Here is a 56787-nt window from a genome sequence, read left to right as displayed (position 1 = left end):
CGTGCTCACCCCCAAGGGCGAGGTGATCGACCTGCCGACCGGGGCGACGCCGCTGGATTTCGCCTATCACGTCCATACCGAGGTTGGGCACCGCTGCCGCGGCGCCAAGGTCGACGGCCGCATCGTGCCGCTGGACCACAAGCTGCGCAGCGGCGACCGGGTCGAGATCCTGACCGCCAAGACAGGTGAACCGCGCCGCGACTGGCTGGTCGCGGCCAACGGCTTCCTCGCCAGCGGACGCTCGCGCGACAAGGTCCGGGCCTGGTTCCACAAGCTCGACCGCGCGCGCAACGAACAGGCCGGGCGCGAGCTGCTGGACAAGGAACTGCGCCGGCTAGGCCTGCTCGGCGCCGACCTGGCGCCCGCGCGCGAACGCTTCAACCTCGGCAACGACGCCGAACTCTACGTGCAGGTCGCGCTGGGCGATCTGGGCCCGCATCAGGTCGGACGCGCCTTGCACGAACACGAGCGCGCGGCGGCTGCGCCAGCGCCGGCGACCGGCACCACCACCCTGGCGCCGGCCCCGCGCCGGCGCCCCAGCAAGAGCACCGACTTCACCGTCGAAGGCGTCGGCAACCTGCTGGTGCAGCTGGCGCGCTGCTGCCAGCCGCTGCCGGGCGAGCCCATCGTCGGCTACCTCACCCGCGGCCGCGGCGTCAGCGTGCACCGGCCCGGTTGCGCCGCGTTCGAGCGCCTGGCCGCAGGCCAGCCGCAGCGCGTACTGCCGGTGGAATGGGGGCGCAAGGGCAGCGGCTACGAGACCGACATCGAAGTACTGGCGCTGGACCGCAAGTGGCTGCTGAAGGAAGTCACCAATCTGATCGCGCAGGGCAACGCCCATGTGGTCAGCATCCGCAGCGACGTCGAACGCAGCGGCGCGCGGGTGCGCCTGCGTCTGCGCCTGCGCGTGGCCGACTACGGCCAGCTCTCGACCCTGCTGGGCAAGCTGTCCTCGCTGCCCGGCGTGGAGCAGGCGCAGCGCTGCTGAGGCGCGTCCGGCGCCTCGCCATCCCGCGCCCGCCGCCACCGTCACTCAGACGCAGCCGCGACGGGGCTATGCTTCGGCCGTGACGTCAGAACGCCCGCCCCGCAACGACCGCAACCCGCCGCCCGGCGCGCGCACGCCGGCCACCGCGCCGGCGCGGATCGAGCCCGAATTCGGGCCTTGGAACGAGCTGCGTTTCGATCGCCGCGAACGCCCACAGCGGGCGCCGGCTGCGCGGCCCTGGTTCGGCTGGGGTGCGGCGGGGTTGGTGATGCTGGTCCTGCTCGCGCTGGTGCTGTTGCGCCGGCCGCTGTCGGACCGGTTGTGGCCGGATTCGCGCCTGCAGCAACTGCGCAGCGACGCCGCCCAGGCCCTGCGCGAAGGCCGCCTGAGTTCCGCCGACGGCCGCGGCGCGCGCCAACTCTATGAGGCCGCGTTGGCCCTGGACCCGGACCGCGACGAAGCGCGCGCCGGCCTGACCCAGGTCGGCCAGGCCGCGCTGGCGCAGGCCGAACGCGCGATCGCGCAGCGCCGCTACGCCGATGCCCACACCGCCCTGACCCTGGCCGCCGAACTGGCGGTGCCGCGTGCGCAGGCCGAAGCGCTGGAGCGGCGCCTGCGCGCGCGCGAAGCCGCCGACGCCGGCCTGGACCAGTTGCTCGCGCAGGCCGCCAGCGCGCGCGCGGCCGGCCACCTCGACGACGGCGACAACGCCGCGCTGCCGCTGTACCAGCGAGTGCTGGCGCTGCAACCCGAGCGCGTCGAGGCCCTGGAAGGCCGCGAGGACACCCTGGCCGATCTGTTGCAGCAGGGGCGCCAGGCCCTGGCCCACGGCGACCTGCTGGCCGGCGCCGCGCGCATCCGCCGCGTCCAGGTCGCCGACGCCGGCCACAGCGAACTGCCCGACGCGCTGACCGACCTCGCGCGCCGCGCCGATGCCGGCCGCGGCGAGGCCGAGCGCGCGCTGCGCCGCGGCCGTTTGCCAGAGGCTGCCGCAGGCTATCGCGAGATCCTGATGGCGCTGCCCGACGACGCCGCGGCCCAGCGCGGCCTGAGCGCGGTCGCGACGGCATACGCGCAACGCAGCGAACGCCTGGCCGCGGATTTCCGTTTCGACGAGGCGGCCGCCGCACTGCGCGAGGCCGACGCGATCGCGCCGGCGACCGCGGCGGTGAGCGAGGCGCGCCAGCACCTGGAACGCGCGCGCCAGTCGCGCAAACGCCTGGGCGGCGAGCTGCCGCTCGCGCAGCGCCAGCAGCGTCTGCACCGCCTGCTCGACGAGGCCGCGGCCGCCGAGGCGCGCGGCGAACTGCTGGCGCCGCCCGGCGACAGCGCCTACGACAAGCTGCGCGCGGCGCAGGCGATCGCGCCGCAGGATCCCAAAGTGCGCGCCGCCGCCGCCCGCCTGCTGCCGGCAGCGCGGCGCTGTTTCGAGGATGAATTGCGCGGCAATCGCCTCAGCCGCGCCGGCGAATGCCTGGACGCGCGCCGCGCGCTGGAAGGCGAGGGCGCGGCGCTGGGCGATGCGCGCCGACGCCTGGCCCAGCGCTGGATCGCGGTCGGCGACGAGCGCCTGGGCGCGGGCGAGTTGCGCGCGGCGCAATCGGCGCTGGACGCGGCGCGCCGCTTGGACCCGGGGGCGGCGGGTCTGGAAGATTTCGCCAAGCGCGTGCGCGCGGCTGCGCCTGGGGCGAACTGAGCGCGGCACGGCTTTGCTTTCGTCGGCTTGTCACGAAAGTCAAAGATTCCGCCTGCTGCGCAGCCGAGCTACTTTCTCTTGATCCTAGAGCTCCCTCCTTTGAAAAAGGGTGAAGCCGTGTGTTTACGAACCGCAGGCTCGTGCACGGCTGAACGCTAGCAAGCTCTTGCTCTTAGCTCCCTCCTTTGGAAAAGGAGGGCTGGGGAGGATTTGCTTTGGCTTTGCTCTCGTCTCTTCTTGACGGAAGTCAAAGGCTTCCGCCTGCTGCGCATGCGGGTCACTTTCTCTTGCTAGCCCAAGAGTCCGTCTGGATTCCCTTCGGTCAAAAGTAACCAAAGAGAAGGGCTAGCGGCGTGACCAACCCTCCCCTGCGAGTTCGAGGCTTTCGCCGGGATTTTTCGAATGGACATCCCTGTCCATTCGAAAAACGGCGCGCGTCCTGCGCGCCGCCCTTCGGGTCTACGGTTGGTCGTGTGGGTGCGTTGCTTTTGGACTTCAATGCTGCGGCAACGGCAACGGCAACGGCAACGGCAACGGCAACGGCAACGGCAACGGCAATGGCAAGAGCAACTGCACGCACCATGCCGGTCGTAGGATGTGGTGAGCCGTAGGCGAACCGCATCGTTCGCGCGGTGTCGCAGGGCGTCGAGAAATCGGCTTGCGATCTGGCCACGATCGCCGCAACGCGGCGGTGCGTGCGAGGCCGAGGCGTGTGTGCGGCTGTGCCCGGAGGAGAACGCTGTCGCTCACTCCTCACTCCTCACTCCTCACTCCTCACTCCTCCAAACTCACTCCTGCCTCAAAAGCACCCTGCGCACCACTTCGCGCGCGGCGTCGAGGGAGAAATGCGTTTCGACGTTGCGCAGCCCGTTCTCCGACAGCCGCTGCCACAGCGCCGGGTCGCGGTACAGGCGCAGCACCGCCTGCGCGTAACCGGCGGCGTCGTCGGCGACCAGCGCGTCTTCGCCGTCGCGCAGGTGCATGCCTTCGACCGCGCAGCGCGTGGCCACCACCGGCTGGCCGTGGGCCATGCTCAGGTTGACCTTGCCCTTGACGCCGGCGCCGTAGCGCAGCGGCGCCACCGCGATGCGCGCGCCGTCCATGTACGGGTCCAGGTCGGGTACGTGGCCGAGGATCTCGATGCCGGGCTGGGCCGCGAGCGCGGCGATCTCCGGCGGCGCGTCGGCGCCGATGCAATGGAAGCGCAGCTCCGGCAGCTCGGCGCGGATCAGCGGGAACACCTCGGTCGCGAACCAGCGCACCGCGTCCACGTTCGGCGGATGGCGGAAGCCGCCGACGAAGACCAGGTCGCGGCGCTGTTCGAACGCGCGGCCGGCGCCGGCGACGCGGTGCAGGTTGGACAGGATGTCGACCCGCGCCTGCGGCGCATCCTGGGCCAACAAACTGCGCTCCACCTCGCTGACCACGAAGGTCGCGTCGGAGCGCGCGATTATGTCGAGCTCCAGCTTGCGCGTAGCCTCGGCCGCACGCGCCAGCGCCGGGTCGCCGGCGACCTCGGCGCCGCGGCGCTCGCGCAGGTAGTGCAGGTCGACGGTGTCGAACACCAGCCGCGCCTGCGGTGCGTACTTGCGCAGCAGCGGCAGCAATTCGCGCAGCACATAGTGGCGGCAGACCATGACGGTGTCGAAGCGCGGGCCGTGTTCGCGCAGCCAGCCCGGCGCGCGCTGCGCGTACGGCGCATGCCAGACCTCCACGCCCATGCGCTGCAGGTCTTCGGTGTAGCGGCCGTCGTTGGCGCGGTTGGCCGGCAGGAACACCACCTGCGCGCCCTCCTCCAGCAACAGGCGCATCAGATTGACCAGGCGCAGCGAACCCGAATCGCGGTCCGGCTGCGGCACCAGCGCGTCCACGATCAGCACGCAGCGGCGCCCGCGCGCGTACGCGGCGCGTTCGGCCGGCGTGTTCGCCGGCCATTGCGCGTCGAGCGTCTCGCGCCACTTTTCCGCGAACACGCCGCGGTTGCGCACCTGGTAGGCCTTCACGCCCGAACCGGTGTCGGTGCCGGCGGTGATGCCTTCGCAATGCACCACCCGCGACTTGGGCTGGTAGACCACGCGCAGCCCGGCCGCGCGCACCGCGAAGGCCAGGTCGGTGTCTTCGTAATAGGCCGGCGCGTAGCGCGTGTCGAAACGGCCCAGGCGCTCGAACAGCGCGGTCGGCAGCGCGATCGCCGCGCCCGAGCAATAGTCGGCGTCGCGCAGGAAGGCGTAGCGCGGATGGTCGGGGGCGTCGAAGCGGCCGTAGTTCCAGCCGCTGGCGTCGGCGAACACGATGCCGCCGGCTTCCTGCAGGCGGCCGTCCGGGTAAACCAGCTGGGCGCCAACCAGGCCGACGTTCGGCTGTTCGTCGAAGGTCGCCAGCAGCACGTCCAGCCAGCCCGGCTGCGGGATGGTGTCGTTGTTGAGGAAGACCACGTACTCGCCGCGCGCCATCGCCGCGCCGTCGTTGCAGGCGGCGATGAAACCGCCGTTACGGGCGCGGCGGTGGTAGCGCAGGCCTTCGACCTGGCGCAGCGAGGCCTCGGTGGCGTCGGAACTGCCGTCGTCGACCACGATCACTTCGAACGCCGCCTCGGGCGGGCGCGCGGCCAGCGCGCGCAGGCAGGCCAGGGTATGGGCGAACTGGTTATAGACCGGGATCACCACGCTGGCGCGCGGCTGCGGCGAGGTCGGCAGCGCGAATGGCGCGAACGGCTGTTCCTGCGGCAGCCACAAGGCCGCGCGCTGGGCGTCGGGCACGCGCCGGAACTGCCGGAGCACGCGTTGCCAGGAGGCGGCGAGACCGCGGGTACGCAGGCTGATCAGGCCGCGTCGCGCCAGGCCCGTTCCCCGGTCCAACATAAACCGAAGATCGGTCCAACTCATCGCCATCGAACGCTCGCCATTGCTGAAGGGATTCCCTAATACGGATACGGTGGCCGGGCCCGCCGCGCGGCGGCGCCGGCCGGCTGCGTTAGACTCGATGGCTACGAGGGCGCAGCCCTGTCATTGTCCCATGCCGTGGCCCGAATCGATTACGACGAAGACGACAGCTCCGACGACGCCCGCACGCACGACGGCGCCGCCCCGACGTGGAAACGGCGCCTGGTGACCTGGGCCCTGGCCGCGATCGGCCTGGGGCTGGGTTTCCTGATCCCGTATACGCTCTACCTCAATCACGAGGTCGGGCAGCGCTTCGGCCAGCTGCGCTGGCAGATCCCCACACGCGTTTACGCCCGTCCGCTGGAACTGACTCCCGGCTTAACCCTGGATGCGACCACGCTCAAGACCGAGCTGGACGCCTCGGCCTACCGCGACGACGGCGCCGGCGCGCGCACCGGCACCTACGCCCGCGAGGGCGGGCGCTGGACCATCTCCAGCCGCGGCTACAACGACGTCGACGGCGCGGTCGCCGGGCGCCGGATCGAAGTGGTGCTGTCGGGCGGCCGCGTGGCCAGCCTGCGCGAGGCCGGCAACAAGAAATCGCTGAAGGTCGCGCGCCTGGATCCGGCCCGCATCGCCACCTTGTATGGACAGAAGCAGGAAGAGCGCCGCCTGGTCCGGATCGAGGACGTGCCCGAGCTGCTGGTCACCGGCCTGCAGGCGGTCGAGGACCGAGATTTCAACAGCCACTTCGGCATCGACATCTCCGGCATGATCCGCGCGGCCTTCAAGACCGCGACCGGCACCCGCCAGGGCGCCAGCACGCTGACCCAGCAGCTCGCGCGTAGCGGCCTGCTCGGCATCGGCCAGGAGCAGACCCCGACCCGCAAGGCCAAGGAAATCCTGTACGCGCTGCTGATCGAGGCGCGCTACGACAAACGCACCATCCTGGAGGCCTACTTCAACCAGGTCTATCTGGGTCAGCGCGGTTCGCAGGCGATCCACGGCGTCGCCGCCGGCGCCGAGTTCTGGTTCGGCCGCGACCTGCGCGATCTCAGCACCGAGCAGATCGCGCTGCTGATCGGCATCGTCAAGGGCCCGTCCTACTACGATCCGCGCCGCAACCCCGCGCGCGCGCTGGACCGGCGCAACTTCGTGCTCGGCGAGATGCACGAGACCCAGCTGATCGACGACGCCGAGTACCAGCGTGCGCTGAAGACCCCGCTGGGCATCACCAAGACGCCGGGCAGCACCGCCGCCAACCGCTTCCCGGCCTATGTCGACCTGATCCGCCGCCAGCTCGCGCGCGACTATCCGGCCGACGCGCTGGCCGGCGCCGGCTTGAGCGTGATGAGCGGCATGGCGCCGTCGGCCCAGGCCCAGGCCGAAGGCGCGGTCGCGCGCACGCTCAAGAGCCTGGACAACAAGCGCCGCCCGCCGCTGCAGGCTGGCCTGGTGGTCACCGACGTGCACAACGGCGAAGTGGTGGCCGTGGTCGGCAGCCGCGACGTCGCCCAGCACGGTTTCAACCGCGCGGTCGAGGCGCAGCGGCCGGTCGGCTCGCTGCTCAAGCCCTTCGTGTACCTGCTCGCGCTGGCCCAACCGGGTAAGTACTCGCTGGCCAGCTACGTCGACGATTCGCCGGTCACCGTCACCCTGGGCAAGGGCAAGCGCTGGAACCCGGGCAACTCCGACGGCCGCAGCCACGGCACGGTGCGTCTGGTCGACGCCCTGGCGCAGTCCTACAACCAGGCCACGGTGCGCGTGGGCATGCAGGTCGCGCCCGAGCGCGTGGCCGGCCTGATCAAGACCCTGGCCGGCATCGAGGCCGATCCGAATCCCTCGCTGATCCTGGGCGCGGTCGATCAAAGCCCGTACGCGATGGCGCAGCTGTACCAGTTCCTCGCCTCCGGCGGCGAGATCCAGCCGCTGCACGCGGTGCGCGGCGTGCTGGATGCCAACGGCAAGGCGGTCAACCGTTACGACAAGGAGCCGGCGCCGGCCCAGGAAGGCGACGCCATCGCGGCGCGTCTGATCACCATCGCGCTGCAGCAGGCGGTGTCCAGCGGCACCGGCCGCCAGCTCGTCAACGACGGGCTCGGCCGCCTGTCGCCGGCCGGCAAGACCGGCACCAGCAACGACGGCCGCGACAGCTGGTTCGCCGGCTGGACCGGCGATCATCTGGCGGTGATCTGGGTCGGCAACGACCAGAACAAGGAGACCGGCCTGTACGGCGCGACCGGCGCGATGCGGGTGTGGTCGTCGATCTTCTCGCGCCTGCCCAGCGCGCCGCTGCAGGTCGGCGACAAGGGCATCGACTGGCAGTTCATCGTCAACCAGAACACCACCGACCCGGGCTGCGCCAGCGCGCGCCGCTTCGCCTTCGTCGCCGGTTTCGCCCCCGACTACGCGCCGTGTCCGATGCCGCAGGCCGAGCCGGAGTCCGAAGGCGGCGGCTGGCGCGACTGGTTCGGTATCGGCAAGCGCGACGACGAAGAGGCGCCGGCCGAGCCGGCGCCGGAGCAGCAGGAGCAGTGAAGTGGGTATGAGGTTCCGTTCCAGCGTGCTGTGGGTCCTGAGCGCCGCGTGCGCGGCCTGCAGCACGGCCCCGCAGGCGCCGCCGCAACCGCCCTACGACGCCGAAGCCGCGGTCGCCGCGATCCGCAAGTCGGCCGTGGCCGCGCGCGAGCTCGACGTGCAGCCCCTGCGCGATAATCGCGTCGAGGACCTGCGCCAGAGCGCGAGCGCGCTGGAGAAGCAGCGCAAGTACGCCGAATCCGCCGCCGCGCTGGACCAGGCACTGGCGATCAACGCCAGCGACCCGGCCCTGCTGCAGGAGCGCGCCGAAGCGGCGCTGCTGCTGCGCAAGCTCGACGACGCCGAACGCTACGCCAAGCAGGCCTACGATGGCGGTTCCAAGGTCGGCCCGCTGTGCCGCCGACACTGGAGCACGATCGCGGCGGTGCGCCAGTCGCGTCTGGACGTGTTGAAGACCACGCCGGTCTACAAGGAGGAGTTCGACGCCGTGCTGGCGCGCATCTCCCAGGCCGGCCGTGACGTCGCCGCCGCGCGCGCGCAGGCCGATGCCTGCACCGTTTCCGCGCCGCCGCGGTATTGAAGGCGATGGGGTGGGCGTGATGGAACCTGGCCGCCTCGGCGTCGCCAGCCGCGCCGCGTTGAGCGAAGGTGGCGACCTTGCGCGCAGCATCGCCGCGTTCGCGCCGCGCCCGGCCCAGCAGGAGCTGTCGGCGGCGATCGCCGACGCGTTCGAATCGCGCGGCACCCTGTTGGCCGAGGCCGGCACCGGCACCGGCAAGACCTATGCCTACCTGGTGCCGGCGCTGTTGTCGGGTCTCAAGACCATCGTCTCCACCGGCACCCGCGCGCTCCAGGATCAGCTCTATCACCGCGACCTGCCGCGCGTGCGCGACGCGCTCGGCGTCGGCCTCAAGACCGCCTTGCTCAAGGGCCGCGCGAACTACCTGTGCCTCTACCGCCTGAAGCAGGCCCAGGGCGAGCCGCGCTTCGGCAGCCGTGAGCTGGCCGCGCAGTTCCAGCGCATCGTGTCCTGGGCCGGGCGCACGCGCATGGGCGATCTGGCCGAACTCGAGGCCCTGCCCGAGGATTCGCCGCTGCTGCCGATGGTCACCTCGACCGCGGAGAACTGCCTGGGCAGCGAGTGCCCGATGTTCGGCGACTGCTTCGTGGTGCAGGCGCGCCAGCGCGCCCAGGCCGCCGATGTGGTGGTGGTCAACCATCATCTGTTGCTGGCCGACCTGGCCCTGAAGCAGGAGGGCTTCGGCGAAATCCTGCCGGGCGCGCAGGCCTTCGTGGTCGACGAGGCGCATCAGCTGCCCGACCTGGCCGCGCAGTTCTTCGGCGAGGCGCTGAGCGCGCGCCCGCTGGTCGAGCTGGCGCGCGACGCCCTGGCCGAGTGCAAGCATTCGCCGGGCTCGCTGGCGGTCATGCAGGGGCCGGCGCGCGACCTGGAACAGGCCGTGCGCGCGCTGCGCGCGGCGATGGACGAATTGCCGGTGCGCGCGACCCGCAAGCGCGCCGCCGAGCTGCCCGCGGTCGAGTACGCCTTCGACGTGCTGGCCGCCTCCCTGCAGCAGATCCAGACCGCGCTGGCCCCGCTGCGCGAGGCCGCCCCCGGTTTCGACGGCTGCCACGCGCGCGCCAAGGAATTCGAATCGCGCCTGCGCCGCTGGCGCGGCGAACCGCGCCGCCATGGCGAGGCCGACGACATCGTCGATGAGGACGGCGACGACTTCGAAGTGCGCATGCCGCTACCGACGAGCGTGGACGACGAAGGTTTCGGCGAGGAGCCGACGCCGCCGCAGGCCGAAGCCAGCGTGCTGTGGTACGAACTGACCGCGCGCGGCTTCCGCCTCAGCCGCACCCCGCTGGATGTGGCCGGTCCGCTCGCCGAGCACCGCGAACGCTCGCGCGCGTCCTGGGTGTTCACCTCGGCCACGCTTGCGGTCGGCGGCCAGTTCCAGCATTACGCGCACAAGCTCGGCCTGGTCGAACCGCAGACCCTGTTGGCGCCCAGCCCCTTCGATTGGGAGCGCCAGGCGCTGTGCTATCTGCCGCGCGGGCTGCCCGATCCGATGGTGCGCCACTACAACGAAAGCCTGGTCGACAAGCTGCGGCCGGTGCTGGAAGCCTCCGGCGGCCGCGCCTTCGTGCTGTTCGCCTCGCACCGCGCCCTGCGCGAGGCCGCCGAGCTGCTGCGCGGCGGGCCCTGGCCGCTGTTCGTGCAGGGCGAGGCGCCGCGGCCGGTGCTGCTGGAGCGCTTCCGCGCCTCCGGCAACGGCGTGCTGCTGGGCGCGGCCAGTTTCCGCGAAGGCGTGGACGTGGCCGGCGAGGCGCTGAGCGTGGTGGTGATCGACAAGCTGCCGTTCGCCGCGCCGGACGACCCGGTGTTCGAAGCGCGCCTGGACGCGATCCGGCGCAGCGGCGGCAACCCCTTCCGCGACGAGCAGCTGCCGCAGGCGGTGATCGCGCTCAAGCAGGGCGCCGGTCGCCTGATCCGCACCGAGACCGACCGCGGCGTACTGGTGCTGTGCGACCCGCGCCTGCAGTCCAAGAGCTACGGCCGGGTGTTCATGGAGTCGCTGCCGCCGTTGCCGCGCACCCGCGAGATCGCCGATGTGGCCGCGTTCTTCGCCCCGGGCGCCGATGCGGCGCGCGACGAATCGCTAGAATCCGGACCGGACCCCAGCCAGGAGCAGGACCATGACTGACACCGATCAGGGCCGCAAGCCGCGCGTGCACGGGCTGGGCGGCGTGTTCTTCAAGGCCCAGGACCCGGCCGCGCTGTCGCAGTGGTACGCGCGCCACCTCGGCATCGACGCCCAGGACTGGGGCGGCGCGCTGATGTTCTGGAACCGCGCCGACACCGGCGAGAGCGCCTGCACGGTGTGGTCGCCGTTCAAGGCCGACACTCAGTACTTCCAGCCCAGCGACAAGCCCTACATGCTGAACTACCGCGTCGACGACCTCGCCGGCACCCTGGCCGCGTTGCGCGCCGAGGGCTGCCAGGTGCTGGACCGTTACGAGGAAAGCGAGCAGGGCAAGTTCGGCTACGTGGTCGATCCGGAAGGTGCGCTGATCGAGTTGTGGCAGCCCGCGCCCGACGACGCCTCGACCGCGCCGCCGGCCTGAGATCCGCATGAGCCACGCCGCATGAAATTGCTCGCCTTCGAAACCGCGACCGAAGCCTGTTCGGTCGCGCTGTGGATCGACGGCGAACTGCGCCAGCGCCACGAGCTGGCGCCGCGCCGTCACGCCGAACTGTCCCTGCCCTGGGCCGAGCAGTTGCTGGCCGAAGCCGGGATCCGCAAGTCGCAGCTGGACGCGATCGCGCTGGGCCGCGGCCCGGGCGCGTTCACCGGCGTGCGCCTGGCGATCGCGATCGGGCAGGGCATCGCGTTGGCGTTGGACCGCCCGATCGTGGCGGTGTCGACCCTCGCGGCCCTGGCCCTGGGCGCCCGCACCGCACCGTGCGCGATCGACATGATTCGCGCTCCGCTTGCCGACGCGAGCATCGTCGAGCCCCAGCGCGTCCTGGCTTGCATCGACGCGCGCATGGGCGAGGTCTACACCGGCGCCTTCGAGTTGCGCGACGGCGACGCGTTCGCGCTGGACGCCGAGGCCGTGCTCGCGCCCGAAGCCGCCGCACTGCCCGACGACCGCGACGGCTGGCTGGGCGTGGGCACCGGCTTCGGCGCTGCCGACGGTGCGCTGGCGCGGCATCTCGGCACGCGCTTCTTGGCGATCGACGCCGGCGCCCTGCCGACCGCCGCCGACGTGGCGCGGCTCGCGGTCGCCGCCTACGCGCGCGGCGAAGCGCTGGCGCCGGAACGCGTTGAGCCCGCCTATCTGCGCAACAACGTTGCGTTGACGATCGAGCAGCAACGCGCGCTGCGCGCCAGTCGCTGATCGCGGTCGTCGCAAGAACGATGGATAAGTCCGAGTTTGCCGCGCTCATCCGGCTGCCTCGCCAGTGGCTGGATCTGGACCTGTATCCCGACGAGTTTTTCCAAGCGCAGCTGCAGCTTTTCCTCGAAGATGGCGGCGCCGCGCAAGACGATACCGGCGATGGAATTCCCGGCGCCGAGCACTATCGCAATGGCCTGTACTGGCACTGGATCAAACGCCCGGGCGAATGCGATCGGGCGCTGATCGAACGTCTGATCGCCTTGGATCCGTGCGAGATTTTGAGCCGTCATCTGCTGAAGCAACTGCGCGGCGCTTGAGCGCGCTCTGCCGGTGTTCCAGTCGCCTACCCACCCATCGGTCGCCCTGACCTCCGGCCTAGGCGCGCGGGAACTCCGACGATTGCACGTCGGTCACTAGCTTCGCCCTTAAGGAGAAGCGCGATGGCGAACAAAGACAAACCTTCCGGCCTGCGCGGCTGGATGCGCGGCGAAGGCCGGTCCCTATTGCTGATGTTGGTGTTGCTGACGGTGGCGCGCACCTCGTTCGCCAATCACTACGTGGTGCCCAGCGGCTCGATGGAGCACACCCTGATGCCGGGCGATCGGGTCGCGGTCGATATGTCGGCCTACGGCCTGAGGATTCCGTTCACCGAGACCGCCCTGCTGGCGCGCGGCGAGCCGCAACGCGGCGATGTGGTGGTGTTCAAGTCGCCGGCCGACGGCACCCGTCTGATCAAGCGCGTGGTCGCGGTCGGCGGCGACCGGGTCAGCGTGATCGACGGGCATCTGGCGATCGACGGCGCGCCGATGGCCTCGGCGAGCGAGCCGCGGGTCGAACGGTTCGGCGCTCATCGCGCGCTGCTGAATCTGGATGCCGGCGGCGGCCCCGACGTCCTCGACGCAATCATTCCGCCGGGCCAGGTGCTGGTGATGGGCGATCACCGCGGCAACAGCCAGGACGGCCGCTACTTCGGTCTGGTGCCGGCGAAATCGCTGTACGCCAAGGCGCTGGGCGTGTATTGGCGCAGCGGCGAAGGGCCGGTCTGGAAGTCGCTGTGAGGTAGTCCGAGCGCAGGCGCCTACTGGGCCGGCTCTTGCGGCGATCGCTGGCTCACTCGTCCACCAGCGCCCCGTCCGGCAGGAACTGCCAGGTCCGGGTCACATGCAGGATGTCGGGGTCTTCGTCGGTGTGCGGCAGCGGCGGGTAGGGCTCGGCCAGGCGGGCGATGCGCAGCGCTGAGGCGTCGAGCAAGGGGATGCCGCTGGACTGGACGATGTCGGCGCGCTCGACGCTGCCGTTGCGGCGCACCGCCACGCTGATCACGACCTGGCCCTGCAGGCGGCGCCGGCGCGCCTCGTCGGGGTAATTGAGGTTGCCGACGCGCTCGACCCGGTCGACCCAGCCGCGCAGATAGCCGGCCCAGGCGTATTCCTGGGTGCTGGCGGACACGAACTTGCGCTTGGGCCGCTTGGCGTAGCGCTCCGAGCGCAGATGGATCTCGGCCGCCAGGCGTGCCATGCGGATGTCGCGGTCGATTTTTTCCGGGCCCACCGGCAGCGGTCGTTCGCTGGGCGGGGTGGTGGCCTGGGCGCGCGCGGCCACGAATTCGCCGCGCGCGGAGCTGATCACCCGCGCCTGCGGCGGCGGGGCCGGCGCCGGCGACTGCGCCTGCAGGGCGCGCGCGGCCACCCCGGGCTCGGGCTGCGGGGCCGGACCGGACTGGTTCTCGCGCGGGCGGCTGCTTTTGTCGTGCTCGCCGCCGCCCTGGTTGTTGGCCTGGGCCATGAAATCGGCCTGCTTGGGCGTGAGCGCGGTCGAGGTCTGGGTCAGGATCACGTCCAGGGTCGGCATCACCGGCGCGGCCTGCTCCAGGGCATAGCCCACGCCGAGCACGAATACGCCGTGGATCAGCAGGGACAGCACCATGGTCGCGCTGAAGCGGCCTTCGCCATCCAGGCCGGCACCGCCGGGGGCAGGGGCCGCCGCCGCGCTCATGCCGCCTGCGCCGCCCGGGCTTCGATGGCGTCGAACAGGCTGCCTGCGATGTTCAGGCCGAACTGGGCATCGAGCTCGCGGATGCAGGTCGGGCTGGTCACGTTGACCTCGGTCAGGTAGTCGCCGATCACGTCCAGGCCCACGAACAGCATGCCGCGGCGTTGCAGCTCCGGCCCGACCTGGGCGGCGATCCAGCGGTCGCGCTCGCTCAGCGGGCGGCCTTCGCCGCGGCCGCCGGCGGCCAGATTGCCGCGGAACTCGTCGCCCTGCGGGATCCGCGCCAGGCAGTAGTCCACCGCCACGCCGTCGACCAGCAGGATGCGCTTATCGCCCTGGGCGATCTCCGGCAGATAGCGCTGGGCCAGGGCCAGGCCGTGGTCGCCGGTCAGGGTCTCCAGGATCACGTTGAGATTGGCCTCGCCCGCGCGGGCGCGGAAGATCGAGCGCCCGCCCATGCCGTCCAGCGGCTTGAGCACCGCTTCGCCGTGCTCCTGCACGAAGGCCTTGAGCACGGCCGGGTCGCGGCTGACCACGGTCGGCGGGCAGCACTGCGGGAACAGCAGGGCGGCCAGCTTCTCGTTGTAGTCGCGCAGGCCCTGGGGGTCGTTCACGACCAGGGCGCCGGCGTTCTGGGCCACGCTCAGGATCTGGGTGTCGTGCAGGTAGTTGGCGTCGACCGGCGGGTCCTTGCGCATCAGCAGCACATGGCCGCGGCCCAGTACGAGTTGTGACCACGGCCCCAGTTCGTACCAGCCCTTGGGGTCCTCGCGCACGCTCAGCGGGGCGACCGTGGCCAGGGCGTCGCCGTCGCGCAAACTCAGCGCACCGGGGCGCACATAGTGCAGTCGGTGGCCACGCCGCTGCGCTTCCAGCAGCATCGCGAACGTGGAGTCTTTGGCGATCTTGATCGACCCGATCGGGTCCATCACGACGACGATATCGAGCGGCATGGGCGATTCGTACCTGGAAATGTGCGCGATGGTAGCAGGCGGGTCATCGATATCTGCCATCATGTAGCGTCAGGATTGGTCCTTGCCGGGCCCTTTCTGACTCGTCGGGTCGGCCTTCGCCGGATTCCCGACGGGACCGACCCAATTCGTGCGCATGCTCGGACGCGACGGGCCCTCGCGCCAGCCGCAGCCTCAGGGCCCGGCGGGCGCCATGGTCCACGCGTTCAGCTTTATTGCTGGGAAAACGCGTGCTTGACAGCATGCGCGCGGCTTGGAATAAAGGCATCTTCGCGACGCGCCGGGGATTGCGCGGCGTTTCGCTCCGGGGGATACAAAGAATGCTCGATGAGGCTCGTAACGGCAGCCTCGACGGTTTGAAGGTCATGGTGATCGATGACTCCAAGACCATCCGTCGTACCGCCGAGACGCTGTTGAAACGCGAAGGTTGTGAGGTGGTCACGGCCACGGACGGATTCGAAGCACTGGCGAAGATCGCCGACCAGCATCCACAAATCATCTTCGTGGATATCATGATGCCGCGTTTGGACGGCTATCAAACCTGCGCGCTGATCAAGAACAATCAGTTGTTCAAGAGCACGCCGGTGATCATGCTGTCCTCCAAGGACGGTCTGTTCGATAAGGCGAGAGGACGCATCGTCGGTTCGGAGCAGTACCTCACCAAACCATTTACGCGCGAGGAACTCCTCGACGCGATTCGCAAGCACGTACACGCCTGACCGGGGGGTAGGGCAATCACATGGCACGCATTCTTCTGATCGAGGACTCGCCGACCGATACGGCGGTCCTGACCCAGCTGCTGGAGCGCAACGGACACCAGGTGTTCGCGTCCGGCAGCGCCGAGGACGGAATCGAGGCGTGCAAGCGCGAATTGCCCGATCTGGTGCTGATGGACGTGGTGCTGCCGGGCATGAATGGGTTTCAGGCGACTCGCGCGTTGTCGCGCGACGCCGCGACCAGCGCCATCCCGGTGCTCATCGTGAGCACCAAGGGCATGGACACCGACAAGGCCTGGGGCATGCGCCAGGGCGCCAAGGACTACATCGTCAAGCCGCCGCGCGAAGATGAGCTCATCGCGCGCATCAGCGCGTTGCTCGGCGGCTGACGCCATCAGGTACGGTCTATGAACACGCAGTCGCCGTTCGATGTGCTGGTCGATTACGAGCGCCGCAGCTTGGCGCACGTGGTCGGCTTGCCCGAGCAGCTCGATGCGCCGGGCCTCTGGCGCGGCGTCGGTTACCGCATCGGCGATCGCCGCCTGGCCTCGGGTTTCGACGAGGTGGTGGAAATCCTGCCGCTGCCGCAGGTCACCGCGGTCCCCGGCGCGCAGCCGTGGATGCTGGGCCTGGCCAACGTGCGCGGCAACCTGCTGCCGGTGGTCGACCTCAAGCAATTCCTCGAAGGCACCCGTACCGTGCTGCACGAAAGTCAGCGCGTGCTGCTGGTGCGCCAGCCCGGCGGCGACGTCGCGGTGCTGATCGACGAGCTTTACGGCCAGCGCAGCTTCAACGACCAGCAACTGGTCGCGGCCGACGAGATCGCGCTGGAGCGCATGGCCGAAGGCCGCTACGCCAATTTCATCGACCGGGCCTACCGCCTGGCCGATCACCCGTGGGGGATCTTCAGCCTGGAACGGCTGGCCCGCACGCCCGAGTTCCGTCAGGCCGCGGCCTGACGGGCCCCGGTCCGGACCTTTACGCATTGCCCTGGCAACACCGCTGCACCCCGAACCGCTCCCCCGCCCAAACCATCAAATCCGCATAAGCAACACTTTCTGAGGTCGAACATGAGCACTGTGATGGACAACGTGGCCGGCAAGGGCCGCAACCTGGGCGTCAACACCTGGCTGATCATCCTGGGCATCTCGGTGACGGTGTTCGGCTTGAACACGGGCTACGCGACCTGGAAGGCGGCGCGGCTGGGCGGCGCCAGCACCGCGGCTTCGCAGCTGCAGGTGAACTCGCAGAGACTCGCGGTGCAGGGGCGTGAAGCGGTCGGCGGCGCCAAGGAGGCCTTCGCGGCGTTCAAGGCCACCAAGACCAAGATCGACGGCGACATCAAGCAGCTCAACGACGTCTACGGCGGCACCTTCGAGGTGTCCACCCCGATCGGGACCGTGACCAACACCTGGGACCTGCTGGGCAAGAACGCCGACCAGGTGCTGAACTCCGAGAAGCAGGTCCTGGACCTGGCCGGCAACTTCGACAGCTTCTCCGGCCGCGTGCCGCAGCTGCAGGCACGCCTGGACGAGCTGGTGCGCGCGATGTCGGCCTCCGGCTCGCCGTCCTCGCAGGTCTACATCGCCCTGCGCCAGGTCCTGCTGGCCGGCAACATGGCCCGTCGCATCACCGAAATGCGCGCCGGCGGCAGCGGCGCCTCGCTGGCCGGCGACGCGCTGGGCCGCGATGCGGCGGTGTTCGGCAACGTGCTCACCGGCCTGCGCAAGGGCGGCGACACCTCCACCGGCGTGCTGCCGCTGAGCAACGGCGGCGCGCTCGCCGCGCTCGGTCAGGCCGAGGCGCTGTGGGCCGAAATGAAGAAGGACCTGGACGCGATCTCGGCCAGCTCGCCCAAGCTGTTCGCCGCGCAGAGCGCGGCCGAATCGATCACCAGCGGCTCGGAAAAGCTGCTCAACGACAGCGAAAACCTGTTCAGCGCCTTCACCTCGTTCGGCTCGGTGCGCAGCACCAACCCGCTCGGCCACATCCTGGTCTCGATCATCTCCGGTATCGTCGCGCTGCTCGCCATCGCCGGCTTGCTGTTCTCCTTGAACCGCGCCCAGCAGAAGCGTTACCAGACCACCAAGGAACTCAACGACCGTAACCAGGAGGCGATCATGCGCCTGCTGGACGAAATGGGTTCGCTCGCAGAAGGCGACCTCACGGTGAAGGCGACGGTCACCGAGGACATGACCGGCGCGATCGCGGACTCGATCAACTTCGCCGTCGAACAGCTGCGCAGCCTGGTGCAGACGATTACCGACACCTCGGTGCAGGTGGCCTCCTCGGCCCAGGAAACCCAGGCCACCGCCATGCATCTGGCCGAGGCCGCCGAACACCAGGCCCAGGAGATCAACTCGGCCTCCGACCGCATCAGCGAAATCGCGGCCTCGATCGACCAGGTCTCGAAGAACTCGGCCGAATCGGCGGACGTGGCGCAGCGCTCGGTGCAGATCGCGACCAAGGGCGCGGGCGTGGTGCGGCAGACGATTCAGGGCATGGACTCGATCCGCGACCAGATCCAGGAAACCTCGAAGCGAATCAAGCGCCTGGGCGAGAGCTCGCAGGAAATCGGCTCGATCGTCGAACTGATCAACGACATCTCGGAGCAGACCAACATCCTGGCGCTGAACGCCGCCATTCAGGCCGCCTCGGCCGGTGAAGCGGGCCGCGGGTTCGCGGTCGTGGCCGACGAAGTGCAGCGACTGGCGGAACGCGCGTCCAACGCGACGAAGCGAATCGAGACGCTGGTCCAGACAATTCAGTCCGACACCAACGAAGCTGTGAGCTCGATGGAGCAGACGACCTCGGAAGTGGTCGCCGGCGCCCGACTGGCCGAGGACGCGGGTACCGCGCTGGGCGAGATCGAAAAGGTGTCGTCCGACTTGTCCAACCTCATTCAAGGCATTTCCAGCGCGGCGCAGCAGCAGTCCAGCGCGGCCTCGAACATCACTCAAACCATGAACACGATTCAGCAAATCACCTCGCAGACCTCCCAAGGCGCCAACCAGACCGCCGAGTCGATCGGTAATCTGGCGCAGTTGGCCGCCGACCTGCGCCGCTCGGTCGCCGACTTCAAGCTGCCGGCCTAAGCCAAGCCCAGGACGACGAGGTCGCAATCAGGATGAAGATCCCAGCCGCAAGGCTTCTCAAGGACCGGCGAACACGCCGAGGCCTCGCTGACGGGCGGGGGGCGGCATGACCGCACTGCGAGAAGCGATCGATACCACCACGCTGGGCTGGATCAAGCCGGAGCTGGACGAGACCCTGCGCCAGGCGCGCCAGGAGATCGAGGCCTACGCCGAGGATCCCACCGACACCAGTCGCATGCGCTTCTGCGCCAGCCACCTGCATCAGGTGCACGGCACCCTGCGCATGGTCGAGCTGTACGCGCCGGCCATGGTCGCCGAGGAAATGGAGCGCCTGGCGCTGGCGCTGCAACAGGGCCAGGTCGGCGATCGCGATGAAGCCTGCGCGGCGCTGATGCGCGGCGTGGTGCTGCTGCCCGACTACCTGGAACGCCTGCAGGGCGGTCACCGCGACATTCCGATCGTGCTGCTGCCGCTGCTCAACGAACTGCGCGCCTCGCGCGGCGAGGCGGGCCTCAACGAAAGCGTGCTGTTCGCGCCCGATCTCGACCGTCCGCTGCCGGCGCACCTCGCGCCGCCGCCGCCGAGCTCGCCGGCGCGCGGCAGTACCAATATGCATCTGTCCACGCTGCGCGATGCGCTGGCGGCGTGGCCGGAAGACGGCGCCCCGGCCGATGCCGGCAAGCTTGCCCAGGCGGTCGACGGCCTGCTCGCCGACGTCGTGCTGGAGCCGGTGCGGCGCATGCTGTGGGTGGCCTCGTCGGTCGCCGGCGCCCTGCGCGACGGCGCCCTGCCGCCCACGCGCGCGCTGCGCCAGGCCTTCGGCGGCGTCGAACGCGAAGCCCGGCAGATGCTCGCCGACGACGGTTTCTCCAGCCCGCGCGGCGAACCCGCGGCCGAGCCGACCCGTCAGCTGCTCTATCACGTCGCCCATAGCGACGGCCGCCATCCGGCCCTGGACGACCTGCGCCAGACCTTCGAACTGGCGTCGCACCTGCCCAGCGAGTCCGAACTCGAACACGCGCGCGGCAGCCTCAGCGGCCGCAACCGCGCGCTGCTGGATACCGTATCGGCGGCGATCAAGGAAGACCTGCTGCGGGTCAAGGACGCGCTGGACCTGCACCTGCGCACCAATCAGACCGAGGCCAGCGAACTGCGTCCGCAGATCGAGGCCCTGGCCCGCGTCAGCGACACCCTGGGCATGATGGGGCTGGGCGTCGCCCGCACCGTGGTGCTGCAGCAGCGCGACGCCATGATCGAAATCGTCGACGGCAAGCGTCCGGCCGACGAAGGCGCCCTGCTCGATGTCGCCGGCGCCCTGCTGTATGTCGACGCCTCGCTGGACGACCAGGTCTCGCGCCTGGGCCTGCCGGAAGAGAAGGCCGACGAAGACCTGCTGGCCGGCGAATCGCGCAAGGTGCTGGACGTGGTCGTGCGCGAAGCCATCGCCAACTTCGGCGACGCGCGCCAGTCCTTCGTCGCCTTCGTCGAGACCAACTGGGATCACGCCGAGCTGGTCGAAGTGCCGCGCGTGCTGGACGAAGTCGCCGGCGCGCTGCGCATGCTGGAACTGCCGCTGCCCGCCGACTACCTAACCGGCGTCAAGCGCTACACCGAAGTCGAGCTGATCGGCCGCCATCGCGTGCCCAACGGCCAGCAGCTGGACACCCTGGCCGACGCCCTGGCCAGCCTGGAGTACTACCTCGAGGCGCTGCGCGAGCAGCGTCCGAACCGCGACGACATCCTCGACATCGCGCGCCAGAGCCTGGAAGCCCTGCGCTACTGGCCGCTGCCCGAAGTCGTGCGCACGCCCGATCCGGCCAGCGCTTCCACCGCGGCGCCCGCCGCCGGCCGCATCGAACTGCCGGAAGCGGCCGAGATCGACGCCATGGTCGCCGGCCGCGCGCATCTGGACTACGTCGCGCCCGAAGCCCTGGCACCGACGCCGGTCGCGCCGCCTGTCGAACCCGCGCCCGCTCCCGCGCTCGCCGAGGCTCCGCGCCAGTCCGCCGCCACCGGCGGTTTCGCCCACAGCGACGACATCGACGACGAGATCCGCGACATCTTCCTGGAAGAGTTCAAGGAAGAAATCGGCAACCTCGACGACCTGCTGCCGGCCTGGCGCGAAGCGCCGGACGATCTGGAGCGTCTGTACCCGATCCGTCGCGTCTTCCACACCCTCAAGGGCAGCGGCCGCTTGGTCGGCGCCAAGACCTTGGGCGAGTTCAGCTGGAAGATCGAAAGCCTGCTCAACCGCGTGCGCGATCATGGCCGCGTGGTCAGCCCCGAGCTGATCGATCTGGTCGGTCATGCCCATCGCGCGCTGCCGCAGCTGTACTCGGCGCTGCGCAACGAGGGGCCGATCACCGCCGATCTGGCCGGCATCGAGGCCCATGCCGACCTGCTCGCCACCGGCGAGGAAGCCTTCTACCGGCCGATGCACCTGGTCGCGCCGGCCGCGCCCGCGGCCGAGGCGCCGATCGAGCCGGTGCTGGAAACCATCGTCGAAGACGTGCCGGTTCCGGTCGAGGTCGAAAGCGAAAGTTTCGTGCTGGATGTCGAGCCCGAAGCGCTGGCCGTGGACGCCGAGCCCGAGGCCCCCGTCGCCGTCGAGGTCGCCGCCGCCGGCGTGCCGGCCTCGGTCGACGCGGTGCTGCTGGAAATCCTCGACACCGAAGTCACCGGTCACCTGGTCACCATCCAGCGCTGGCTGGCTGCCGCGCAGGCCGCGCCGTCGCCGGCCGACGATGGCCTGCAGCGCGCGATCCATACCCTCAACGGTGCGTTCGCGATGACCGAGGTTCCGGTCATCACCGACGTGATCGCGCCGACCGAGGTCTACGTCAAGCGCCTGTTGGCCGCGGGCGGTCCGGCCAGCGACGAGGGCGTCGCCGCCATCGGCGCGGTCGCGGTCGCGATCGAACGCACCCTGGCCAGTCTCAAGTCCGAACCGCAGAGCGTGCCGGTGTTCCCGGGCCTGGCCGAGCGCATGATCGCCTTGCGCGACAGCCTGCCGGATGCGCGTTCCAGCCTGCAGATCGAAGAACCGCATCTGGAGACGGTGGAATCGGCCGAATCGCCGTTCGCCGACACCAGCCTGGACAGCGAACTCACCGCGCTGGACCTGAGCGCGTTCGGCCAGCTCGACGACGAAGCCGTGCCCGCCGGTCTGGTACGCGGCCACAGCGCCGCCGATCTGGATGAGCCGGAGTCCGAAACCTCCGCTGCCGGCGAGTTCGTCGGCGTGATCGCGGGCGCCATCGCCGCGGCGATTCCCAGCGACGACGCCCTGTCGTCCGCGGCGGACGCCGAACGCGCTGCGGCCGAAGCCGAACGTATCGCCGCCGAACAAGCCGAAGCCGAACGGGTCGAGGCCGAACGTGCCGCCGCCGAACAGGCGGAAGCCGAACGTCTTGCCGCCGAGCAGGCCGAGGCCGAGCGTATCGAAGCCGAGCGCCTCGCCGCCGAGCAAACCCAGGCCGAGCGCGCCGAGGCCGAACGTCTTGCCGCAGAGCAGGCCGAAGTCGAGCGCATCGAAGCCGAGCGCCTCGCCGCCGAGCAAACCCAAGCCGAGCGCGCCGAGGCCGAACGCCTCGCCGCCGAGCAGGCCGAAGCCGAGCGCGTCGAAGCCGAACGCCTCGCCGCCGAGCAGGCCGAAGCCGAACGCATCGAAGCCGAACGCCTCGCCGCCGAGCAGGCCGAGGTCGAGCGCGTCGAAGCCGAACGCCTCGCCGCCGAGCAAGCTGAAGCCGAACGCGTCGAAGCCGAACGCCTCGCTGCCGAGCAGGCCGAAGCCGAGCGTCTCGAAGCCGAGCGCGTCGCCGCGGAACAGGTCGAAGCCGAGCGTATCGAAGCCGAGCGCCTCGCCGCCGAGCAGGCCGAGGCCGAACGTCTGGCCGAAGAGGAACGCGAGTACGCGCTCCTGGAAGCCGAGTACGCCGAAGCCGAGCGCGTGGCCCGCGAGCAGCAGGCCGCCGCCGAAGCCGCGATCGCCGCGGCGTTGGCGCCGCCCGCCGACGCCCTGGCGCCGCAGCCGGCCGCGAACGACGAAACCGAGTCGCTCGAAACCGAGTCGCTCGAAGCCGAGTCGCTCGAGGCGCAGCCCGAAGACGAGCTCGCGGAAATCGAGTACTTCAACGACGATCCGGTCGAAGACGGCCACGTCGTCGCCGAGCCGGTCGCGGTCGAAACGGTGGAAGTCGCCGAGGCCGCGCCGCTGCCGGAAACGCTCAAGCGCATCATCGAAGCCAACCCCGATCCGGACGAAGCGCTGGATCTGGCCGAGCTCGATCCCGAGCTGGTCGACATCTTCGTCGAGGAAGGCGGCGACCTGCTCGACCATTCCGACGGCCTGCTCGCGCAGCTGCGCGAGGCCCCGAACGAACGCGAGCCGCTGGTCGGCCTGCAGCGCGATCTGCATACCCTCAAGGGCGGCGCGCGCATGGCCGGCATCATGGCCGTGGGCGAACTCGGCCACGCCATGGAATCGCTGCTGGAGGCGGTGGTCGATCAGCGCAGCGAACTCGGCCGCGACGGCGTGCCCTTGCTGGAGCGCGGTTTCGACCGCCTGCACGCGATGGTCACCCGGGTCGGCACGCGTCGCGCGATCGCCATGCCCGAGGCGCTGATCGCCGAATTCGACGCGCGTGCGCGCGGCGAGATCTACACCGCGCCCACCGTCACCGACGACGGCACCATCGTCCCGGCCAGCGCGCCCAAGGTCGAACTCAAGCCGTTGTCGGCGCCGATGGTCGAGGTCGCCGTCGGCGACGACGACGACATCGGCGTGCGCGCGCCGCAGGAACAGGTGCGTATCCGCGCCGACCTGCTCGACCGCCTGGTCAACTACGCCGGCGAAGTCGCGATCTACCGCGCCCGCCTGGAACAGCAGTTGGGTGCGTTCCGCGGCGCGATCGCGGAAATGGCGCAGACCAACACGCGTATGCGCGACCAGCTGCGCCGTCTGGAAATCGAAACCGAAGCCCAGATCATCGCGCGCTACCAGCGCGAGGGCGACGCCAGCGACCAGTCCTTCGATCCGCTCGAACTCGACCGCTTCTCCAATCTGCAGCAGCTCTCGCGAGCGCTGTCGGAGTCCGCGGCCGACCAGGGCAGCTTGCAGACCACGCTGGACGACCTCACGCGCCAGTACGAAACCCTGCTGCTGCAACAGTCGCGCGTCAGCTCGGATCTGCAGGAAGGCCTCATGCGCACGCGCATGGTGCCGTTCGATGCGCTGCTGCCGCGTCTGCGCCGCGTCGTGCGTCAGGCCTCGGGCGAACTGGGCAAGCAGGTCCAGCTCAAGCTGGAAGGCACCCAGGGCGAACTCGACCGCAACGTGCTCGAGCGCATGACCGCGCCGCTGGAGCACATGCTCCGCAACGCCGTCGCGCACGGTCTGGAGGCGCCCGCGCAACGCAGGCAGGCCGGCAAGCCGGAAGAGGGCACGGTCCGCATCGCGGTGCGCCGCGAAGGTTCCGAAGTCGTGCTGGAAGTGGCCGACGACGGCGCCGGCCTGGACCGCGCCGCGATCCGCCGCCGCGGCGAAGAGCGCGGACTGGTCCGCGCCGAAGCGGTGCTGGCCGACAGCGACCTCGACGCACTGATCCTGGAACCGGGCTTCTCCACCGCCGACGAGGTCAGCCGCCTGGCCGGCCGCGGCGTCGGCATGGACGTGGTCGCCAGCGAAGTGCGTCAGCTCGGCGGCACGCTCGACATCCAATCGCGTCCGGGCAAGGGCGTCACCTTCCTCCTGCGCCTGCCGCAGACGCTCGCGGTCACCCAGGCGGTGTTCGTGCGCATCGGCGATACCACCTTCGCGGTGCCGATCGCCTCGGTGCGCGGCGTCGGCCGGATCGCGCGCGAGGGCCTGGAAGCCGAAGGCGCCAACTACCGTTACGGCGGCGAAGACTACGCCGTGCACGACCTGGGCCTGCTGCTGGGCCACGCCCCGGCCAAGGCCGAAGGCCAGTTGCAGATGCCGTTGTTGCTGATCCGCTCCGGCGATCTGCGCGCCGCGGTCACCGTCGACCAGGTCGTCGGCAACCGCGAAATCGTGGTCAAGCCGGTCGGTCCGCAGGTCGCTTCGGTGCCGGGCATCTTCGGCGGCACCATCATGGGCGACGGCCGCGTGGTCGTGATTCTGGACGTCGCGCCGCTGGTGCGCCGTCAGGCCCTGCTGCCGCGCGACTACGTGCCGGCGCCGGTGGTGCCGGTCGAAACCCGCCGCGTGCCGCTGGTGATGGTGGTCGACGACTCGGTCACCATGCGCAAGGTCACCGGCCGCGTGCTGGAGCGCCACAACTTCGAGGTGCTGACCGCGAAGGACGGCCTGGATGCGCTGGAGCGCATGACCGATGTCGTGCCGGACTTGATGCTGCTCGACATCGAAATGCCGCGCATGGACGGCTACGAGCTGGCCACGCAGATGAAGTCCGACGCGCGCCTGCGCGACGTGCCCATCGTCATGATCACCTCGCGTACCGGCGACAAGCATCGTCAGCGCGCGTTCGAGATCGGCGTGGAACGCTACCTGGGCAAGCCTTACCAGGAGCCGGAACTGATGCGCAACGTGTTCGAATTGCTGGGAATCGCGCGACACCATGAGTGATTCGAGCAGACGCGTGGTACTGCTGGCGCGCGAAGGCGCGGCCCGCGATCGCCTGCGTGGCGCGCTTAACGACGCCGGCGCGCAGTTGGTGCTGGAAGCCGATCCGACCCGGCTGCTGCCGGCCGAGCTCAGCGCCGCCGCGCCGAACGTGGTCGTGGTGGCGCTGGATCAGGTCACCGAGGACGCGCTGGACCGTTTCGAAAGCGTGCTGGTGGACCCCTCGATCGAAGTGCTGTTCGAGGAAGCCGAACTCGCCGCCGCCCGCGAAGGCTGGGATGCGGCGCGTTGGGTGCGCCACCTCAGCGCCAAGCTGCACCACCACAACGACGTGCTGCCGCCGGGCCGCGAGCCGGAACCGGAGCAGGCGCTGTTCGCGCCCCAGGCCGACCGTCCCTACGTGCCGCCGGTGCGCGAAGAGTCCTACGCCGGTTTCGACCCGGTCGCGGTCGAGATCCCCAGCGGCGGGCTGTCCTTCGTCGCCCCCGATCACGTCGCCGAGTTGCCGCCGGAGCTTCCGTCCGAGCTGGCCCCGATCGAGATCGAAGGCGCGCTCGACGATGCGCCGATCGAGCTCAAACCGTTCGAATCCACCTTCGACATCGATGCCGATCCGGCCGCGGCCGCCGCGCCGGAAGCGCCGGTGGAGCTGGCGCCGTTCGAGTCCAGCTTCGATTTCGAGGCCGAGCCCGCCGCGCCGGTGTCGATGCCCGGTGCGCCCACCGAAGCGCCGGTGGTGATGTACTCCACCCAGTTCGAATTCGTGTCCGAACGCGTGCCGCCGCCGCTGCCGCCGCAGGACGAGCCCGTCGCCGAGGCGTCCGCGCCCGCGGCCGAAGTGGCCGTGCCGGTGGCGCCGGAGTGGGGCTTCGACGATGAGGCGCCGGCGCTGCGCGCCGCCGCCGAGCCGCGCGCCCGCGACAACGCCGACGGCAACCTGCATCGCGATCTCGACGCGATCGAACAACGCATTTCCTCGCTGGAACTGGTCGACGACCGCCCGACCCAGACCGTCGGCGGCGCCGTGCTGGTGTTGGCCGGCATCGGCGGCCCGGATGCGGTGCGTCAGCTGTTGGGCGCGATGCCGGAAGACTTCCCGCGTCCGCTGCTGGTGCAGCAGCGTCTGGACGGCGGCCGCTACGACAAGCTGGTCGCGCAGATGCAGCGCGCGACCTCGGTGCTGGTCAAGCTGGCCGAGCCGGGCTCGCGCGCGATCGCCGGCGTGATCTATATCCTGCCCGCGGGCGTCGGCATCAACGTCGGCGACTCCGGCATCCAGTTCAACGGCGACGGCACCGACGTGCTGGCGGCGCTGCCGCCCGCCGACAGCGCAGTGCTGATGCTCAGCGGCAGCGATCCGGCCCTGGTCGACGCGGCGATGAATCATGCTTGGGCCGGCGCGCTGGTCGCCGGCCAGGCGCCCGACGGTTGCTTCGACGCGGCCGCGCCCAACGCGTTGATCGCGCGCGGCGGCGAAGCGGGTCAACCGGCCGAACTGGCCGCGCGCCTGGCCGCGCGCTGGTCCTGAGGAAAGCGAACGATATGTCCGAGCAGAACACCACCGTGCCCAGCGACATCCGAGGCGTGTTGATCCAGGTCTCGGGCGCGCGCCTGCTGCTGCCCAACGCCACCATCGCCGAGGTGCTGTCGTACGCGCCGCCGGAGCCGATCGCCGATGCGCCGCATTGGCTGCTGGGCCGCCTGCGCTGGCGCGGTTGGCAGCTGCCGCTGATCGCGTTCGCGGAAATGGCCGGGTTCGCCCAGGAAAACGCCGCGCTGGGCAGCAAGGTCGTGGTGCTCAAGGCGCTGGGCGGCGATCCGCGCGCACCGTACTTCGCCATGTTGACCCAGGGCTTCCCGCGCCTGGTCACGGTGTCGCAGGACGGCCTGCTGCTGGACGCCAACCAGGAAGGCATCCCGCAGGGCGTGCACGCGCGCGTGGTGCTGAACGAGGACGTGGCCTTCGTGCCCGACCTGGAAGCCGTGGAAGCCCTGATCGGCGGCGCGCTCGCGCAGGCCGCCTGAGTCCGGCCTCCCGCGCGGCGTGGGCGCCTGTGCGACCTCCGCTGCGCCGCCGCGTTACGCATCGGTCGATGCGCTACGCGGCCTGACCGTGGCGGCGATGCTGCTGGTCAACAATCCCGGCGATTGGAACCACGTGTATGCGCCGCTACTGCATGCGCACTGGCACGGCTGCACGCCGACCGACCTGATCTTCCCGATGTTCCTGTTCATCGTCGGCGTGTCGATCGCGCTGGCGCTGAATCCGCGCGTGGAGCGCGGCGACGCCAAACCCGCGCTCGCGCGCGGCGTGCTGGCGCGCGCCGCCCGCATCTTCGGCCTGGGCCTGCTGCTGCATCTGTGCGCCTGGTGGGCCTTCGATTTGGAGCATTACCGGGCGATGGGCGTGCTGCAACGCATCGGCCTGTGCTTCGGCGCGGCCGGCTTGTGCGCGCTGTGGCTGCCGGCGCGCGCGCAATGGGGCCTGCTGGCCGCCGTGCTGCTGGGATACGGCCTGCTGCTGGCGGCGGGTGGCGGCTACGAGCTCTACGCGAATATCGCCAGCCGCTTCGACAGCCAACTGCTCGGTGTCCACGTCTACCAACTGGAAACGGGCAGCGGGCGCGGTCACGATCCCGAAGGCCTGCTCAGCACGCTCGGCGCCTTGGCCACGACCTTGCTCGGACTGCGCGCAGGCGATTGGCTGCGAAACGGGCGCTTGCGCGCGCTGTGGATCGCCGGCGCGCTGTGCATGGCGCTGGGTTACCTGCTGTCGTATGCGCAGCCGCTCAACAAGAATCTGTGGACGCCCAGCTACGCGCTGTGGACCGGCGGTATCGCCTGCTGGATTCTGGCCGTGTTCCACCGCGCCATCGATGTGCGCGGCTGGCCGGCGCTGGGGCGCGCTTTCGGCGTCAATGCGATCGCGGCCTATGCAGGCTCGGCATTTCTGCTCTACGCCCTGGCCGCGGCGGGCTGGCTGGAGCCGCTGTACCGGCATGCGTTCGCGGATTGGATGACCCCGCGCTTCGGACCCTACCTGCCGTCGTTGGCCTATGCACTCGCGTTCGTGGCGCTGTGGTGGGTCGTGGTGCGGGCGCTGGATATGCGTCGGATTTACTTCAAGATCTAGCCGCCGTGGCGGCGCGCGATGCGGTTCGCCTATGGCTCACCACATCCTACGTTCCCGACGAAACCGCGCACCTCGTAGGATGCGGTGAGCGCAGCGAGCCGCCTCGCACGCCATCCTCAAGCCAGATCGCCGAACCGCGCCTGCAGGGCCGCGATCGCGGCCAGGCCGGCGGTTTCGGTGCGCAGGATGCGCGGGCCCAGGCGCAGGCCGAGGAAGCCTGCGGCGCGCAGTTGTTCGCGGTCCAGCGGCGACCAGCCGCCTTCCGGGCCGATCGCCAGGTGGACCGCCGCGTCGGCGTCCACGCTCAGGGTCGAGAAGGCGAGCTCGCCTTCCGGGTCCAGGATCAGGCGCAGGCCGCCGGCAGGCAGCGCCGCCAGCGCCGCGCTCAGCGACAAGGGCGCGGCGACCTCGGGCACGCGCGCGCGGCCGCTCTGCTCGCAGGCCGAGGCCACCACACTGCGCCAATGCGCGAGCCGCTTCTCGGCGCGCGCCTCGTCCAGCTTGACCTCGCTGCGCTGCGACCACAGCGGGCGCACTTCGGCCACGCCCAGTTCGGTCGCCTTCTGCAGGATCAGGTCCATCTTCTCGCCGCGCGCGATGCCTTGCAGCAGCACCAGGCGCAGCGGCGATTCGCGTTCCACCGGCATGGCCGCATCGATGGCGACACGCAGCTCGCGCTTGCCCAGGGCGACGATGCGCGCCGGGTAGTCGTGGCCGTCGCCGTTGAACAGCACGCAGGCATCGCCGACGCCCAGCCGCAGCACCCGCGCCAGATGCGTGGCCGGGCCCTCGGGCAGGGCCAGTTCGGTGCCCGCGCGCAGCGGCTGATCGACGTGGACGCGCGTCAGCCTCATGCGCCGGCCTCCGCCACCGCTTGGTCGATGGCCTCGCGCGTGGTTCGCGCGAGTAGCGTCAGCGCCTCGTCGTCGACGCAGTAGGGCGGCATCCAGTACAGCACGTCGCCGAGCGGACGCAGCAGCACGCCGCGCTCCAGCGCCGCCCGGTAGGCGCGCAGGCCGATCCGGGCCGAGGCCTCGAACGGAGTGCGCTTGTCGCCGCCTTGGGTGAGTTCGAAGGCGACGATCATGCCGGCCTGGCGCACGTCGGCGACGTGCGCATGCGCGGCCAGCGGCGCGGCCAGCTCGGCCATGCGCGCGGCGGTGGCGCGGTTGCGCGCCAGGATATCGTCGCTGGCGAAGATGGCCTGCGCGGCCAACGCCGCGGCGCAGGCCAAGGGGTTGCCGGTGTAGCTGTGCGAGTGCAGGAAGGCGCGCTCGCGCGAATCGTCGAGGAAACCGTCGTAAATGGCCTGGGTGGTCAGTACCGCGGCCAGCGGCAGCGCGCCGCCGGTCAGGCCCTTGGACAGGCACAGCAGGTCGGGCGCGATGCCGGCCTGTTCGCACGCGAACATCGTGCCGGTGCGGCCGAACCCGACCGCGATCTCGTCGGCGATCAGGAACACGCCGAACTCGTCGCACAGCGCGCGCACGTGGCGCAGGTAGGATGCGTCGTGCATGCGCATGCCGCCCGCGCATTGCACGCGCGGCTCCAGGATCAGCGCGCAGACTTCGCCGGCATGGCGTTCGAGCAGCACGCGCAGGCCGTCGGCCGCGTGCTGGGCGCGCTGCGCCGGCGTCTCGCCCGGCTCGCACAGGTAGGCGTCGGGCGAGGGCGCGAACAGCGCCTCGGCCAGCAGCGGCGCGTACACGCGCCGGTACAGCGGAATGTCGCCGACCGCGAGCGCGCCCAGGGTCTCGCCGTGATAGCCGTTGTCCAGGGCGATGAACTTGGTGCGTCCCGGCTCGCCGCGGTTGCGGAACCAATGGAAGGCCATCTTCAGCGCCACCTCGACCCCGGCCGAGCCGTTGTCGGCGTAGAACACCTTGGCCAGCGGCGCGCGCCCGGCTTCGCGCGGGGCGATCCGCAGCAGGCCTTCGGCCAGTTCCACCGCCGGCGCGTGCGAGCAGCCGGCCAGGATCACGTGTTCCAGCGTGCGCGCCTGGGTTGCGATGGCCTCGGCGATGCGCGGCTCGGCGTGGCCGAACAGGTTGGTCCACCAGCTCGAGATCGCGTCCAGGTAGCGCCGGCCGTCGCGTCCGATCAGCCACGGCCCCTGGCCGCCGGCGATCGGCAGCAGCGGCAGCGTGTCGGGGTGTTCGCGCATCTGGGTGCACGGGTGCCAGAGCACGGCGAGGTCGCGTTTGCGCCAGGCGTCGGCCTCGGAGACGCCGCCCTCTGCTAGCATCGCGGCATGCTGATTCGTATCTTGCATCCCGCCATTATCCCGCCTTTTGCCCCGCGCACACGCACCGCGGGAGTGCGTTCGTGAGCCGGCGCCTGCCCATCATTCACGGGGTCACCGAGCACGACGCCGGGCCCTACAAGCTGGAGCGGCTGGACCTGGAGTTTTCCAACGGCGAACGCCGCCGCTACGAGCGCCTGCTCGGGCGCGGCCACGGCGCGGTGGTGGTGGTGCCCATGATCGACGCCGAGACCGTGCTGCTGGTGCGCGAGTACGCCGCCGGCGTGCACCGCTACGAGCTGGGCCTGGTCAAGGGCCGGATAGACGAGGGCGAGACCGCGATCGAGGCCGCCGACCGCGAGCTCAAGGAGGAGGCGGGCTACGGCGCGCACTCCCTGACCCTGCTGCGCTCGCTGTCCCTGGCGCCGACCTACATGAGCCATCAGGCGCAGCTGGTGGTGGCGCGCGACCTGTACCCGCAGCGCCTGCCCGGCGACGAGCCCGAAGAGCTCGAGGTCGTGCCCTGGAAACTCGACCGCCTGCACGAGCTGATCCTGTGCGAGGACTTTTCCGAGGGCCGCAGCATCGCCGCCCTGTTCATCGCGCGCGAATGGCTGCGCACCCAGGTAGAGCATCCCCCCGCATGACCGATACCGCACCCGACTATGTGGACCAGGCCCTGGTCGAAGGCGCGATCGCGATCGCGCGCGACGCGGCCGCCGCGATCCTGGCGATCTACGAGCAGGACTTCGACGTCGAGCACAAGGCCGACGCCTCGCCGCTGACCGCGGCCGACCTGGCCGCGCACCATTGCATCGTCGACGGCCTGGCCGGGCTCACCCCCGATATCCCGGTGCTGTCGGAGGAATCCGCGCACGAGGTGTCGTTCGAGCTGCGCCGGCAGTGGCGGCGGCTGTGGCTGGTCGATCCGCTCGACGGCACCCGCGAGTTCGTCAAGCGCAACGGCGAGTTCACCGTCAACCTGGCCCTGATCGACGATGGCGTGCCGGTGTTCGGCGTGGTCCAGGCCCCGGTCGGCGGCGCGCTCTGGTACGGCGTGCGCGGCGGCCGCGCGTTCCGCCGCGACGGCGAGCGCGAACAGGCCTTGCAGGTGCGCATCCCGGCCAGCCCGCCGCTGCGCGTGGCCGCCAGCCGTTCGCACCGCGACGCGCGCACCGAAGCCTTCATGAGCCGCCTGTCGACGCTGGCCGGCGGCCAGGTCGAGCCGATCGGCCTGGGCTCCTCGCTCAAGTTCTGCCGCATCGCCGAGGGCGGCATGGACATTTATCCGCGCTTCGGCCCGACCAGCGAATGGGACACCGCCGCCGGCCAATGCGTGCTCGAAGCCGCGGGCGGGCAGGTGCTGGATCCGCAGGGGCGACCGTTCCGCTACAACCAACGCGCGCGCATCCTCAACGGCGACTTCATCGCCTTGGGCGATCCTTCGCTGCCCTGGCGAGACTGCCTGGATGGCTGAGGGCGCGCCGCTGCCGGACGGCATCGCCGGTCTGATCGCGATCATGGCGCGCTTGCGCGACCCGGACGGCGGCTGCCCCTGGGACGTCGAGCAGACCTTCGCCACCATCGCGCCGTACACGGTCGAAGAGGCCTACGAAGTCGCCGATGCGATCGACCGCGAAGACCTGCCGGCGCTGAAGGACGAACTCGGCGACCTGTTGTTGCAGGTGGTCTTCCACGCGCGCATGGCCGAGGAGCAGAGCGCGTTCGCGTTCGCCGACGTGGTCGCCGCGATCAGCGACAAGATGGTACGCCGCCACCCGCACGTGTTCGCCGACGCCAGCGTCGAGGACGTCGAGGCCCAGACCGTGGCCTGGGAAGAACAGAAGCGCCGCGAGCGCGAGGCGGCCGGCGAGGCCGACACCTCCGCGCTCGCGGGCATCGCGCGCGGCCTGCCGGAATGGCAGCGCGCGGTGAAACTGCAAAAGCGCGCCGCCTCGGTCGGCTTCGACTGGCCCAACGTAACCCCGGTGATCGCCAAGCTGCACGAGGAAATCGAGGAAGTGCGCGCCGAGTTCGACGCCGTCGCCGCCGCGCCCGACGATGCGGCCGCGCGCGACCGCCTCGAGGACGAGATCGGCGATCTGTTGTTCGTGGCCGCGAATCTGGCCCGGCACGGCAAGGTCGACGTGGGCGCCGCGCTGCGGCGCGCCAACCTCAAGTTCGAGCGGCGCTTCCGCGCCATGGAGCAGCTCGCGGCCGGCGAGGGCACGCCTTTGACGACGCTGCCGCTGGATGTGCAGGACAAGTACTGGAATCGGGCCAAGGCCGGGGAGCGCTGACGTGGGAAAGGGGAATTCTGGATGGCTGGCGATCTGCGCGACCTTGTCGCTGGCCGCGTTCTGGCCGCAGGGCGCGCGCGCGGCCGACGATCCGAACATGGACTATCTGTACCAGCTGGCGTTCGCGGACAACTGCAAGCAAGTGGCGCCCGCGTTGTCCAAACAGGTCGATAGCGCGCTGGCGGCCTGGCAGGCCGGGATCCCGCAGGACCGGCTGGCACCCTTGCGCGACTATGCGCGCAGCAAGCAGGGACAACGCCAGATGAAGTTCGTCGGCATCGCGATCACCTCGGCCAACGGCGGCAACAAGCTGATCGCGTCGTACCAATGCGTCGACAAGATCAACGACTGGGGCCAGCCCACGTATCCGCAGGTCTCCGGCTCGCAGCTCGATTCCGAAGCGGGTAAGGCGATCGTCTCATCCATCGCTCCGCTGGCGCTGGCGCGTCTGGACTGTTTGGTTCTGGACGGCGTGGAGGCCGATGCGATACCGGCTCCGGCGCAATCGAAAGAAGGACAAGCCGTGCCTACCGAAAAATGGCGTTTCTCCGCTTGCGGGCGCACGCACGTGGTAGGCATCGATCAGCGTGGCGGCCGGTACGGCCTTGCCGCAAAGGACAGGATCGAGTTGTCTGGGTTTTAGCCGGCGCCGCGGGAGTTGATTAAGATCAAGCGGCGTACCGTGTTCACAGACGCCGGACGGAATTGGGGCGAGGTTGACGGGCCACCGCGCCGGTCAGCTCGATAGAGGACGAGGAGGCAGCCATGGCCAACCGATTCGCGAGCTTCAACGAGTTCTACCCCTTCTACCTCAGCGAACACAGCAACCGCACCAGTCGGCGCCTGCATTTCATCGGCAGCTGCGGGGTGCTGGTGTTGCTGGCGCTGGCCGTGATCCAGGGCCGGCCCTGGCTGCTGCTGGCGGCGCTGGTCTGCGGCTACGGTTTCGCCTGGGTCGGGCATTTCTTCTTCGAGAAGAATCGCCCGGCGACCTTCAAGCACCCGCTGTATTCCTTCGTCGGCGACTGGGTGATGTTCAAGGACATCCTGACCGGCAAGATCCGGTTCTGACGGGGTACGGTTCTGACAGCGTCCGGTTCCGAGAACAGCCACCTCCAAGAGCTTCAGCTTCCAAGAAGGTCCAGCGCCCACGGCGGCCCGCGATGTCTCCGGGCCCGGTGGCAAGCACGGTTCGCTACACCTGACGCGGAGCCGGCGTGACCGGGCCGTCCTGCTGCCTGGTCTGGGTGGACGCCGAGGGCTGTGGCGCCTGCGCGCGGTTGAGTTCCGCGACCTGCTCGCTGCTTTCGGACAAGCTGCGTTGCTGGGCCAGGGCCACGTCGCCCACGGCCTTCCTCCCCCATGGCGCCGACGGGTCCTGGCTGTCGGCCATGTAGACGCGGCTGCCGTCCGTGCTGAACTGCGCGAACCCGATCTCGTCCAGGCCGCGCTTGCGCGCGTCCACGGTCAGGCCTCCTGACAGCTGCGGATTCAGCGGATTCGGCGCGAGGCCTAAGGCCGCGTCGCGCTCGTTGGCCGTGTTCAGCAGGCGCGCATACATGCCGTGGTTCGGGTGGAGCGGGTCGTCGAGCAGCAGAGCGCCTTGGCGCTGGCGGCCGCCGGTCGTCGGCTGGGGTTCGCTTGCATCGCTGCGCGCGGGAGCCGGCGTCTCGTTCTGCTGGCGATGCCGTTCCACGGCGCGATCGATGGCCTGCAAGGTGGTGGGATCGGCGCGTCCGGTGACCGCCAGGCCGTTGTGTTCCTGGAACTGCCTTACCGCCTGTTCGGTGGAACGGTCGAACGTGGTGCCGGCACCGATCCTGCGGTCGTTCTCATCGCGGATGTCGAGCGTGCGCAGGTTGTCGCGCAGCTGCCCCACTTCGGGGCCCGTCTCCAAGCGGCGCAGGGCGCCGTCTTCCATTGCCGGCCGGCGGGTTGCCGGTTCTACCCCTGCTCCCGCCTGGACGCGGCCGGCGTCGAGCTCGGCGATGAACTCCGGCGTCAACACCGCATGCCAGGCGTCGTAACGATTGAGGCGGTCGGCCAGACCGTTCTCGCCGTTATTGATGGCCTGCGTGGCGCCCGATACGTCGTCGCGCTGCGCCGCGGGTACGCGTTCCTGCCAGTACCACAGCGCGATACGTTGGGCGTTGCCGCGATCGGCAGCGAGGTCCGGATCGTTGATCAGATCCAGGCCCAGCGCCGCACCCGCATCGCGATAGTTGTTCTGGCCCGTGAGCTGGGTGTAGCCGCGACCGCGATAGAGATAGCCATCGCCGACGTCGTCGTTGCCCATGCGGCCGCCATACATGAGTCGCGCAAGTTCTTCCGGCTGGCCGTTCAAGGCCTGGCGTCGCGCGGCCTCCAAGGCGGCGTCGCCTTCGCGATGCGCGTAATCGACCGGAATCTGCTGGATGCCCTGGGTGTAGCGGAAGCCTTCCTCCAGGCGCGTGAACCCGCCGGATTCGTGCCCCAGCTGGCCCATGAAGTTGGCCATTTCCTCGCGAGTGGTGATGCCGGCGGCGCGGGCCGCGCGCAGCATTTCGATTTCGTTTTCGGTGGGCATGGTGTCGTCCTTGTTCCAGCCTGGTATCGAGTACGGCGATGCGCGGGGGCGGGCTCAGGGCAGCGCGTCGGCCGGAAACTTCTTGGGGTCGAAGGTGGCCAGCGCCACGGCGCCGAATTCGGCGTCGGTCTGTCGGCGCTCGGCTTGTTTGCCGTCGGCCCGATCGAAGCCACGGAAGACGATGCCGGCCAAATGCCACGCGTCGTCTCGCCCGTTAAAGACGAACCGGTATTCGCTGGACCACAACTCGCGCGAGCCGCCTTCGAAGCGCAGCGTGAATTCGCCCTTGCCGGTGCGGATGCCCTGCAGCGGGTCGCCGCTCATGCCGCCGCAATTGCGGCAGAGAATGGCGTTGGGGCTGTCCACCGCGAGACGTAAGATGCCGCCGGCATCGCGCCGCAACAGCAGCAAGGCACGCGGCGCGAAGGCGGCGTCGCCGCTGCCGCCCGGATCGATCGCCAACAGCGCATCTTCGTCGCCGTCGCCATCCAAATCGCCGCGGGCGCTCGCCAGCAAATTCGCGCCGGCGGGAACGAACGCCGACAGTTCATCGGTATTCGGGGTCGTGCGCGCCGGGCTGGCAGCGGTCGCGCCTGGCGAGGCGCAAGCGGTGGTCAGCCATAATGTCGCGAAGACCGCAACGTAACGCACCGCGCCGTGCCAGCGCAGCGTGTCGAATGCAGGGGAGGGCGTGCGTCGAGCCATGGCGATCCTTGCGGTGTTCTGGCGATTCGCTTGGGAGAGTAGCGGCCGTCAGGCTCGCGATCGCGAACCGGCGTCGCCGCACTCTACCTAACGGCAACGCGCATGCGTCTTCACGAATCGTGGACTTTCGTGCGGACTACACGCAATGTCATCATTGAATGCGTCACTTCTGTGGAGCAACCGCCAGAGAATGTCGTGATGCGACCGAGAGCGACGACGCGGGGGCTGTTTGCGCGCCTGACCCCGGCCGACGCTGTGCCGGATCGGTCGGGGGCGGATCGTTCCGGGAGGCTCAGTCCAGAAAGATCAGCCAGGCCGCCACCACGATCAGGCCGAAACCGGCCCAGTGGTTCCACTTCAACGGCTGCTCCAGGTACCAGGCCGAGAAGCCGGCGAACACCAGCAGGGTGATGACCTCCTGCATGCCCTTGAGCTGCGGCGCCGAGTAGACCGCGCTGCCGATGCGGTTGGCCGGCACCATCAGGCAGTACTCGAAGAAGGCGATGCCCCAGCTGACCAGGATGGCGGCGGTCAGCGGCGCCGACTTGTACTTCAGGTGGCCGTACCAGGCGAAGGTCATGAACAGGTTGGAGCCCAGCAGCAGCAGGATCGGGTACAGGCGGTCGGCAAGCATAGGGGGCGGTTCGCAAGGGAAAGTGGGCAGCTTAACGCCGGTCCTTCACGGGGCGTCCACCCCGACCCCGGCAGTCTTCACAAAACTGAAGGAAACTGGAGAGCTGCATGCAGGGCACTAGAGACGGGGGCTTGGTCCTGATCGTGGAGGACAATCGCAACATCTCCGAGATGGTGGGCGAATACTTGGAAGGGCGTGGTTTCGAGGTCGACTACGCCGCCGATGGCCTGGACGGTTACCGTCTGGCGGCCGAGAACAGCTACGACGTGGTCGTGCTGGACCTGATGCTGCCGCGTCTGGACGGCATCGAGGTGTGCAAGCGCCTGCGCGAGGAAGCGCGCAAGTCGACGCCGGTGCTGATGCTGACCGCGCGCGACACCCTGGACGAAAAGCTGACCGGCCTCAGCGCCGGCGCCGACGACTACCTGACCAAGCCCTTCGCGATCCAGGAACTCGAAGCGCGCCTGCGCGCCCTGATCCGTCGCGAGCGCCGCCAGGTCGGCGGCGAGGTGCTCAAGGTCGCCGATCTGGTGCTGGACCCGGCCAGCCTGCGGGTGACCCGCGGCGGCAGCGAACTGCAGTTGTCGCCGATCGGGCTGCGCCTGTTGACCATTCTGATGCGCGAATCGCCGCGCGTGGTGAGCCGCCAGGAAATCGAGCGCGAGATCTGGGGCAACGGCCTGCCGGACTCCGACACCCTGCGCAGCCATCTCTACAACCTGCGCAAGACCATCGACAAGCCGTTCGGCAAGCAGCTGCTGCACACCGTGCAGAGCGCCGGCTACCGCGTCGCGGACATCTCGCAGCCGCCGGATTGAGCCTGCCGCCATGCCGCAGGGGTTGCCACGCAAGATCAAGCTTGCCTTCATCGCGCAAGCTTTGATCGGCAGCATCGTCATCACGCTGGGCATAGGCCTGGCGGGATTGGCGGTGCGCAACCTGGTGCTGGAACAGCGCATGCAGCGCGAGGCCGATGCGTTCTGGGCCGGGCATGCGCGCGATCCGCAGCACCCGTTGCCGATCACGTCGACCACGGTCGGCTATTTCATTCCCGCCGGCGCCAGCAACGACGGGCTGCCGGCGGTCGCGCGCGGCACCAGCCGACAGGGCCTCAACGAGCTGCCCGGCGACGACCGGGTGATGTTGGTCGATCGCCGCGCCGAGGGCGCGTTCTACCTGCTGTACTCGTCGGAGCTGATCGACGAGGCGATCCTGTTCACCGGTCTGGCATCGCTGCTGTTGTCGCTGCTGACCATGTACTTCATTTCCTGGCTGACCTACCGCAACACCAAGCGCCTGGTCACGCCGGTCAATCGCCTGGCCGCGGCGGTCGCGCATTGGGACCCGCGCGACCCGCGCGCGGTCGCGGCGTCGCTGGAGGACCTGCCCGGCGAGATCGGCACCGAGGTGCGCCAGCTTTCCAGCGCCTTGCGCGGACTGGCCCAGCGCGTCGGCGAATTCGTCCAGCGCGAGCGCGACTTCACCCGCGACGCCAGCCACGAGCTGCGCACGCCGCTGACCGTGATCCGGGTGGCCACCGACCTGATGCTGGCCGATCCGGAAACCCCGGTGCGCGCGCAGCGTTCGCTGGCGCGCGTGCAGCGCGCCGGGCGCGACATGGAGGCGGTGATCGACGCCTTCCTGATCCTCGCGCGCGAGGCCGAGATCGCGCCGCAGAGCGAGGAGTTCCCGGTCCGCGAGATCGTCGATCACGAGGTCGAGCGGGTGCGGCCGATGCTGACCGGCAAGGACGTCGAGCTCAATGTGGTCGACGACGGCGGGCCGCGCCTGCTGGCGCCGCCGCACGTGCTCAGCGTGATGGTCGGCAACCTGCTCAGCAACGCGGTGCGCTTCACCGACGCCGGCCGCATCGACGTGCATCTGGCGCGCGACCGCATCGAAATCCGCGATACCGGCATCGGCATGTCCGCCGAAACCCTCAACCGCGCCTTCGACCCGTTCTATCGCGCCGATTTCTCCGGCGTGGACGGCAAGGGCATGGGGCTGTCGATCGTGCGCCGCCTGGGCGAACGCTTCGGCTGGCCGGTGCAGCTGAGCAGCGTGCCGGGGCAGGGCACGCTGGCGGTGATCCGTTTCAGCCATTGAGGCAGGAACTAGTGGGCAGTAACGAGTAACGAGTGACGGCGTGGCTCACCGCCCCTACCAGTTACTCGTTCCTGGTCCAACTCGTTACTAGCTGCCCCTTCCCGCGACGCTTCCGGGCCCGCCGGCATCCAAAGTAGGCTCAGGCCCGCTAAGCTGAGTCCGCCGTGCAGCGGCCCCGCCCGGGAACGAAACCGCCCCCCGGCCTGTCAACCGAAAGCGGCCGCGCGCGTTGCCGGCTCCATACCTCTCAATCAGAACCTCATGAGCGCAGCCCGCAAGACGCAGTCGCCCGTTCGCAAACCCTCGCCCTGGATCCGCCGCGCCGTCGTCGCCGCGGTGCTGCTGGCCCTGGCCGGCGGCGGTTATTACTACTACACGCAGCGCAACGAGCAGGCGGAAGCCTCGGCCTATCGCACCGCCAAGGCCGAGCGCGGCGACATCCGGGTCGCGATTTCGGCCACCGGCGCGCTCGCGGCGATCTCGACCGTCGACGTCGGCAGCCAGATCTCGGGCCAGGTCACCGACGTGCTGGTGGACTTCAACGACCGCGTGCACAAGGGCCAGGTGATCGCCAAGATCGATCCCAGCACCTACCAGGCGCAGATCGCCCAGGGCTCGGCCCAGGTCACCAGCGCGCGCGCCAGCCTGGCCACCGCGCAGGCCACCTTGCGCAACGCCGAACTGGATTTCCAGCGCAAATCGGCCCTGGTCGAACGCCAATTGGTCGCGCGCAGCGACGCCGACCTCGCGCGCGCCGCGCGCGACCAGGCGCGCGCCCAGGTCTCCGCGGCGGAAGCGCAGATCAACCAGCAGATCGCCTCCACACAGACCTCGCGCCTCAACCTGGAGCGCACCGTGATCCGCGCGCCCGTGGACGGCGTGGTCCTGACCCGCACCGTCGAGCCCGGCCAGACCGTGGCCGCCAGCCTGCAGTCGCCGGTGCTGTTCCAGATCGCCGAGGACCTGTCGAAGATGGAAATCGTGCTGGCCATCGACGAGGCCGACATCGGCCAGGTCAAGCCCGGCCAGGGCGTGAGCTTCACCGTCGACTCCTTTCCCGATCGCCAGTTCCGCGGCAAGGTCCAGCAGGTGCGCCTGTCGGCGACCAACACCAGCAACGTGATCACCTATCCGGTGGTGGTGTCGGTGGACAACGCCGAGCAGATCCTGCTGCCGGGCATGACCGCCAACGCCGAGATCGAAGTCAGCCGCCGCGAGGACGTGCTGCGGGTCGGCAACGCCGCGCTGCGCTACAAGCCGGCCGAGGACGACCCGGCCGCGCAAGCCGCGGGCGGCGCCGGCGGTCCCGGCGCACAGGGCGGCGGACGCGGCGGCATGGCCAACGATCTTCCGCGCGTGGCCCAGCAACTCAAGCTCAGTTCGGCGCAGCAGGTGACCTTCGACGCCGCGCTGGAAGCGATGAAGCAGCGTTCGGCCGCGCGCCAGGCCACGCCGCCCGCGAACGGCGGCGGCAGCCCGCTGTTCGGCGGCCGCGGCCCCGGCGGCGGTGGCGGCGGCATCGTGATCCGCGGCGGCGGCAACGCCGGCGCGGCCGCGGGCGCCCTGCGTCAGCGCATGCAGGAGCGCTTCAACCAGCAGTTCGCCGAGTTCCGCGGCAGTTTGAATCCCGAACAGCAGGCGCGCTGGGACAGCGAGGTCGCGGCCTTGCTCAACGCGCGCCGCGCACCGCTGTACAAGCTGGTCAACGGCAAGCCGGAGCTGGTCGTGGTCCGGGTAGGTGCCAGCGACGGCAGCTGGACCGAGGTGTCGGGCAACATCCAGCAGGGCGATGAGGTGATCGTCGGCAGCGGGCGCAAGGAACCATGAGCGAGGCGTCCGCCGCCGGCGCCGCGGTGATCGAAACGCGCGCGCTGGGCAAGGTCTATTCGCCGGGCACCGAGGCCGAGGTGATCGCGTTGCACGCGGTCGACCTGCGCATCGGTCGCGGCGAGTTCGTCGCGATCATGGGGCCGTCGGGCTCGGGCAAGTCGACCCTGATGAACCTGATCGGCTGCCTGGACACGCCCAGCAGCGGCCAATACCTGTGCGACGGGGTGGATGTGGCGACCCTGGACGCGGAAGAGCGCGCGGCGCTGCGCCTGGAGAAGATCGGCTTCGTGTTCCAGGGCTTCAATCTGCTGCCGCGCATGAGCGCGCTGGAAAACGTGGCGATGCCGATGGGCTACGCCAACGTGCCGCGCGAGCAGCGTCTGGAGCGCGCGCGCGAAGCTCTGGCCTCGGTCGGCCTGGCCGAGCGCGCCAGTCACCGGCCCAGCGAATTGTCCGGCGGCCAGCAGCAGCGCGTGGCGATCGCGCGCGCGCTGATCAACCGCCCGCCGATCCTGCTGGCCGACGAACCCACCGGCGCGTTGGACACCAAGACCGGCGAGGAAATCCTGGCCCTGTTCAAGCGCCTGCAGGCCGATGATCACACCGTGGTGTTGATCACCCACGATCCCGACGTGGCCGCGCACTGCGACCGCGTGTTCGCGATGCGCGATGGCGAGTTGCACGAGCAGCAAGAGGGCGCGGCATGAACTTCCTCGAAGTCCTGCGCACCGCCGTATTCGCCCTGCGCGGCAACTGGCTGCGCAGCGCCTTGACCTCGCTGGGCGTGATCATCGGCATCGCCGCGGTGATCGTAATGGTGTCGGTGGGCCAGGGCACCCAGGCCGAGATCGACAAGCTGGTGTCGGGCCTGGGGTCGAACCGGCTGGACATCGGCTCCGGCGCCGGCCGCGGCGGCGGTGGCGCGCGCCAGAGCGCATCCAGTTTCTTCACCTTGAACGAGGGCGACGTCGACGCGATCCGGCAGGAGATTCCGGAGGTGCAGTTCGTCGCCGGCTCCCTGCGCGGCGGCACCCAGGTGGTCTACGCCGAGAACAACTGGTCCACGCAGTGGCAGGGCGTGCAGCCGGAGTTCTTCGACATCAACGGCTGGAGCATCGCCTCCGGCAACGGCTTCGAGTCGCGCGATTACAGCGGCGGTGGCAAGTCGGTGATCCTGGGCGAAACCGTGCGGCGCGAGCTGTTCGGCGATGAGGACGCGATCGGCCAGACCCTGCGCCTGGGCCGGGTGCCGTTCACCGTGGTCGGCACGCTCAAGCCCAAGGGCCAGGGCGGTTTCGGCCAGGACCAGGACGACATCCTGCTGGTGCCGCTGGAAACCGGACGCCGCCGCCTGCTCGGCGCGATGGGCCTGCCGCCGGGCGCGGTGATGCAGATCGCGGTCGGGGTGGGGCGCGCCGAGGACGTGACCTACGCGCAAGGCGAGATCGAGGCCTTGCTGCGCCAGCGCCACAAGATCCAGCCCGGCGCCGACGACGACTTCACCGTGCGCAACATCGCCGAGGTGGTGGCCACGCGCACCGCCACCACCAACCTGATGTCCAAGCTGTTGGGCGCGGTGGCCACGATCTGCCTGATCATCGGCGGCATCGGCATCATGAACATCATGCTGGTGTCGGTAACCGAGCGCATCCGCGAGATCGGCCTGCGCATGGCGGTAGGCGCGGGGCCGCGCGACATTCGCCGCCAGTTCCTGGCCGAGGCGATGGTGATCGCGATGATCGGCGGCGTGATCGGCATCGCGATCGGCGTGGTCGGCGCGCTGCTGGTCGGCAAGTTGGGCTCGCTGCCGGTGGCGCTGAACGCGCAGGTGGTGGGGCTGGCGGCGGCGTTCTCGATCGCCACTGGTCTGTTCTTCGGCTACTACCCCGCGCGCAAGGCTTCGTTGCTGGATCCGATCGAGGCGCTGCGCCAGCAGTAAGCGTTCGCGTGCGGCGGTCGCCGCACGCTAACCACGACCACCGGCACGGGTGGGCGCCGCCGCGGACTGGCATGGTGCGTGCGACCAGCCCGATCGGAGCGGATATGAGCAAGTGGTGGCCCCTGGCCCTGTTGATGTCGATGACCTTCGCGGCCCAGGCCGCGGATACGGCCGCGGCGCCGACGACGGTGACCATCCTCGGCGTCGATCACGCCGCGCAGCTGGTCGCGCCGCGCGATCCGCCGGCGTTGCTGGAGGCCTTCCTGGCGCGCGTGAAGCCCGATGCGATCTGCATCGAGCGCGCGCCGGACGCCTACGCGCGCGGCGACTACTACGAGTTCACCTACGAGGTGCAGGACGTGGTGGTGCCGTATGCGCGCCGCAGCGGGATCGAGCTGTGTCCGATCGATTGGGAGCCGCCGGTCGAAGAGCAGCGCCTGGGTTTCGGCATGGCCCTGGATGCGCCGCCGGAGCTGCGTCTGCTCAAGGGTTTCCCCAGCTTCCTCAGTTTCGGCGCGCAAACGCTGCAGCGCGACTTCTTCCACGCCGACGATCCGGCCAATCTGCAGAAGGTGACGCAGTGGGCCGCGACGCCGGCCGCCAACGCCAAGAACGATCTGGCGCGCCGTCTGTACTTGTATCGGACCTACATGCAGGCGCGTCGCATTCTGGCCGCCGCGCGCGCGCATCCCGGCGGCCGCGTGGCGGTGGTGGTCGGCGAATTCCACAAGCACGATATCGAGGCGATCCTGAAGGACGAGCCCGGCCTGCGCCTGGTCCAGCCCTCCAGCTACGGGCGCCCCAGCGCAGCCGATATCGCCGCGCACGACCGGCCCGAGTACCGCACCGCGATCGCCAGCTTCAACCTGCTGGGTCTGCAGTCGCAGTCCGGCCAGGTCGATTACGCCTACGTCGGGCGCGCGCTGGATGCGTTGGACGCCCAGGGCGCCACCGCGCAGACGCGTCTGTTGCGCACGCGCCTGGACCTGTTGCAGGCGCGGATCCGGCGCGAGGATGCGATCGCGCGTTACCGCGCCATCGCCGCCGAAGCCGGCGATGCGCGCTTCGCCTGGAACGGGGTCAAGGATGCCGCGCGCGTGGACTCCTACTTCGATCCGTTCGGCAATCTGGATGTGCGCCGGCGCGCCCTGCTGGAGGCGGCGCGCGAGACCTGGGCGCTGGGCGATGCCGCCGCCGCGCAGGCGCTGTTCGATGCCTGCGCCGACGGCCTGAGCCCGCGCCAGCGCAACCAACTGCGCGGCTATTGGGAGCGCGACGTGGCGATCGCGGCGGCCCAGCGGCCCTAGCGCGCGCAAGCGACCCGTTGGCGGCTATTCTCGCGGTCTTGAAGGAGACCGCCATGCGCCTGCCGATCCTGCTGTTGAGCCTTGCCGCCATGTCCAGCCCCGCCGCTCTCGCCCAGACCCCGCCCAGCGGCGAACGCCCGATCGCGCTGGTGATCCACGGCGGCGCCGGCTTCGTGCCACGCGACGCGCTGAGCGAGGCCGACCGCAAGGCCGCGCATGCCGATCTCAATCGCGCCCTGGACGCCGGTTACGGCGTGCTCCAGGGCGGCGGCAGCGCGTTGGACGCGGTGTCGGCGGTGGTGGTGGTGCTGGAGGATTCGCCGATCTTCAACGCCGGCAAGGGCGCGGTGTTCAACGCCCGCGGCGGCCACGAACTCGACGCCTCGATCATGGAAGGCCACACCCGCCGCGCCGGCGCGGTCGCCGGCGTCACCACGATCAAGAACCCGATCAAGCTGGCGCGCGCGGTGATGGAACACAGCCCGCACGTGATGCTGGCCGGCGCGGGCGCGGAAGCCTTCGCCGATACCCGGGCCGAGATCGAGCGCGTGCCCAACACGTATTTCGATACGCCCAAGCGCCGCCAGCAGTTGGAGAAGGCGCAGCGCGAGGAAGCGGCCAAGGGCAAGCGCGAGGCCAACGCGGCCGTCGATCCGGGCAAGTACTTCGGCACCGTGGGCGCGGTCGCGCTGGACCGCCAGGGCCATATCGCCGCGGCCACCAGCACCGGCGGCATGACCAACAAGCGCTACGGCCGCGTCGGCGATTCGCCGGTGATCGGCGCCGGCACCTGGGCCGACGATCGCTGCGGCGTGTCCGGCACCGGCTGGGGCGAGTACTACATCCGCTACAACGCCGCCCACGACATCTGCGCGCGGGTCGCCTACCGCGGCGACAGCCTGCAGGCGGCGGCCGACGAGGTCATCAACAAGCTCATTCCCGCCGCCGGCGGCGACGGCGGCGCGATCGCGCTGGACCGCGAAGGCCATATCGCGATGCCGTTCAACAGCGGCAGCATGTTCCGCGGCTGGGTCAAGCCGGACGGGAGCCGGGGGACGGCGATTCACGAAGAGGAGTGAGGTTTACTGGTCCCTCTCCTGCAACCATGGCCACTGGGGGGGCGTTCCAAACGCGGGGTTTCCAATCCGCATAGCTTTCCGAATGCGGCTGGGATCTTCGCGGTTTTGAGCGACGCGCGAATAGCGAGATGGAGCGATACAAATGCAAAGCATTCGGGCGGTAGTCGCCATGCTCGTTCTTGCTTGCATCGGCGGATGCGGAAAGGCTGACTCCAACAAGTTCGTTCTTGGGATGCCGACGGGCTGCTCCCCCCTTTCCTCTGATCTATCCGAGACCTTCGAGAGAGTTGCGCTGGACCACTTCAAGCGCAACCTGGGAGTGTCCGCTGTTTCAGTTCGTGTGCTGGCGATAGAGGACTGCGAGAACAAGATCGTGGTCCCTATAGAGGCAACGACTGAGCAGGTTCCAACGCCAAGGCACTGGTATGTTGAGTTTCCGGGTAAGAGGCAAAGCGAGCCGGTGTTGGTTAGGCCACTGTAGAGTTCAGCCTAAATGTCCTGAGCTACACGCTCTACGCATGCGCACGGCCAGATATTGGTCGCGCTTCGTATGGCACAGCCAGCGCTCAGGCTTCGTTACTTGAGGCGCACACTAGGGCATTCCGTTGCCCCTGATAGCTGGGTGAAGCCTGATGGGAGCCGGGGACGGCGATCCACGCGGAGGAGTGAGGGGCGCTGGTCTCTAGCGCCAACCACGGTCGCTCCCCTCATCCGCCCATAGCCTATCCTGAGCCTGTCGACGGAGGCACCTTCTCAACCCTGCACTTCCTTCGGTCGTCGCGAACGGAGAAGGGAAGGGGCCAGCCGCCTCACGCCCCCTGCTGCGACGACCACTCCTGCATCCGCGCCTGCATGTCCTCCTCCGACACGTCCTCGACGTGCGTGGCCAGCGTCCACTTGTGGCCGAAGGGATCGACGATGGTGCCGGTGCGGTCGCCCCAGAACTGGTTCTGCAGGGGCTTGTCGACTTTGCCGCCGGCCTGGGTCGCCTGGGCGAACGCGGCATCGGCGTCGTCGACGTAGATCATGAAAGCGGTGGTCGCGCCGCCGCGGGTCTTGGGGCTGAGCGCGTTCATTTCGGGCCACTCGTCGGACAGCATGATCACGCTGTCGCCGATGCGGATTTCGGCGTGGCCGATCTTGTCGCCCATGGGCAGGCGGTAGATCTCGGTCGCGTTCAAGGCGCGCACGTAGAAATCGATGGCGGCGTTGGCGTCGTGCACGATCACGTAGGGCGTGACGCTGTGGTAGCCATCGGGGCGGGGCTGTACGGCCATGTCGGTGTCTCCGTGAGTGGTGGGTTCGGCGCGGCGCTGCGTGCGCGAAGGCCCGATGCGCCGGGGCGGATCGAAGCGGACGCGGTGCTGCCCGGGCGCAGATGCTGAACCGCGCGATTCTCACCGGCTGCGACTGCGGGCCGGCCGGGCAGGCCGCGGGCGGGCCGGATTCGACGCTTCGGCCCGCAGCGCCGGCCCGGATGGGCGCAAGGCGTTTCGGTCGGTCAGGGGCGGGCAGGCTAGCGCCGGCCGCGCTAAGCGGGCGCGAAGCCGGGCCTGGGCCCGCGTTAACCGGATCCGGCACGGTCGCCGCCGGGGCGGCCGAGCGGGGCTTATGGCAAAATCCATGCCCTGTAGCGGCCGCCGGCTGCGCCCCGCCGGCCCGTCCGGAGAGAGCCCGACCCTCATGCCCATGACCGAGCAGTCCCGCCGCGGCCGCGCCGCCGCGCCGTCCGTCTTGCCGCAACCGGCCAGTCGCGCCGGCGTCGCCCCCCCTTCCGCCCCCTGAGGCCGCCATGGCAGACGAATTCGGCCACCTGCCGCGCGGTCCCGCGCGCATCCTCAAGGCGACGATGTGGTCCATGCAGGGCCTGCGCGCGGCCTGGCTGCACGAATCCTCGTTCCGGCTCGAGGTCTATCTGTTCGTGGTGCTGGCCCCGCTGGGCTGGTGGCTGGGCCAGACCCCGGTCGAGCGCGTGCTGCTGATCGGCTCGATGCTGCTGGTGCTGAGCATCGAACTGTTGAACTCGGCCGTGGAAGCGGTGATCGAACGCTACGGCCCGGAGTTCCACGAGCTCGCCGGCCGCGCCAAGGACATGGGGTCGGCGGCGGTGTTCGTATTGATGATGAACGTGTTGCTGACCTGGGGCGCGATCGTCGTGCCGCGCCTGTTCTGAGCGCAACCGTGCCCTAATCCGCCGCGCGCATCGCGCGCAGCCCCCGTTTTGTAAGCCTAGGAAACCCGCTAGTGATTGAGCTGCTAACCGATCCGCAAGTCTGGATCACCCTGGTCACCCTGAGCGCGATCGAGATCGTGCTGGGCATCGACAACCTCGTCTTCATCTCGATCGCGGTCAGCAAGCTGCCGTACGCGCAACGCGAGAAGGCCCGCAAGTTCGGCATCGCGGTGGCCTGCATCACGCGCATCGCGCTGCTGCTGACCCTGGCCTGGTTGGCCGGCCTGACCAGCGATCTGTTCTCGGTATTCGGCCAGGGCATCTCGGTGCGCGACCTGGTCCTGATCCTGGGCGGCGCCTTCCTGCTGGTGAAGGGCTCGATGGAAATGCGCGACATGATCGTTGGCGCGGGCGAGTCCGAGGACGTGCACTCCAAGCCGGCGGCCTCGTTCATGGCGGTGATCGCGCAGATCGCGGTGATCGACATCGTGTTCTCGCTGGACTCGGTGATCGCCGCGGTCGGTATGGCCAGCCACACCCCGGTGATGGTCGCGGCGATCCTGCTGGCGGTGGCGGTGATGCTGCTGGCCTCCAAGCCGCTGGGCGAGTTCATCGACCGCAACCCGACCATCAAGATGCTGGCCCTGGCCTTCATCGTCCTGGTCGGCGTTTACCTGGTCGCCGACGGTTTCGAGTTGCACATCCCGAAGGGCTACATCTACGGCGCGATGGGTTTCTCGGCCCTGGTCGAGTGCCTCAACCTGTGGGCCAAGCGCCGCGCCATGGCGCGGGTTCAGCCCGACTGAGGCAGGCGCGCCCGCACGGCGCCGCCCACGCGGCGGCGCCGCGATCGCGACGCGACCCTCACACGGCGTCCATTGCAAGCGTGGGGCGCGGGTGGTGCAATGCGCCATCCTCACGAAGGAGTTGCGCCATGCGTAAGCTCATGATGTCCCTGCTGCTGGTCGCGGCGGCCGCCCTGCTCAGCGGCTGCGGCTACAACACCATCCAGCAGAAGGACGAAGCGGTGAAGGCGTCCTGGTCGCAGGTGCTCAACGTCTACAAGCGACGTGCCGATCTGGTGCCCAACCTGGTCGCGACCGTGAAGGGCTACGCCAGTCACGAGCAGCAGGTGCTGACCCAGGTGACCGAGGCGCGCGCCAAGGTCGGCAGCATCAACGTCAACGCCGACGATCCGGCCTCGGTGGAGCAGTTCCAGCAGGCCCAGGGCGAACTCAAGAGCGCGATCGGCCGTCTGCTGGTGGTCAGCGAGAATTATCCGCAGCTCAAGGCCGACCAGAACTTCCTGCAGTTGCAGGCGCAGCTGGAAGGCACCGAGAACCGCATCACCGTCGAGCGCCAGCGCTACATCCAGTCGGTGCAGGACTACAACACCTACGTGCGTTCGTTCCCGCAGAACCTGACCGCGATGATGTTCGGCTACAAGGCCAAGCCCAACTTCTCGGTCGAGAACGAGCAGCAGATCCAGGAAGCGCCCAAGGTCGACTTCGGCCAGCCGGCCGCGCAGCCCGCGCCGCAGCCGGCGCCCGCGCAGCAGCAGCCGGCGCCGGCGGGCTGATCGGCGCGGCGGCGGACGCCGGGCGATGAAGCGCGCATTCGCGAACACCGGCCGCGCCCTGGCGCGCGGCTGGTGCGCGCTGTTGCTGCTGTGGCTGGTCTGCGCGGTCGCGCAGGCGCAGACGCTGGCGCCGATCCCGGCCCTGGATACGCCGGTGATCGACACCACCGGCACCCTCGACGCCGCCACCCGCCAGAACCTGGAAGCGCAGGCGCGCGCGCTGCAACAGCGCAAGGGCAGCCAGCTGCAGGTGCTGGTGGTGCCGACCACCCAGCCCGAAGACATTGCCCAGTACGCGGTGCGCGCGTTCGAGCAGTGGAAGATCGGCCGCAAGGGCGTCGACGACGGCGTCCTGCTGGTGGTCGCCAAGGAAGATAGGCGGGTCCGCATCGAGGTCGGTTACGGCCTGGAAGGCGCGATCCCCGACGCCACCGCCAGCCGCGTGATCCAGGAATATCTGGTGCCGCATTTCCGCAGCGGCGACTACGCCGGCGGCATCACCGAGGCCAGCGCGGCGCTGACCAAGCTCATCGACGGCGAGCCCTTGCCGGCGCCGATGGCCGACAACCGCGGCGACGAGGGCGGTGGCGGCGGCGAGAGCTTCCTGATCGCCCTATTCGTGGCCTTCATCGTGGCTCAGGTCGCGCGCGGCATTTTCGGCAGCGCGCCGCGGCCGCTGCGCGCCCTGCTCGGCGCCGGCGCGGCCGGCGGCGTGGCCTGGCTGATTTCCTCGCTGTTGCTGGTCGGCGGCATCGGCGCGGTGATCGGTTTCGTGATCGGCCTGATCAGCACGCCGCGCGGCGGCCGTTTCGCCCGCGACGCGGGCTGGGGCGGTTGGGGCGGAGGCGGCGGCGGTTGGGGAGGCGGCGGTTTCGGCGGCGGTGGCGGTGGCGGCGGCTGGTCCGGTGGCGGCGGCATGAGCGGAGGCGGTGGCGCCTCCGGTAGCTGGTGACGGAGACCACGCCCATGCGCCTGCTCAAACACCTGTTCGCGCCCTCGGCCACGCGCCTGTTCCCCGAGCCCTTGTTGCGGCGCATCGCCGCGGCGATCGCGGCCAGCGAGCTGCGCCACAGCGGCGAGATCTGTTTCGCGGTCGAGCCCGCGCTGCACCCGCGCGCGGTCTGGGCCGGCCGCCAGGCGCGCGCCGCGGCCGTGGACGCGTTCGCGCAGTTGCGGGTCTGGGACACGCGCGCCAACAACGGCGTGCTGTTGTACTTGCTGCTGGCCGATCACCGCATCGAGATCGTCGCCGACCGCGGCTTCGAGGGCCGGGTCAGCGCCGAGCAGTGGCGCGGGGTCTGCCAGCTGGTCGAGGAACGCTTGCGCTTGGGCGACCCCGAGGCCGCCGTGCTGGGCGGGATCGAGGCGCTGTCGGCGCTGCTGGCCGAGCATTACCCGCGCGCGGACGGCGATCAGGACGTCAACGAACTGCCGGATCTGCCGCGGATTCTTTGATCGGGGCTTGAAGGCCGCAGCCGTGGGGTAGGAGCGGCGTGAGCCGCGACCGCGCCACCTCATCGGCCGCGCCGCCCGCAGGGCGTCCGGTCGCGACTCACGTCGCTCCTACCCCAAAGCGACTGGCGGGGCCCCGCCGAGCGGCGCGACGGCTGCGACGCTCCGTTTCGCCGCAATCGCCTTCCGGTCACGGCCGGGCAAGGCACACGCCATGCCCCTCGGGCACAATACCGGCATCCCCAAACCGCCGGGTCGCTACGCCGCATGATCTACCTGCACCAGATCGATCCGATCGCCATCCATCTCGGCCCGCTGCAAGTGCATTGGTACGGGATCATGTACCTGATCGGCTTCGGCCTGGCCTGGTGGCTGGGGCAGCGCCGGGTGCGCGCCGGGCGCCTGCCGGGCGTGAGCGAACAGGCCTACGGCGACCTCCTGTTCTACGCCATGCTGGGCGTGGTGCTGGGCGGCCGTTTCGGCTACGTGCTGTTCTACGCCTTCGGCGATCTGCTGCAGGACCCGCTGATGCTGTTCCGCATCTGGGAAGGCGGCATGAGCTTCCACGGCGGCCTGCTGGGTGTGATGGCCGCGGCGCTGTGGTGGGCGCGCAAGCAGCGCCTGCATTTCTTCGACGTGATGGATTTCGTCGCCCCGCTGGTGCCGCCGGGCCTGGGCTTCGGGCGCCTGGGCAACTACATCGGCGGCGAGCTCTGGGGCAAGTTCACCGAGGCCGGCTGGGGCGTGATCTTCCCGCGCGCGCCGGAGTTCGGTAACTGGACCGCGCAGCAGATCCAGGGCCAGTACGCGACCGGCGCGCTCAACCATTTCGCGCGCCATCCCTCGCAGCTCTACCAGGCCGCGCTCGAGGGCCTGACCATGTTCGTGCTGCTGTGGTGGTTCTCCAGCAAGCCGCGTCCGCGTTATGCGGTGTCGGGCCTGTTCGCGCTGCTGTACGGCTGCTTCCGCTTCCTGATCGAGTTCGTGCGCGTGCCCGACGCCAAGCCCGGCTACATCGCCTTCGGCTGGCTGACCATGGGCCAGTTGCTGAGCGTGCCGCTGATCCTGCTGGGCCTGTACTGGCTGTGGCTGTCGCGCCGCTCGCCGACCCTGCAACCGCAAGCCGTCGCGCCGAAGGAGGGCTGATCGATGCGCCAATACCTCGACCTGCTGCGGCACGTGCTGGAGCACGGCAGCGAAAAATCCGACCGCACCGGCACCGGCACGCGCAGCGTGTTCGGCTGGCAGCTGCGCTTCGATCTGAACCAGGGTTTCCCGCTGGTCACGACCAAAAAGCTGCACTTGCGCTCGATCGTGCACGAGCTGCTGTGGTTCCTGCAGGGCGACACCAATGTCGCCTACCTGAAGGACAACAAGGTCGGCATCTGGGACGAATGGGCCGACGCCGACGGCGAGCTGGGCCCGGTCTACGGCAAGCAGTGGCGGCGCTGGGCCGGCGCCGACGGCGTCGAGATCGACCAGATCCGCTGGGTGATCGACGAGATCAAGCGCAATCCCGATTCGCGCCGCCTGATCGTCAGCGCCTGGAACGTCGCCGACCTGCCGCGCATGGCGCTGATGCCCTGCCACACCCTGTTTCAGTTCTACGTCGCCGACGGCAAGCTCAGCTGCCAGCTCTATCAGCGCAGCGGCGACATCTTCCTGGGCGTGCCGTTCAACATCGCCAGCTACGCGCTGCTGACCCACATGGTCGCGCAGGTCTGCGGGCTGGGCGTGGGCGATTTCGTGCACACCCTGGGCGACGCGCATCTGTACTCCAACCATTACGAGCAGGCGCGCGAGCAGCTGTCGCGCGAACCGCGCGCGCTGCCGACGCTGAGGCTGAATCCGCAGGTGACCGACATCTTCGGTTTCCGCTACGACGACATCGCGATCGAACGCTACGACCCCTTGCCGGCGATCAAGGCGCCGGTCGCGGTCTGAGGGCATAGCCCCGGGGGAGGGCGCATGAGGGGACGAGGATCCGTCACCGCCGCCTGGGCGCTGGGCCTGGTCGCGGCCCTGTGCGCGACCGCGCTGCTGGCCGCCGATCCGGAGCCGGCCCGCGCCGACGGTCCCGCCGGCAGCATCCGCCTGCCGGCCGGCATCGAGGCCGAGCCGCCGGCATTGCAGACCACCGGCAGCGGCCCGCGCAGCAGCCAGGTCCTGCGCCACACCCGCAACGGCAAGACCGCGCAGGCGAGCCTGCTGCAATCCTGCGCGAGCGCGCCGCCGGACCTACGCAGCGAGAAGAACCTCGAGATCCTGATGCAGGGACTGGCGGTGATGCAGCGCCAGACCCTGGGCAAGGTCAACGGCTGGGTGACGCTGGGCGAACGACGCGCCTACCGCATGGACTCGGTGCGTGACGGTGGCGGCGCCGCGACGATGTGGATGGCGCCCATGGGCGAGAAGATGGCGGTGCTGCGCTACGAGCGCCCGGCCGATTTCGCGCTCGACGACGAGATGATCGTGGCGATCGAAAGGATGGAATTGCGATGCGGTTCGACGCCCTGAGCCGGGCCGCGTTCGCGGCCTTGCTGGCGGCGGCGCTGTGGCTGCCGGCCGCATCCGCGCAGACCTCGGACGACGAGCGCGCGCTGGCCGCCCGCGCTTACGCGCGTATCCAGCCGGCGCTGCGCGAGATGATGAAGAAAGCCTATGCGGACAGTCTGGCCAGCGGCGAGCCCAGCGCGCTCGACGGTTGCGAGGCCGCCTCCAAGCAGCAGGCGCGCGCCGATCTCGAGCGCGACACCACGGCGCTGGTGTTGGAGCTGTTCTTCAGCGAACAGATGCAGCGGCGCGTGGAGGGCATCCTGGTGGATGTCTACGATGCCGAGCAACTGCGCGTGACCGCCGAGGGCGGCAATGCGCCGTCGCGTCCGGAGCAGTCGGCCAAGATAGCCAGTTCGTTCCGCGAGCTGAGTGCGGATTTCCTGCGCAGCGTCAGCCAGGACAGCCGCTTCGCCACCGCCATGGTCGATGCGCTGCAAAACGCGCGCGCGCAGTTGAAGCGATGCCGCGCGGAGCAGGGCGCGGGTTGAGCATGCCGTTAACGGGGAGCGGCGGGCGCGTGGCCGTGCCGTCGCAACAGATCGCTATCACTACGAGGGGAAGTGCAGTGTCGAATTTCAAGGGGATGGTGTCCGCCGGCGCGCTCGCGTTGGCCATCGTGGTAGGCCTGGGCAACGCGCAGGCGGCGACCTCGCCGAAGTACGAGGCCGCGCTGGAACGCTACTACGCGATGACCTACGGCCATCAGATCGAGCAGCTCGGCATCGACGAGCTGTCGGAGAAGTTCCGCGAGGGCGCGATGTCCAAGCCCGAGGCCAAGGCCTGCCCGGCGCTGGGCAAGGCGATCGATGAGTTCTCCAAGAACGAGTTCCGCAAGGCCATCACCGACTACTTCCATTCGCCGGAGCTCAAGGCGCAGATCCTGGCGGCCATGCGCAAGCAGCTGACCGAGGCCGATCTCAACGCCTACCTGGCCTTCGTCGACACGCCGGCCGGCAAGCAGTACCTGCAGCACAGCCAGGCCTCGAACGTCGAGGTCGAAAAAGCCATGACCGAGATGACCGACAAGATGGACGAATCGCCGGCGTTCAAGGCCATGATGACCGACATGGTCACCAAGCTGGTGCCGGTGATGATGACCTGCCCGCGCGACAAGGACTGAACGCGCGAGCCGACGGTGCGTCCCGGGGCGCGGGACGCGGCGGGGGCGGTGCGGGGACGCAGGCATGGTTTCGGACTGAGGTGTGCGGATGAACCCAATAGCGAGTTGGCACCAGGCAGTCGAAGACGCATGCGAGCGCCGCGCCGATCTGGGGTTGCTGATTCTGCGCGTCGCGATCGGCGCGCACCTGATGTTGATGACCCAGGACAACGTGTTCTCGTGGGCGCGCATGCTCGAGTTCCGCGATTTCATGGCCCACCACGGGTTCGCGTTCCCGCTGGCGTGCGCGGTGCTGTCGGTGATCGGCCAGTTCTTCGGCGGCCTGGCCCTGGTGCTGGGCCTGTGCACGCGCTTCGCCGGCCTGGTGATCGCGATCAACTTCGTGGTCGCGGTGTGGATGGTGGATTCGAAAGCGCCGTATCCCGGCGCGTTTCCGGCCCTGGCCCTGGTCGCGGTTGGGCTGTGCCTGATGTTCACCGGCGGCGGACGCTACTCGCTCGACCGCGTCTGGCGTAAGCGGCCATGATGCGCTTGTCGCTGATCGCGGCCTTGGACCACGAGCGCGGCATCGGCCGCGGCAACGAGTTGCCGTGGCGCCTGCCCGACGATCTCAAGCGCTTCAAGGCGCTGACCCTGGGCAAGCCGGTGCTGATGGGGCGCAAGACCGCGCAGTCGCTGGGGCGCGCCCTGCCGGGCCGGCGCAACCTGGTGCTCACGCGTTCGGGCGAGGTGCCGTACGCGGGCATGCAGGCGGTGACCTCGGTGGAGGAAGCGCTCGCGCTCGCGCACGAGGACGGCGCGCCGGAGCTGTGCGTGATCGGCGGTGGCGAAATCTACACGCTGTGCCTGCCGGCCGCGACCCATCTGCACCTGACTTATGTCGACACCGTGGTCGCCGACGCGGATGCGCATTTCCCGCGCTTCGACACCCAGGAATGGCGCGTGCTCGCGCGCGAACATCACGCTGCCGACGAGCGCCACGCCTTCGCGTTCGAATTCGTCGACTACGCGCGTATCGGCATGGATGCCTGAGGCCAGGACTCCGGCCTCGCGCCATCGACCCCGTAGGATGCGGTGAGCCGCAGGCGAACCGCATCACCGCGACGGAGCGGGAGACGGCGATGGTGCGGTTGTCACCGCACCCTACGGCTGGCGTAGCCGCAGCGACATTCACCGCTCTCGTAGGATGCGGTGAGCCTTAGGCGAACCGCATCGCCGCACGGAGCGGGAGATGGCGATGCTGCGGTTATCACCGCACCCTACGGCTGGCGTAGCCGCGGCGACATTCACCGCTCTCGTAGGATGCGGTGAGCCTTAGGCGAACCGCATCGCCGCGCGGATCCGGATGGGGCGATGGCGTGGTTGCCGCCGCACCGCCGGCCACCGCATCCGCTCACTCCTCACTCCTCACCGCTCACTTCTGCTTCCTGCTTCACCGCCGCCAACACCGGCCGGTAGTGCCCGGTGATCTCGTAGGCGAACAACAGATCGCCCTCCTCGGTGCCGCGGGCGATGTTGTGCAGGATCAGCGGATCGCCGCGCCAGCCTTTGCGGTCGGAGACGATGCCGATGTGCGGGGTGCCGCCGCCCAGGTCCCAGGTGACCAGGTCGCCCGGGCGGTAATCGACGGCGCGATCGCTGACGGTCTGCTGCCAGCCCTGGCGTTCGAACCAGCGCCGCAGGTTGGGCACGCGGCGGTGGTCGATGCTGCGGTCGGTGCCGCGCGCGCCCCAGTTTTGCGGATAGCGCGCGAAGTTCGCGCGCATGTCCTCATGCACGGCCTGTTGCAGGTCCAGGCCCTGCGCGCGCAGGGCGCGGATCACCACGTCGGTGCACACGCCGCGGTCGGCGGCGACGTCGCCGCCGGGGTAGTCCAGGCGCACATAGGCGGGATCGTAGTAGCGCACCACGCCGACCTGGGCGCGCGCCGCGCGCACCAACGGATGGGTGGGCGCGCTCGCGCGCGCAGGCGCGGGCGGCGCGGCGGCGGGCGCCTGCGCGGCCGCAGGCTGGGCAGGACTGTCGTTGGAGCGGTCCGCGCATGCCGCGCAGGCCGCGGCCAGCAAGGCGACGGCCGCGTAGCGCAGCAGCGTCGCGATGCGCGGCGTCATGCCGGGCGCGGCGGACGCGGCTTGGGCGGATTGGCCGGCACGTCGCGGCCCGGCACCTGCACGATGCGCAACTCGTCGGTGTCCAGCTGCAGGGCGGTGAGCTTGCCGCCCCAGACCGCGCCCGTATCGATGGCATGCACGCCGTGGCCGATGAACAAGCCCAGCGTCGACCAATGGCCGCACACGATCTTGAGGTCGCGCTCGACCCGGCCCGGCACTTCGTACCAGGGGTACAGGCCGACCGGTTGGGTGCCCGGGCTGCCCTTGTCCTCGAATGCGATGCGGCCGCGCGGCGTGCAATAACGCAGACGGGTGAAGATGTTGATGATCGCGCGGTGGCGATCGATGCCGGCCAGCTTGGGGTTCCAGGCCGGGCGGTCGCCGTACATGTTCTTGAGCAGGCGCTGGTACTGATCGCTGTGCAGGCGCTCTTCGATCTCGCGCGCGTGGCGTTCGGCCAGTTGGGTGGTCCACTTCGGCGCCAGGCCGGCGTGCACCATCATCCAGCCCAGCGAGCGGTCGGCGTGGACCAGCTTCTGCCGGCGCAGCCAGCCCAGCAGTTCG

General features: G+C 69.7%; 52 protein-coding genes (2 of these 52 running past the window's edge). 41 read left to right on the top strand and 11 right to left on the bottom strand.

The features are described from left to right. Positions 1-988, top strand: partial view of a bifunctional (p)ppGpp synthetase/guanosine-3',5'-bis(diphosphate) 3'-pyrophosphohydrolase gene (locus ASE43_RS13000; RefSeq protein ID WP_057160775.1) — the 3' end only. Its footprint begins 1193 nt before the window's first position; 988 of the gene's 2181 nt are visible here — the last part of the coding sequence; its start codon lies off the left edge, out of view; its stop codon occupies positions 986-988. A gap of 79 nt (positions 989-1067) precedes the next feature. Continuing rightward, a complete protein-coding gene (locus tag ASE43_RS12995) occupies positions 1068-2684 on the top strand; it encodes a hypothetical protein (protein ID WP_235568744.1) in 1617 nt (538 codons plus the stop codon). A gap of 788 nt (positions 2685-3472) precedes the next feature. On the opposite strand, the gene ASE43_RS12990 is transcribed toward ASE43_RS12995, so the two are convergent. Further along, positions 3473-5575 (bottom strand): glycosyltransferase, encoded by a 2103-nt coding sequence (locus tag ASE43_RS12990; protein ID WP_057160773.1) that lies wholly within the window; start codon positions 5573-5575, stop codon positions 3473-3475. A 138-nt stretch (positions 5576-5713) separates the two neighbouring features. Between ASE43_RS12990 and mrcB the strand changes: the two genes are divergently transcribed. The 7 genes from mrcB (at position 5714) to lepB (ending at position 13071) form a co-directional block, all read left to right on the top strand. Continuing rightward, positions 5714-8104 carry a penicillin-binding protein 1B gene (mrcB, locus tag ASE43_RS12985; RefSeq protein WP_157499358.1) on the top strand — a complete coding sequence of 797 codons (2391 nt, stop codon included), beginning with the start codon at positions 5714-5716 and terminating at the stop codon, positions 8102-8104. Positions 8105-8111: 7 nt separating this feature from the next. Then, positions 8112-8684, top strand: coding sequence for a hypothetical protein (locus ASE43_RS12980; RefSeq protein ID WP_200944034.1), 573 nt, complete (start codon positions 8112-8114; stop codon positions 8682-8684). A gap of 19 nt (positions 8685-8703) precedes the next feature. Further along, positions 8704-10815 carry an ATP-dependent DNA helicase gene (locus tag ASE43_RS12975; protein WP_057160772.1) on the top strand — a complete coding sequence of 704 codons (2112 nt, stop codon included), beginning with the start codon at positions 8704-8706 and terminating at the stop codon, positions 10813-10815. Further along, on the top strand, positions 10808-11236 hold the full coding sequence (locus tag ASE43_RS12970) for a VOC family protein (protein ID WP_056182290.1): 429 nt from the start codon (positions 10808-10810) through the stop codon (positions 11234-11236). Before ASE43_RS12975 ends, ASE43_RS12970 begins: the two co-directional genes overlap by 8 nt. 21 nt (positions 11237-11257) lie before the next feature. Beyond that, positions 11258-12013 carry a tRNA (adenosine(37)-N6)-threonylcarbamoyltransferase complex dimerization subunit type 1 TsaB gene (gene tsaB, locus ASE43_RS12965; RefSeq protein ID WP_057160770.1) on the top strand — a complete coding sequence of 252 codons (756 nt, stop codon included), beginning with the start codon at positions 11258-11260 and terminating at the stop codon, positions 12011-12013. A 20-nt stretch (positions 12014-12033) separates the two neighbouring features. Then, the gene (locus ASE43_RS12960) at positions 12034-12330 is read left to right on the top strand and encodes a hypothetical protein (RefSeq protein WP_057160768.1); all 297 of its coding nucleotides are present in this window, start codon (positions 12034-12036) and stop codon (positions 12328-12330) included. A gap of 123 nt (positions 12331-12453) precedes the next feature. Further along, positions 12454-13071: a signal peptidase I gene (gene lepB / locus ASE43_RS12955; protein WP_057160767.1), complete on the top strand. Its 618-nt coding sequence runs from the start codon at positions 12454-12456 to the stop codon at positions 13069-13071. Between the two features lie 52 nt (positions 13072-13123). Here lepB and ASE43_RS12950 read toward each other — a convergent pair whose 3' ends face one another. After that, positions 13124-14008 (bottom strand): energy transducer TonB, encoded by an 885-nt coding sequence (locus ASE43_RS12950; RefSeq protein WP_056182281.1) that lies wholly within the window; start codon positions 14006-14008, stop codon positions 13124-13126. Further along, positions 14005-14958, bottom strand: coding sequence for a glutathione synthase (gene gshB, locus ASE43_RS12945; protein WP_057160765.1), 954 nt, complete (start codon positions 14956-14958; stop codon positions 14005-14007). The genes ASE43_RS12950 and gshB overlap by 4 nt, the downstream gene beginning before the upstream one ends. 338 nt (positions 14959-15296) lie before the next feature. On the opposite strand from gshB, the gene pilG reads away from it, so the two are divergent. The 8 genes from pilG to ASE43_RS12905 all read left to right on the top strand — a co-directional run bounded on the left by pilG (position 15297) and on the right by ASE43_RS12905 (position 28524). Continuing rightward, positions 15297-15695: a twitching motility response regulator PilG gene (gene pilG / locus ASE43_RS12940; RefSeq protein ID WP_055900524.1), complete on the top strand. Its 399-nt coding sequence runs from the start codon at positions 15297-15299 to the stop codon at positions 15693-15695. A gap of 20 nt (positions 15696-15715) precedes the next feature. Further along, complete coding sequence (locus tag ASE43_RS12935; protein ID WP_056182274.1) at positions 15716-16081, top strand: response regulator; 366 nt, start codon at positions 15716-15718, stop codon at positions 16079-16081. Positions 16082-16099: 18 nt separating this feature from the next. Then, a complete protein-coding gene (locus ASE43_RS12930) occupies positions 16100-16651 on the top strand; it encodes a chemotaxis protein CheW (protein WP_056182272.1) in 552 nt (183 codons plus the stop codon). A gap of 111 nt (positions 16652-16762) precedes the next feature. Continuing rightward, positions 16763-18787, top strand: coding sequence for a methyl-accepting chemotaxis protein (locus ASE43_RS12925; protein WP_056182270.1), 2025 nt, complete (start codon positions 16763-16765; stop codon positions 18785-18787). A gap of 106 nt (positions 18788-18893) precedes the next feature. Further along, positions 18894-25394 (top strand): Hpt domain-containing protein, encoded by a 6501-nt coding sequence (locus ASE43_RS12920; protein ID WP_057160764.1) that lies wholly within the window; start codon positions 18894-18896, stop codon positions 25392-25394. Further along, a complete protein-coding gene (locus ASE43_RS12915) occupies positions 25387-26919 on the top strand; it encodes a chemotaxis protein CheB (protein ID WP_082607276.1) in 1533 nt (510 codons plus the stop codon). Before ASE43_RS12920 ends, ASE43_RS12915 begins: the two co-directional genes overlap by 8 nt. A 14-nt stretch (positions 26920-26933) precedes the next feature. Continuing rightward, complete coding sequence (locus tag ASE43_RS12910; protein WP_057160761.1) at positions 26934-27416, top strand: chemotaxis protein CheW; 483 nt, start codon at positions 26934-26936, stop codon at positions 27414-27416. 19 nt (positions 27417-27435) lie between these two features. Next, the gene (locus ASE43_RS12905) at positions 27436-28524 is read left to right on the top strand and encodes a heparan-alpha-glucosaminide N-acetyltransferase domain-containing protein (RefSeq protein ID WP_255356382.1); all 1089 of its coding nucleotides are present in this window, start codon (positions 27436-27438) and stop codon (positions 28522-28524) included. 116 nt (positions 28525-28640) lie between these two features. Here ASE43_RS12905 and ASE43_RS12900 read toward each other — a convergent pair whose 3' ends face one another. Beyond that, entirely contained in the window at positions 28641-29378 is a 738-nt protein-coding gene (locus tag ASE43_RS12900; protein ID WP_057160758.1) for a 16S rRNA (uracil(1498)-N(3))-methyltransferase, read from the bottom strand. Then, positions 29375-30769: an adenosylmethionine--8-amino-7-oxononanoate transaminase gene (bioA, locus tag ASE43_RS12895; RefSeq protein ID WP_057161120.1), complete on the bottom strand. Its 1395-nt coding sequence runs from the start codon at positions 30767-30769 to the stop codon at positions 29375-29377. Before bioA ends, ASE43_RS12900 begins: the two co-directional genes overlap by 4 nt. 80 nt (positions 30770-30849) lie before the next feature. Between bioA and nudE the strand changes: the two genes are divergently transcribed. The 5 genes from nudE (at position 30850) to ASE43_RS12870 (ending at position 34137) form a co-directional block, all read left to right on the top strand. Continuing rightward, complete coding sequence (gene nudE / locus ASE43_RS12890) at positions 30850-31413, top strand: ADP compounds hydrolase NudE (protein WP_056182253.1); 564 nt, start codon at positions 30850-30852, stop codon at positions 31411-31413. Beyond that, complete coding sequence (gene cysQ, locus ASE43_RS12885) at positions 31410-32243, top strand: 3'(2'),5'-bisphosphate nucleotidase CysQ (RefSeq protein WP_057160756.1); 834 nt, start codon at positions 31410-31412, stop codon at positions 32241-32243. The genes nudE and cysQ overlap by 4 nt, the downstream gene beginning before the upstream one ends. Then, complete coding sequence (mazG, locus tag ASE43_RS12880) at positions 32236-33066, top strand: nucleoside triphosphate pyrophosphohydrolase (protein WP_057160755.1); 831 nt, start codon at positions 32236-32238, stop codon at positions 33064-33066. Before cysQ ends, mazG begins: the two co-directional genes overlap by 8 nt. A gap of 43 nt (positions 33067-33109) precedes the next feature. Next, complete coding sequence (locus tag ASE43_RS12875; RefSeq protein WP_057160753.1) at positions 33110-33709, top strand: hypothetical protein; 600 nt, start codon at positions 33110-33112, stop codon at positions 33707-33709. Positions 33710-33831: 122 nt separating this feature from the next. Beyond that, positions 33832-34137: a DUF962 domain-containing protein gene (locus ASE43_RS12870; protein WP_057160751.1), complete on the top strand. Its 306-nt coding sequence runs from the start codon at positions 33832-33834 to the stop codon at positions 34135-34137. A 124-nt stretch (positions 34138-34261) separates the two neighbouring features. Here ASE43_RS12870 and ASE43_RS12865 read toward each other — a convergent pair whose 3' ends face one another. From ASE43_RS12865 to ASE43_RS12855, 3 genes are all read right to left on the bottom strand, one after another. Beyond that, positions 34262-35632 carry a peptidoglycan-binding protein gene (locus ASE43_RS12865; protein WP_057160750.1) on the bottom strand — a complete coding sequence of 457 codons (1371 nt, stop codon included), beginning with the start codon at positions 35630-35632 and terminating at the stop codon, positions 34262-34264. A 54-nt stretch (positions 35633-35686) separates the two neighbouring features. Continuing rightward, positions 35687-36337: a hypothetical protein gene (locus ASE43_RS12860; RefSeq protein ID WP_057160748.1), complete on the bottom strand. Its 651-nt coding sequence runs from the start codon at positions 36335-36337 to the stop codon at positions 35687-35689. Between the two features lie 292 nt (positions 36338-36629). Next, a complete protein-coding gene (locus ASE43_RS12855) occupies positions 36630-36971 on the bottom strand; it encodes a DMT family protein (protein WP_157489570.1) in 342 nt (113 codons plus the stop codon). Positions 36972-37078: 107 nt separating this feature from the next. Here ASE43_RS12855 and ASE43_RS12850 point away from each other — a divergent pair, with 107 nt between their 5' ends. From ASE43_RS12850 to ASE43_RS12820, 7 genes are all read left to right on the top strand, one after another. Beyond that, complete coding sequence (locus ASE43_RS12850) at positions 37079-37789, top strand: response regulator transcription factor (protein ID WP_055900565.1); 711 nt, start codon at positions 37079-37081, stop codon at positions 37787-37789. 10 nt (positions 37790-37799) lie between these two features. Then, positions 37800-39077: a HAMP domain-containing sensor histidine kinase gene (locus ASE43_RS12845; protein ID WP_056182225.1), complete on the top strand. Its 1278-nt coding sequence runs from the start codon at positions 37800-37802 to the stop codon at positions 39075-39077. Positions 39078-39338: 261 nt separating this feature from the next. After that, positions 39339-40904: an efflux RND transporter periplasmic adaptor subunit gene (locus ASE43_RS12840; RefSeq protein ID WP_057160747.1), complete on the top strand. Its 1566-nt coding sequence runs from the start codon at positions 39339-39341 to the stop codon at positions 40902-40904. Then, positions 40901-41614 (top strand): ABC transporter ATP-binding protein, encoded by a 714-nt coding sequence (locus ASE43_RS12835; protein ID WP_157489571.1) that lies wholly within the window; start codon positions 40901-40903, stop codon positions 41612-41614. The genes ASE43_RS12840 and ASE43_RS12835 overlap by 4 nt, the downstream gene beginning before the upstream one ends. Continuing rightward, positions 41611-42846, top strand: coding sequence for an ABC transporter permease (locus tag ASE43_RS12830; RefSeq protein WP_056182220.1), 1236 nt, complete (start codon positions 41611-41613; stop codon positions 42844-42846). The genes ASE43_RS12835 and ASE43_RS12830 overlap by 4 nt, the downstream gene beginning before the upstream one ends. 104 nt (positions 42847-42950) lie before the next feature. Then, positions 42951-44153, top strand: a complete 1203-nt coding sequence (locus ASE43_RS12825; RefSeq protein WP_057160745.1) for a hypothetical protein — start codon at positions 42951-42953, stop codon at positions 44151-44153. Positions 44154-44206: 53 nt separating this feature from the next. Further along, positions 44207-45232: an isoaspartyl peptidase/L-asparaginase gene (locus tag ASE43_RS12820; protein WP_082576656.1), complete on the top strand. Its 1026-nt coding sequence runs from the start codon at positions 44207-44209 to the stop codon at positions 45230-45232. Positions 45233-46041: 809 nt separating this feature from the next. On the opposite strand, the gene ASE43_RS12815 is transcribed toward ASE43_RS12820, so the two are convergent. After that, positions 46042-46509, bottom strand: coding sequence for a VOC family protein (locus tag ASE43_RS12815; RefSeq protein ID WP_057160743.1), 468 nt, complete (start codon positions 46507-46509; stop codon positions 46042-46044). 515 nt (positions 46510-47024) lie between these two features. Here ASE43_RS12815 and ASE43_RS12810 point away from each other — a divergent pair. From ASE43_RS12810 to ASE43_RS12755, 12 genes are all read left to right on the top strand, one after another. Further along, the gene (locus ASE43_RS12810; RefSeq protein ID WP_056182212.1) at positions 47025-47405 is read left to right on the top strand and encodes a diacylglycerol kinase; all 381 of its coding nucleotides are present in this window, start codon (positions 47025-47027) and stop codon (positions 47403-47405) included. Between the two features lie 71 nt (positions 47406-47476). Then, positions 47477-48211: a TerC family protein gene (locus tag ASE43_RS12805; protein WP_056182210.1), complete on the top strand. Its 735-nt coding sequence runs from the start codon at positions 47477-47479 to the stop codon at positions 48209-48211. A gap of 128 nt (positions 48212-48339) precedes the next feature. Beyond that, positions 48340-48984 carry a LemA family protein gene (locus ASE43_RS12800; RefSeq protein ID WP_056182207.1) on the top strand — a complete coding sequence of 215 codons (645 nt, stop codon included), beginning with the start codon at positions 48340-48342 and terminating at the stop codon, positions 48982-48984. A 25-nt stretch (positions 48985-49009) separates the two neighbouring features. Further along, complete coding sequence (locus ASE43_RS12795; RefSeq protein WP_057160741.1) at positions 49010-49936, top strand: YgcG family protein; 927 nt, start codon at positions 49010-49012, stop codon at positions 49934-49936. A gap of 14 nt (positions 49937-49950) precedes the next feature. Continuing rightward, positions 49951-50439: a TPM domain-containing protein gene (locus ASE43_RS12790; RefSeq protein WP_057160739.1), complete on the top strand. Its 489-nt coding sequence runs from the start codon at positions 49951-49953 to the stop codon at positions 50437-50439. A gap of 264 nt (positions 50440-50703) precedes the next feature. Beyond that, complete coding sequence (gene lgt / locus ASE43_RS21875; RefSeq protein WP_057160737.1) at positions 50704-51582, top strand: prolipoprotein diacylglyceryl transferase; 879 nt, start codon at positions 50704-50706, stop codon at positions 51580-51582. Positions 51583-51585: 3 nt separating this feature from the next. After that, positions 51586-52380, top strand: coding sequence for a thymidylate synthase (locus ASE43_RS21870; RefSeq protein WP_057160735.1), 795 nt, complete (start codon positions 51586-51588; stop codon positions 52378-52380). Positions 52381-52404: 24 nt separating this feature from the next. Beyond that, positions 52405-52953, top strand: a complete 549-nt coding sequence (locus ASE43_RS12775) for a hypothetical protein (protein WP_057160733.1) — start codon at positions 52405-52407, stop codon at positions 52951-52953. Beyond that, positions 52935-53480, top strand: coding sequence for a hypothetical protein (locus ASE43_RS12770; RefSeq protein WP_057160731.1), 546 nt, complete (start codon positions 52935-52937; stop codon positions 53478-53480). Before ASE43_RS12775 ends, ASE43_RS12770 begins: the two co-directional genes overlap by 19 nt. A gap of 77 nt (positions 53481-53557) precedes the next feature. Continuing rightward, entirely contained in the window at positions 53558-54112 is a 555-nt protein-coding gene (locus tag ASE43_RS12765) for a DUF2059 domain-containing protein (protein ID WP_057160730.1), read from the top strand. A gap of 154 nt (positions 54113-54266) precedes the next feature. Further along, a complete protein-coding gene (locus tag ASE43_RS12760) occupies positions 54267-54638 on the top strand; it encodes a DoxX family protein (protein WP_057160728.1) in 372 nt (123 codons plus the stop codon). Beyond that, on the top strand, positions 54638-55144 hold the full coding sequence (locus ASE43_RS12755) for a dihydrofolate reductase (RefSeq protein ID WP_057161119.1): 507 nt from the start codon (positions 54638-54640) through the stop codon (positions 55142-55144). Before ASE43_RS12760 ends, ASE43_RS12755 begins: the two co-directional genes overlap by 1 nt. A gap of 368 nt (positions 55145-55512) precedes the next feature. Here ASE43_RS12755 and ASE43_RS12750 read toward each other — a convergent pair whose 3' ends face one another. Continuing rightward, positions 55513-56223 (bottom strand): DUF1287 domain-containing protein, encoded by a 711-nt coding sequence (locus ASE43_RS12750; RefSeq protein ID WP_057160726.1) that lies wholly within the window; start codon positions 56221-56223, stop codon positions 55513-55515. Beyond that, a protein-coding gene (locus ASE43_RS12745; RefSeq protein ID WP_082576641.1) for a symmetrical bis(5'-nucleosyl)-tetraphosphatase crosses the window boundary here: on the bottom strand, positions 56220-56787 show its 3' portion. Its footprint extends 293 nt past the window's final position; 568 of the gene's 861 nt are visible here — the last part of the coding sequence; the start codon falls outside the window, past its right edge — the gene reads right to left on this strand; the stop codon is at positions 56220-56222. The genes ASE43_RS12750 and ASE43_RS12745 overlap by 4 nt, the downstream gene beginning before the upstream one ends.

The organism is Lysobacter sp. Root983 (assembly GCF_001429345.1).
GTDB lineage: Bacteria > Pseudomonadota > Gammaproteobacteria > Xanthomonadales > Xanthomonadaceae > Lysobacter.
This window is presented reverse-complemented; position numbering and strand designations above follow the sequence as displayed.

Bases quoted from the DNA above. Each gene is read 5' to 3' on its own strand.
- ASE43_RS12990 (WP_057160773.1), bottom strand. From the start codon at position 5,575: ATGGCGATGAGTTGGACCGATCTTCGGTTTATGTTGGACCGGGGAACG.
- ASE43_RS12980 (WP_200944034.1), top strand. From the start codon at position 8,112: ATGAGGTTCCGTTCCAGCGTGCTGTGGGTCCTGAGCGCCGCGTGCGCG.
- ASE43_RS12975 (WP_057160772.1), top strand. From the start codon at position 8,704: ATGGAACCTGGCCGCCTCGGCGTCGCCAGCCGCGCCGCGTTGAGCGAA.
- ASE43_RS12970 (WP_056182290.1), top strand. From the start codon at position 10,808: ATGACTGACACCGATCAGGGCCGCAAGCCGCGCGTGCACGGGCTGGGC.
- tsaB (WP_057160770.1), top strand. From the start codon at position 11,258: ATGAAATTGCTCGCCTTCGAAACCGCGACCGAAGCCTGTTCGGTCGCG.
- ASE43_RS12960 (WP_057160768.1), top strand. From the start codon at position 12,034: ATGGATAAGTCCGAGTTTGCCGCGCTCATCCGGCTGCCTCGCCAGTGG.
- lepB (WP_057160767.1), top strand. From the start codon at position 12,454: ATGGCGAACAAAGACAAACCTTCCGGCCTGCGCGGCTGGATGCGCGGC.
- ASE43_RS12950 (WP_056182281.1), bottom strand. From the start codon at position 14,008: ATGAGCGCGGCGGCGGCCCCTGCCCCCGGCGGTGCCGGCCTGGATGGC.
- gshB (WP_057160765.1), bottom strand. From the start codon at position 14,958: ATGCCGCTCGATATCGTCGTCGTGATGGACCCGATCGGGTCGATCAAG.
- pilG (WP_055900524.1), top strand. From the start codon at position 15,297: ATGCTCGATGAGGCTCGTAACGGCAGCCTCGACGGTTTGAAGGTCATG.
- ASE43_RS12935 (WP_056182274.1), top strand. From the start codon at position 15,716: ATGGCACGCATTCTTCTGATCGAGGACTCGCCGACCGATACGGCGGTC.
- ASE43_RS12930 (WP_056182272.1), top strand. From the start codon at position 16,100: ATGAACACGCAGTCGCCGTTCGATGTGCTGGTCGATTACGAGCGCCGC.
- ASE43_RS12925 (WP_056182270.1), top strand. From the start codon at position 16,763: ATGAGCACTGTGATGGACAACGTGGCCGGCAAGGGCCGCAACCTGGGC.
- ASE43_RS12920 (WP_057160764.1), top strand. From the start codon at position 18,894: ATGACCGCACTGCGAGAAGCGATCGATACCACCACGCTGGGCTGGATC.
- ASE43_RS12915 (WP_082607276.1), top strand. From the start codon at position 25,387: ATGAGTGATTCGAGCAGACGCGTGGTACTGCTGGCGCGCGAAGGCGCG.
- ASE43_RS12910 (WP_057160761.1), top strand. From the start codon at position 26,934: ATGTCCGAGCAGAACACCACCGTGCCCAGCGACATCCGAGGCGTGTTG.
- ASE43_RS12900 (WP_057160758.1), bottom strand. From the start codon at position 29,378: ATGAGGCTGACGCGCGTCCACGTCGATCAGCCGCTGCGCGCGGGCACC.
- bioA (WP_057161120.1), bottom strand. From the start codon at position 30,769: ATGCTAGCAGAGGGCGGCGTCTCCGAGGCCGACGCCTGGCGCAAACGC.
- cysQ (WP_057160756.1), top strand. From the start codon at position 31,410: ATGACCGATACCGCACCCGACTATGTGGACCAGGCCCTGGTCGAAGGC.
- mazG (WP_057160755.1), top strand. From the start codon at position 32,236: ATGGCTGAGGGCGCGCCGCTGCCGGACGGCATCGCCGGTCTGATCGCG.
- ASE43_RS12870 (WP_057160751.1), top strand. From the start codon at position 33,832: ATGGCCAACCGATTCGCGAGCTTCAACGAGTTCTACCCCTTCTACCTC.
- ASE43_RS12865 (WP_057160750.1), bottom strand. From the start codon at position 35,632: ATGCCCACCGAAAACGAAATCGAAATGCTGCGCGCGGCCCGCGCCGCC.
- ASE43_RS12860 (WP_057160748.1), bottom strand. From the start codon at position 36,337: ATGGCTCGACGCACGCCCTCCCCTGCATTCGACACGCTGCGCTGGCAC.
- ASE43_RS12855 (WP_157489570.1), bottom strand. From the start codon at position 36,971: ATGCTTGCCGACCGCCTGTACCCGATCCTGCTGCTGCTGGGCTCCAAC.
- ASE43_RS12850 (WP_055900565.1), top strand. From the start codon at position 37,079: ATGCAGGGCACTAGAGACGGGGGCTTGGTCCTGATCGTGGAGGACAAT.
- ASE43_RS12845 (WP_056182225.1), top strand. From the start codon at position 37,800: ATGCCGCAGGGGTTGCCACGCAAGATCAAGCTTGCCTTCATCGCGCAA.
- ASE43_RS12840 (WP_057160747.1), top strand. From the start codon at position 39,339: ATGAGCGCAGCCCGCAAGACGCAGTCGCCCGTTCGCAAACCCTCGCCC.
- ASE43_RS12835 (WP_157489571.1), top strand. From the start codon at position 40,901: ATGAGCGAGGCGTCCGCCGCCGGCGCCGCGGTGATCGAAACGCGCGCG.
- ASE43_RS12830 (WP_056182220.1), top strand. From the start codon at position 41,611: ATGAACTTCCTCGAAGTCCTGCGCACCGCCGTATTCGCCCTGCGCGGC.
- ASE43_RS12825 (WP_057160745.1), top strand. From the start codon at position 42,951: ATGAGCAAGTGGTGGCCCCTGGCCCTGTTGATGTCGATGACCTTCGCG.
- ASE43_RS12820 (WP_082576656.1), top strand. From the start codon at position 44,207: ATGCGCCTGCCGATCCTGCTGTTGAGCCTTGCCGCCATGTCCAGCCCC.
- ASE43_RS12815 (WP_057160743.1), bottom strand. From the start codon at position 46,509: ATGGCCGTACAGCCCCGCCCCGATGGCTACCACAGCGTCACGCCCTAC.
- ASE43_RS12810 (WP_056182212.1), top strand. From the start codon at position 47,025: ATGGCAGACGAATTCGGCCACCTGCCGCGCGGTCCCGCGCGCATCCTC.
- ASE43_RS12800 (WP_056182207.1), top strand. From the start codon at position 48,340: ATGCGTAAGCTCATGATGTCCCTGCTGCTGGTCGCGGCGGCCGCCCTG.
- ASE43_RS12795 (WP_057160741.1), top strand. From the start codon at position 49,010: ATGAAGCGCGCATTCGCGAACACCGGCCGCGCCCTGGCGCGCGGCTGG.
- ASE43_RS12790 (WP_057160739.1), top strand. From the start codon at position 49,951: ATGCGCCTGCTCAAACACCTGTTCGCGCCCTCGGCCACGCGCCTGTTC.
- lgt (WP_057160737.1), top strand. From the start codon at position 50,704: ATGATCTACCTGCACCAGATCGATCCGATCGCCATCCATCTCGGCCCG.
- ASE43_RS21870 (WP_057160735.1), top strand. From the start codon at position 51,586: ATGCGCCAATACCTCGACCTGCTGCGGCACGTGCTGGAGCACGGCAGC.
- ASE43_RS12775 (WP_057160733.1), top strand. From the start codon at position 52,405: ATGAGGGGACGAGGATCCGTCACCGCCGCCTGGGCGCTGGGCCTGGTC.
- ASE43_RS12770 (WP_057160731.1), top strand. From the start codon at position 52,935: ATGCGGTTCGACGCCCTGAGCCGGGCCGCGTTCGCGGCCTTGCTGGCG.
- ASE43_RS12755 (WP_057161119.1), top strand. From the start codon at position 54,638: ATGCGCTTGTCGCTGATCGCGGCCTTGGACCACGAGCGCGGCATCGGC.
- ASE43_RS12750 (WP_057160726.1), bottom strand. From the start codon at position 56,223: ATGACGCCGCGCATCGCGACGCTGCTGCGCTACGCGGCCGTCGCCTTG.